At 42.4% G+C, this 47,526-nt stretch carries 48 protein-coding genes and 2 pseudogenes (1 of these 50 running past the window's edge); 20 read left to right on the plus strand and 30 right to left on the minus strand.

The window, feature by feature from the left end:
- Together V7K31_RS24995 and V7K31_RS25000 are read left to right on the plus strand one after the other, a co-directional pair.
- Window positions 1–235 carry the final stretch of a DNA cytosine methyltransferase gene (locus V7K31_RS24995; RefSeq protein WP_335097678.1) on the plus strand. 938 nt of this gene lie to the left of the window's left edge, so 235 of the gene's 1,173 nt are visible here — the last part of the coding sequence; its start codon lies off the left edge, out of view; the stop codon is at window positions 233–235.
- A gap of 3 nt (window positions 236–238) precedes the next feature.
- Complete coding sequence (locus tag V7K31_RS25000; RefSeq protein WP_335097681.1) at window positions 239–901, plus strand: restriction endonuclease; 663 nt, start codon at window positions 239–241, stop codon at window positions 899–901.
- 143 nt (window positions 902–1,044) lie between these two features.
- Here V7K31_RS25000 and V7K31_RS25005 read toward each other — a convergent pair whose 3' ends face one another.
- Window positions 1,045–3,156 (minus strand): M3 family metallopeptidase, encoded by a 2,112-nt coding sequence (locus V7K31_RS25005; protein WP_335097684.1) that lies wholly within the window; start codon window positions 3,154–3,156, stop codon window positions 1,045–1,047.
- Window positions 3,157–3,516: 360 nt separating this feature from the next.
- Here V7K31_RS25005 and V7K31_RS25010 point away from each other — a divergent pair, with 360 nt between their 5' ends.
- Window positions 3,517–4,191, plus strand: a complete 675-nt coding sequence (locus V7K31_RS25010) for a Uma2 family endonuclease (RefSeq protein ID WP_335097685.1) — start codon at window positions 3,517–3,519, stop codon at window positions 4,189–4,191.
- A 250-nt stretch (window positions 4,192–4,441) separates the two neighbouring features.
- Window positions 4,442–5,398 (plus strand): hypothetical protein, encoded by a 957-nt coding sequence (locus V7K31_RS25015; RefSeq protein ID WP_335097687.1) that lies wholly within the window; start codon window positions 4,442–4,444, stop codon window positions 5,396–5,398.
- A gap of 661 nt (window positions 5,399–6,059) precedes the next feature.
- On the opposite strand, the gene V7K31_RS25020 is transcribed toward V7K31_RS25015, so the two are convergent.
- From V7K31_RS25020 to V7K31_RS25070, 11 genes are all read right to left on the minus strand, one after another.
- Window positions 6,060–7,880, minus strand: coding sequence for an ABC transporter ATP-binding protein (locus tag V7K31_RS25020; RefSeq protein ID WP_335097690.1), 1,821 nt, complete (start codon window positions 7,878–7,880; stop codon window positions 6,060–6,062).
- An 88-nt stretch (window positions 7,881–7,968) separates the two neighbouring features.
- The gene (locus V7K31_RS25025) at window positions 7,969–8,769 is read right to left on the minus strand and encodes a DUF6816 family protein (RefSeq protein ID WP_335097693.1); all 801 of its coding nucleotides are present in this window, start codon (window positions 8,767–8,769) and stop codon (window positions 7,969–7,971) included.
- Window positions 8,770–8,927: 158 nt separating this feature from the next.
- Window positions 8,928–9,332, minus strand: coding sequence for a ChuX/HutX family heme-like substrate-binding protein (locus tag V7K31_RS25030; RefSeq protein ID WP_335097697.1), 405 nt, complete (start codon window positions 9,330–9,332; stop codon window positions 8,928–8,930).
- Between the two features lie 51 nt (window positions 9,333–9,383).
- Window positions 9,384–10,337 (minus strand): PhoH family protein, encoded by a 954-nt coding sequence (locus V7K31_RS25035; protein WP_335097699.1) that lies wholly within the window; start codon window positions 10,335–10,337, stop codon window positions 9,384–9,386.
- 404 nt (window positions 10,338–10,741) lie between these two features.
- Window positions 10,742–11,176 (minus strand): KH domain-containing protein, encoded by a 435-nt coding sequence (locus tag V7K31_RS25040; protein WP_335097702.1) that lies wholly within the window; start codon window positions 11,174–11,176, stop codon window positions 10,742–10,744.
- On the minus strand, window positions 11,139–11,399 hold the full coding sequence (gene rpsP, locus V7K31_RS25045) for a 30S ribosomal protein S16 (protein WP_012409382.1): 261 nt from the start codon (window positions 11,397–11,399) through the stop codon (window positions 11,139–11,141). Before rpsP ends, V7K31_RS25040 begins: the two co-directional genes overlap by 38 nt.
- A gap of 258 nt (window positions 11,400–11,657) precedes the next feature.
- A complete protein-coding gene (ffh, locus tag V7K31_RS25050) occupies window positions 11,658–13,127 on the minus strand; it encodes a signal recognition particle protein (RefSeq protein WP_335097704.1) in 1,470 nt (489 codons plus the stop codon).
- Complete coding sequence (locus V7K31_RS25055) at window positions 13,100–13,273, minus strand: hypothetical protein (protein ID WP_335097706.1); 174 nt, start codon at window positions 13,271–13,273, stop codon at window positions 13,100–13,102. Before V7K31_RS25055 ends, ffh begins: the two co-directional genes overlap by 28 nt.
- A gap of 411 nt (window positions 13,274–13,684) precedes the next feature.
- Window positions 13,685–14,524 carry a hypothetical protein gene (locus tag V7K31_RS25060; RefSeq protein ID WP_335097708.1) on the minus strand — a complete coding sequence of 280 codons (840 nt, stop codon included), beginning with the start codon at window positions 14,522–14,524 and terminating at the stop codon, window positions 13,685–13,687.
- Window positions 14,525–14,528: 4 nt separating this feature from the next.
- Window positions 14,529–14,795: a DUF2584 family protein gene (locus V7K31_RS25065; protein ID WP_335097709.1), complete on the minus strand. Its 267-nt coding sequence runs from the start codon at window positions 14,793–14,795 to the stop codon at window positions 14,529–14,531.
- Between the two features lie 154 nt (window positions 14,796–14,949).
- The gene (locus V7K31_RS25070; RefSeq protein WP_335097712.1) at window positions 14,950–15,114 is read right to left on the minus strand and encodes a hypothetical protein; all 165 of its coding nucleotides are present in this window, start codon (window positions 15,112–15,114) and stop codon (window positions 14,950–14,952) included.
- A gap of 614 nt (window positions 15,115–15,728) precedes the next feature.
- Between V7K31_RS25070 and V7K31_RS25075 the strand changes: the two genes are divergently transcribed.
- The 3 genes and pseudogenes from V7K31_RS25075 to V7K31_RS25085 all read left to right on the plus strand — a co-directional run.
- Window positions 15,729–16,709: a cation diffusion facilitator family transporter gene (locus tag V7K31_RS25075; RefSeq protein ID WP_335097714.1), complete on the plus strand. Its 981-nt coding sequence runs from the start codon at window positions 15,729–15,731 to the stop codon at window positions 16,707–16,709.
- Window positions 16,710–17,009: 300 nt separating this feature from the next.
- Window positions 17,010–17,222 (plus strand): hypothetical protein, encoded by a 213-nt coding sequence (locus V7K31_RS25080; protein ID WP_335097716.1) that lies wholly within the window; start codon window positions 17,010–17,012, stop codon window positions 17,220–17,222.
- 77 nt (window positions 17,223–17,299) lie between these two features.
- Window positions 17,300–18,057 (plus strand): annotated as a pseudogene (locus V7K31_RS25085) (alkaline phosphatase); the annotation flags it as partial.
- A gap of 53 nt (window positions 18,058–18,110) precedes the next feature.
- Here V7K31_RS25085 and V7K31_RS25090 read toward each other — a convergent pair.
- Window positions 18,111–18,245 (minus strand): hypothetical protein, encoded by a 135-nt coding sequence (locus tag V7K31_RS25090; RefSeq protein ID WP_335097718.1) that lies wholly within the window; start codon window positions 18,243–18,245, stop codon window positions 18,111–18,113.
- Between the two features lie 167 nt (window positions 18,246–18,412).
- Here V7K31_RS25090 and V7K31_RS25095 point away from each other — a divergent pair, with 167 nt between their 5' ends.
- Window positions 18,413–18,913: a PEP-CTERM sorting domain-containing protein gene (locus tag V7K31_RS25095; protein WP_335097719.1), complete on the plus strand. Its 501-nt coding sequence runs from the start codon at window positions 18,413–18,415 to the stop codon at window positions 18,911–18,913.
- A gap of 185 nt (window positions 18,914–19,098) precedes the next feature.
- The gene (locus V7K31_RS25100) at window positions 19,099–20,301 is read left to right on the plus strand and encodes an argininosuccinate synthase (protein ID WP_335097721.1); all 1,203 of its coding nucleotides are present in this window, start codon (window positions 19,099–19,101) and stop codon (window positions 20,299–20,301) included.
- 96 nt (window positions 20,302–20,397) lie between these two features.
- Here V7K31_RS25100 and V7K31_RS25105 read toward each other — a convergent pair whose 3' ends face one another.
- Window positions 20,398–21,030: a DedA family protein gene (locus V7K31_RS25105; RefSeq protein ID WP_335097724.1), complete on the minus strand. Its 633-nt coding sequence runs from the start codon at window positions 21,028–21,030 to the stop codon at window positions 20,398–20,400.
- Window positions 21,031–21,524: 494 nt separating this feature from the next.
- On the opposite strand from V7K31_RS25105, the gene V7K31_RS25110 reads away from it, so the two are divergent.
- A complete protein-coding gene (locus V7K31_RS25110) occupies window positions 21,525–21,878 on the plus strand; it encodes an STAS domain-containing protein (RefSeq protein ID WP_335097727.1) in 354 nt (117 codons plus the stop codon).
- A gap of 485 nt (window positions 21,879–22,363) precedes the next feature.
- On the opposite strand, the gene V7K31_RS25115 is transcribed toward V7K31_RS25110, so the two are convergent.
- Together V7K31_RS25115 and rpsF are read right to left on the minus strand one after the other, a co-directional pair.
- Window positions 22,364–22,924 carry an Npun_F5560 family protein gene (locus V7K31_RS25115; RefSeq protein WP_335097729.1) on the minus strand — a complete coding sequence of 187 codons (561 nt, stop codon included), beginning with the start codon at window positions 22,922–22,924 and terminating at the stop codon, window positions 22,364–22,366.
- Window positions 22,925–23,162: 238 nt separating this feature from the next.
- Entirely contained in the window at window positions 23,163–23,489 is a 327-nt protein-coding gene (rpsF, locus tag V7K31_RS25120; protein ID WP_334831418.1) for a 30S ribosomal protein S6, read from the minus strand.
- Window positions 23,490–23,659: 170 nt separating this feature from the next.
- On the opposite strand from rpsF, the gene V7K31_RS25125 reads away from it, so the two are divergent.
- Complete coding sequence (locus tag V7K31_RS25125) at window positions 23,660–23,806, plus strand: hypothetical protein (protein WP_334946327.1); 147 nt, start codon at window positions 23,660–23,662, stop codon at window positions 23,804–23,806.
- Between the two features lie 56 nt (window positions 23,807–23,862).
- Entirely contained in the window at window positions 23,863–24,636 is a 774-nt protein-coding gene (locus tag V7K31_RS25130) for a fumarylacetoacetate hydrolase family protein (RefSeq protein WP_335097731.1), read from the plus strand.
- A gap of 3 nt (window positions 24,637–24,639) precedes the next feature.
- Here the strand turns inward: V7K31_RS25130 and V7K31_RS25135 are convergent, their stop codons facing one another.
- Entirely contained in the window at window positions 24,640–25,116 is a 477-nt protein-coding gene (locus tag V7K31_RS25135) for a Tic20 family protein (RefSeq protein ID WP_322670288.1), read from the minus strand.
- 81 nt (window positions 25,117–25,197) lie between these two features.
- The gene (locus tag V7K31_RS25140; RefSeq protein WP_335035871.1) at window positions 25,198–25,395 is read right to left on the minus strand and encodes a hypothetical protein; all 198 of its coding nucleotides are present in this window, start codon (window positions 25,393–25,395) and stop codon (window positions 25,198–25,200) included.
- Window positions 25,396–25,984: 589 nt separating this feature from the next.
- On the opposite strand from V7K31_RS25140, the gene V7K31_RS25145 reads away from it, so the two are divergent.
- Together V7K31_RS25145 and V7K31_RS25150 are read left to right on the plus strand one after the other, a co-directional pair.
- Window positions 25,985–29,266: a hypothetical protein gene (locus V7K31_RS25145; RefSeq protein WP_335097733.1), complete on the plus strand. Its 3,282-nt coding sequence runs from the start codon at window positions 25,985–25,987 to the stop codon at window positions 29,264–29,266.
- A 175-nt stretch (window positions 29,267–29,441) separates the two neighbouring features.
- A complete protein-coding gene (locus V7K31_RS25150; protein ID WP_335097735.1) occupies window positions 29,442–29,591 on the plus strand; it encodes a photosystem I reaction center subunit VIII in 150 nt (49 codons plus the stop codon).
- Window positions 29,592–29,774: 183 nt separating this feature from the next.
- Here the strand turns inward: V7K31_RS25150 and V7K31_RS25155 are convergent, their stop codons facing one another.
- The 6 genes from V7K31_RS25155 to V7K31_RS25180 form a co-directional block, all read right to left on the minus strand.
- On the minus strand, window positions 29,775–29,894 hold the full coding sequence (locus tag V7K31_RS25155; RefSeq protein ID WP_292759492.1) for a photosystem II reaction center protein J: 120 nt from the start codon (window positions 29,892–29,894) through the stop codon (window positions 29,775–29,777).
- 70 nt (window positions 29,895–29,964) lie between these two features.
- Window positions 29,965–30,087 (minus strand): photosystem II reaction center protein L, encoded by a 123-nt coding sequence (locus tag V7K31_RS25160; RefSeq protein ID WP_012411802.1) that lies wholly within the window; start codon window positions 30,085–30,087, stop codon window positions 29,965–29,967.
- 8 nt (window positions 30,088–30,095) lie between these two features.
- Window positions 30,096–30,233 carry a cytochrome b559 subunit beta gene (gene psbF / locus V7K31_RS25165; RefSeq protein WP_012411801.1) on the minus strand — a complete coding sequence of 46 codons (138 nt, stop codon included), beginning with the start codon at window positions 30,231–30,233 and terminating at the stop codon, window positions 30,096–30,098.
- Between the two features lie 9 nt (window positions 30,234–30,242).
- Window positions 30,243–30,491 (minus strand): cytochrome b559 subunit alpha, encoded by a 249-nt coding sequence (gene psbE, locus V7K31_RS25170; protein WP_292719831.1) that lies wholly within the window; start codon window positions 30,489–30,491, stop codon window positions 30,243–30,245.
- A gap of 175 nt (window positions 30,492–30,666) precedes the next feature.
- Window positions 30,667–31,689 carry a photosynthesis system II assembly factor Ycf48 gene (locus tag V7K31_RS25175; protein WP_335097737.1) on the minus strand — a complete coding sequence of 341 codons (1,023 nt, stop codon included), beginning with the start codon at window positions 31,687–31,689 and terminating at the stop codon, window positions 30,667–30,669.
- Between the two features lie 160 nt (window positions 31,690–31,849).
- The gene (locus tag V7K31_RS25180) at window positions 31,850–32,185 is read right to left on the minus strand and encodes a rubredoxin (RefSeq protein ID WP_334832455.1); all 336 of its coding nucleotides are present in this window, start codon (window positions 32,183–32,185) and stop codon (window positions 31,850–31,852) included.
- 369 nt (window positions 32,186–32,554) lie between these two features.
- On the opposite strand from V7K31_RS25180, the gene ndhC reads away from it, so the two are divergent.
- From ndhC to V7K31_RS25200, 4 genes are all read left to right on the plus strand, one after another.
- Window positions 32,555–32,917, plus strand: coding sequence for a photosynthetic/respiratory NAD(P)H-quinone oxidoreductase subunit C (gene ndhC, locus V7K31_RS25185; RefSeq protein ID WP_196526961.1), 363 nt, complete (start codon window positions 32,555–32,557; stop codon window positions 32,915–32,917).
- On the plus strand, window positions 32,908–33,645 hold the full coding sequence (gene ndhK / locus V7K31_RS25190) for a photosynthetic/respiratory NAD(P)H-quinone oxidoreductase subunit K (RefSeq protein WP_334946314.1): 738 nt from the start codon (window positions 32,908–32,910) through the stop codon (window positions 33,643–33,645). Before ndhC ends, ndhK begins: the two co-directional genes overlap by 10 nt.
- Before the next feature lie 16 nt (window positions 33,646–33,661).
- Window positions 33,662–34,189 carry an NAD(P)H-quinone oxidoreductase subunit J gene (locus V7K31_RS25195; protein ID WP_335097780.1) on the plus strand — a complete coding sequence of 176 codons (528 nt, stop codon included), beginning with the start codon at window positions 33,662–33,664 and terminating at the stop codon, window positions 34,187–34,189.
- Between the two features lie 457 nt (window positions 34,190–34,646).
- A complete protein-coding gene (locus V7K31_RS25200; protein WP_335097740.1) occupies window positions 34,647–35,972 on the plus strand; it encodes a GIY-YIG nuclease family protein in 1,326 nt (441 codons plus the stop codon).
- A 338-nt stretch (window positions 35,973–36,310) separates the two neighbouring features.
- Here V7K31_RS25200 and V7K31_RS25205 read toward each other — a convergent pair.
- Window positions 36,311–36,853, minus strand: a pseudogene (locus V7K31_RS25205) (REP-associated tyrosine transposase).
- A gap of 547 nt (window positions 36,854–37,400) precedes the next feature.
- On the opposite strand from V7K31_RS25205, the gene V7K31_RS25210 reads away from it, so the two are divergent.
- Window positions 37,401–38,693, plus strand: coding sequence for an ATP-binding protein (locus V7K31_RS25210; protein ID WP_335097743.1), 1,293 nt, complete (start codon window positions 37,401–37,403; stop codon window positions 38,691–38,693).
- Window positions 38,683–40,461: a tetratricopeptide repeat protein gene (locus V7K31_RS25215; protein ID WP_335097745.1), complete on the plus strand. Its 1,779-nt coding sequence runs from the start codon at window positions 38,683–38,685 to the stop codon at window positions 40,459–40,461. The genes V7K31_RS25210 and V7K31_RS25215 overlap by 11 nt, the downstream gene beginning before the upstream one ends.
- Before the next feature lie 247 nt (window positions 40,462–40,708).
- On the opposite strand, the gene V7K31_RS25220 is transcribed toward V7K31_RS25215, so the two are convergent.
- The 5 genes from V7K31_RS25220 to V7K31_RS25240 form a co-directional block, all read right to left on the minus strand.
- The gene (locus tag V7K31_RS25220) at window positions 40,709–42,052 is read right to left on the minus strand and encodes a nitrogenase component 1 (RefSeq protein WP_335097747.1); all 1,344 of its coding nucleotides are present in this window, start codon (window positions 42,050–42,052) and stop codon (window positions 40,709–40,711) included.
- A gap of 394 nt (window positions 42,053–42,446) precedes the next feature.
- Window positions 42,447–42,599 carry a hypothetical protein gene (locus tag V7K31_RS25225; protein ID WP_335097749.1) on the minus strand — a complete coding sequence of 51 codons (153 nt, stop codon included), beginning with the start codon at window positions 42,597–42,599 and terminating at the stop codon, window positions 42,447–42,449.
- Between the two features lie 30 nt (window positions 42,600–42,629).
- A complete protein-coding gene (locus tag V7K31_RS25230) occupies window positions 42,630–44,159 on the minus strand; it encodes a nitrogenase component 1 (protein WP_335097751.1) in 1,530 nt (509 codons plus the stop codon).
- Between the two features lie 434 nt (window positions 44,160–44,593).
- A complete protein-coding gene (vnfK, locus tag V7K31_RS25235; RefSeq protein WP_335097754.1) occupies window positions 44,594–45,979 on the minus strand; it encodes a V-containing nitrogenase subunit beta in 1,386 nt (461 codons plus the stop codon).
- A gap of 514 nt (window positions 45,980–46,493) precedes the next feature.
- Window positions 46,494–47,526, minus strand: a 1,033-nt coding sequence (locus V7K31_RS25240; protein WP_335097756.1) for a Fe-only/vanadium nitrogenase subunit delta, incomplete at its 5' end; no start/stop codon positions are given.

The following is a 47,526-nucleotide window of genomic DNA, read 5'->3' on the forward strand; positions in this document are numbered from 1 at the left end:
GCATTATGAACGCTACCAAGTAGGTGATAAATTTCGGCGTTTAACTAATATTGAATATGCCAGACTTATGGGTTTTCCTGATGATTGGTGTCAACTCGCCAGAATTTACGATCAATACGCATTATTTGGAAATGCTATTGTACCAGCTTGTGTCGAGTGGGTGTGCAAAAGAATCGGTCAAAAAAACTTTGAATTGAGTAAATCTGGTTGGCAACAATTAACTTTGGCTATTTAAAAAATGGAAGTGCTAACCTTATCTTCCCTCAAAACTGCTGCACGAGATTTTTGTGTTGTACTTAGCGCAACACCCATTCCTAATTTATATGGCGTTACAGATGGCAAAGCAGTAGGAACCTATGTTGAGTTGACTTTTAATCAATATTTGTCCACAAAGTATGAATACACCCTTGGTAGTGCTGCTTTAGGAATTGATTTTCCCGGATTAGAAGTTGATTTAAAAGTGACATCAATTCGTCAGCCCCAATCTTCTTGCCCCTTTCGGAATGCCAGTCAAAAAGTGTATGGATTAGGATATAATCTGCTGATATTGGCTTATGAAAAGAGTGATGAGCATAGCTCTCGTACAGCTAATTTAAAATTCCAGAATGTTGTCTTTGTATCAAGAGAAAGAACTGGAGATTATCAAACAACTTACGGGTTAATAGAAATCTTACGCCGTAATGGCAACAAAGAAGATGTAATAGCATTTTTAGAGGAGCGCAACTTTCCTTTAGACGAAATTGGGCGTGAAATACTTGCAGAAAGAATTTTGCAGCAACCGCCAGAAATTGGCTACCTAACAATTTCTAATGCGCTACAGTGGCGGTTGCAATACAGTAGGATTATTCAGGTAGCAACTACGACGACAACACTAGGTGTAGAAAATCTACTGGTAGGATGAAGGGAGCCGGTAGCCCTCCCCTGCCATTAGCCATTCCCAGTCTTCGACTGGGAACCAGACAATCTGTAAAAGCTTGTTCTAGACTGGCTTTTATCTGAAGTTGACATGCATCTGCATTGCAAACCTCCCTACAGAGGTGCTGTTTAGTTTACAGCAGCACTGACTAAACCATTGTGCCTGAGCAAAGCGCTCGTACTTGGTTCACGACCCCGGAAAGTTTTAAACACCTCCATTGGATGCTGTCCACCACCAAGAGCCAGCACCGTATCCCGATAGCGCCGACCTGTAGCTTTTACCGCTTCTTCATCTTCTAGCCCAGCTTCCTCAAAAGCTGCAAAAGCATCAGCGCTCAATACCTCAGCCCACTTATAACTGTAGTAGCCTGCTGCATAACCACCCTCAAAAATATGTCCAAAAGCACACAAAATTGAATCTTCTGGAAGTGGTGGTAAAACAGTAGTAGTCTTGGCTATGCGATGACGCACATCTGAGGGGGTTTCATTACTACCAGGGCGATAGCGGTAGTGTAGTTCTAAATCAAGACTGCTCATGTGGATCTGCCGCAACATGGCAGTACCACTCATATAATTACGCGCCGCTAGTAGCTTTTGATAATAATGCTCCGGTAGGGCTTCCCCAGTTTCGTAATGCTTCGCCATTCCAAACAAAGTGGGTCGCTCATAGCACCAGTTTTCCATAAACTGACTAGGTAGTTCCACTGCATCCCACTCCACGTTATTGATCCCTGCGGCTCCGGGATAGTCAACCTTGGTGAGCATGTGGTGCAATCCATGACCAAACTCGTGGAACAAAGTCTCTACTTCCGAGAAAGTCATTAAACTAGGTTTACCATCTACGGGAGGACTTTGATTACACACCAAATAAGCTACAGGTAAGCGGATGGCAGTGACACCATTTTCAGTGATTTTGCCCCGATTAATGCATACATCCATCCAAGCACCACCGCGTTTCTCGGCTGGACGGCTGTAGGGGTCTAAGTAGAAGTAGGCTATGGGAGAACCAGTTTCGTCAGCAATTTGGAAATAACGGACATCCTCATGCCATACTGGCGCTTCACCATCGGCAGAGGTGACAGTGACGCTAAACAGCCGCTTGACTAGTCCAAATAAGCCGTCTAACACTTGGGGAAGGGAGAAGTAGGGACGCAATTGTTCAGAGGTAAAGGCAAATTTTACTTCTCGTTGGCGTTCCGCCCAAAAGCTGATATCCCAGTGTTTTAAATCTGTAGCTTCTGCTGCTAAGAGTGCTGCTGCAAAAGCTTTGAGTTCTGCCAAGTCTTTAACAGCAGCATCATAACTAGCGCGGCGTAGTTCTTCTAACAGGGCGTTGACTGCCTCAACGTTGGGAGCCATTTTACTAGCTAGGCTCAATTGGGCAAAACTTTTAAAGCCTAGTATATCTGCGAGTTCTTGGCGCAACTTCAAAATGCGCTCAATTAAAGGATTGTTATCCAAATCGCCACCAGAAGCGCGGGTGATATGAGCTTTGTAGAGCTTTTGGCGCAAATCTCGACGGGTGCTGTGCTGCATGAAAGGGCCATAGCTGGGGAAGTCCAAAGTAATCCGCCAGGGGCCATCTTCTGGTGTGGCGTTGCTTTCGCCAGATGCACGAGCGCCTTGGGCTGCTAAACTCACTAAGCTTGGTGGTAAACCGTCAATTTCCGCTTGCGTTGTGAGGGTTAAGCTGAAGGCTTTAGTGGCATCAAGTACATGGTTAGAGAATTTGGTAGAAAGTTCTGCTAACTCCATTTGTATGGCGTTGAAACGCTCTCTTGCTTCTCCTTCTAAGCCAACACCAGCAAGTTGTGCATCTCGAATGGCGGCTTCGACAATGCGCTGTTGGGCTAATTCTAAAGTTGCCCAACTATCACTGGTACGGAGTGCCTCAAAAGCATTGTAGATGGGTTGGCTTTGACCGAGCTTGTTGATAAACTGTATGACTAGTGGCTGGACGATTTCATGAGCTTCGCGCAGTTCTGGGCTATTTTTAACACCCATTAAATGATTCACCACCCCCCAACTCCAAGTAAGCCGTTCTGTCAGCTTTTCTAAGGGTTCAACTAAACCACTCCAAGTAGGCTCTACACTAGCCTCTAAGGTGGCAAGCTGCTGGTCAAGTTCTGCCAGCAACTGATTAAAGGCTGGTACTACTCGTTCTGGTTTAATCTCTGCAAAGGGAGGTAAACCAATGCCTTGAAGTAGGGGATTGTCGGAAATAATAGTACTTGCACTCATGTTTTTGTGTGAACTGCGGATGAATAAAAACCAACAATGATTTTTATTTATATATCTTCTAATGTAGCGATCGCAGTGCTAAATATTCTTTCCATTGTAGAAAAAAGGCAAAAAAAGCGAAAATTCCTCACAAAAGTATCCCGATACAGCTATTTTGTTTGGTTTGTGAACGATACCTGACCGAAGATGACAAGGGTAAAAAAGAAAAAACCCATTGTCCACAGGGTTTCAGATCCAATAAATTTATCTATGGGGTTTCCCCTTGTCCCCTTGCTTAACAGGCGACAGTTTCAGAAATATCAGCGAAAGTCTCTGAGATAATATAATCATGCACCCATCCTCTCAACCAGGTGGCTAATTATGACTAGCCTTTTACCCAGTTCTCAATCAATAGAAGTTTTTTACCCAAGCTCGGATGGTGAACCATTGGCAGAAAGTTATATTCATTTATCTGCTCTACTGGCAACTTTAGAAGTATTGAGGCAATATTTGCAGGGTCGGCAAGCAACGGTTTTGAGTAACCAGTTTCTCTATTATGCTCAGGGCTTTCCGAGGTTACGGGTAGCCCCAGATGTAATGGTGATTTTTAATGTCGCTCCTGGGGGTCGGGATAATTACAAAATATGGGAAGAGGGGCAAGTGCCTGTGGTAATCTTTGAAATGACCTCCGAGGGCACTAGAAACCAGGACACGGGATTCAAGAAGACGCTGTATGAGCAGTTAGGGGTACTGGAATACTGGTTATTTGATCCCAAGGGAGAGTGGATTAAAGAGCAATTGCAAGGCTATCGGCTGCGAGGCGAGGTGTATGAACCAATTACAGATAGTCGATGTGAACCTTTGCAGCTGCGCTTGCAAATAGAGGGGCAACTGATTGCTTTTTATCGAGAAGACACTGGGGAAAAGTTGCTGATTCCAGAGGAGTTGGCAGAGGCGCTCAAACACGAAAGATTAGCGAGGGAACAAGCACAGTCGCAGGTGGAAAGGTTGAAGGAACATTTACGATCGCTTGGTGTTGACCCTGATACTATTTAGCCATAGATTTGCGATCGCCTATGGCGGGTGCTTTGCACCATCCCAGAGTGGATTCATCTACTTCAACCTCACAAAAGGCGATCGCTAAAAGACATCATAATGTACTATATCAAATTAACTGAGCGCAATCGAGCCTCCCTGCCGAACCGAGAAGGAAGGCTCTATGTTTATGATTTTATTTGGCAACTCATCTTTTTACTCGTAAAATCGAAGACAAGATCAAGGTCAGTAGAAAAGAGTACCTAAATTAATGAATACGTTAATCAGTCAGGGTGGAAGAGCTATCACTAAATTTCCGATGGTAGACCGAATAAACGATATCGCTTGGCAAGCTCACCAAGGTAGCGTTGCTGCGATTATTCAGCTATTGAACGAAAAGCTAGCCAAGTCAGGTGTCAGAACTAGAGCCATTTTTTCTAATGGTGTCTTACAACTTCTGTGCGAGGCGGCTAGGGTAGAGCAACTTGAGCAATCTCCCATCGTAGAACAAATCCAGCAAATTCTTGAGTCCATCGCCCCGCGTCAGATTCGCCGAGTCAATATCAACAGTAGAATTGTTCGGGAACAACAATTACTTTGGTTAAAAGAAATAGATAACGATCGCGAGAACCAATTGCTTTGGTCACACGAAATTACATTAATTCAGCCTCATATTCTAAAGCAACTAATTAAAGATTTCACAGAAGCTCAAGCTGAACTAGGAAAACCAAATTTTCCTAAAACTCCAGTTTCTCGTCCTTTAGTACTCATTAACAAAGAAAAACACAAAAATCAACCTAAAACAACGATATTAGCAGCAGCTGGTTTATGCTCACTGTTGTTGCTTGCTTGGGTTGTTTATGCCCAGTTAGGTAATAAACTGAAAAACCTAATGCAACTAGAAACTTCCAAATCTTTAACTACAGAAAATACTAGCGATCAGAAAGCCCAAACACCATCCCGTGCTGCTAACAATAGCCTTTCTGAGTTATCTGATGACCCATTTGCAATATCTGTGCGAATTGCAAATCTTGCTTCTGCATCTGGCAAAACAGCCACAACCTCAACTCAGTGGTTAGAGATCGCTGCTAAGTGGCAACGGGCTTCAGATTTAATGGGCACGGTGCCACAAAACCACAGCCGTTATCAGGAAGCTAAGATTCGGACTCAACTATATAAGAAATACAGTGAGGCGGCGCAGAAAGAAGCCGATAAGAGTAAATCTTAGTATAGTTTTGCGTGAAATCGTAGCGTTTTTAAACGCTCTAGGTAGCAAAGTAAGTGCAAAGGGACACAGAGTCTTGCCAAATTTAATTCGCTACGAATTAGTTAAATGCTGTAGTTAGTTTTGTAATTTCTCAAGGACTACTGTAAGAAAGAGCTAATTCCTCGTACTTAGGTTAGAATAGCTACTTCTAATTATGACTTCCAAAAAATTAAATATCCAGTAATTTATAATAATAATGATTATTAAGAGGCTGCCTATGGTAGCCTCTTGTTACCTATTTTTGTAGTAAATTTGATGATGATTTGAAAAGATATAGTTGCCGAATAATACAATTGTTTTATCCTGATGAGGCGGAGTCTGAGGAAGTTTTTGTTCAGATTCAGCCTCATTTTATGATCGAGTTAGAAAAAGATGAAATTCCTGTGGAAACGTGGAGTAAAATACCTTGGTTTCCTTTATTAGAATGATTTAGTAGCGTTGCTGAAAAAGTAATTTGAAGAGAGAATGTAATACTGTTGGGTACAATTGGAAAAAAAAATCGACCTTACTGTTAATAAAATCGATTTAACCAAGCGGATTGATTCGGGGCTTCAATCTAAAATTTAAAATCGTTAGACTGAGCGCTGACCCTGAAATCCAAAATCCAAAATGTTTATATCACCTAACTCAGGAGTTCTCCTGTTTCTTGCAGGGAGTGCAAGCGGCGGTAAATGCCCTCGTGACGCAAGAGTTCATTGTGGCTACCCACTTCTACAATCTTTCCTTGCTCCAGAACCACAATTTTATCGGCTTCCCGCACTGTGCTTAGACGGTGGGCAATGACGATGGTGGTGCAAGTACCCTGAATCGATCGCATCGCTAGCTGAATTGAACGCTCAGACTCATAATCTAAGCTAGAGGTGGCTTCGTCAAAAATTAGTATGTCTGGTTCGACTAGCAACGCCCTCGCAATTCCCAACCGTTGTCTTTGTCCTCCAGATAACCTGACACCTCTTTCCCCCACGACGGTGTAATAACCTTGGGGTAATTGCTGCACTACTTCATCGACTCTGGCAATTCTACAGGCTTCGTGAACCTGCTCCAAACTAGCATTCGTTCTACCGTAGGTGAGGTTATCCAATATAGTACCGTTGAAAACGTCTACTTCTTGGTGAACGATCGCTAATCTCCGTCTATATTTACCCACATCCAAAGTGCGAATATCTTGACCATCAATCAGAATTTGACCTGATTGAGGTTCAAAATATCGCAACAGCAATTTCACTAAAGTAGACTTACCAGAACCGGAACGCCCGACTAATGCCACTGTTTGGTATGGCTCAATCAATAAGTTAATATCTTGCAAAACTTGACGGTTGGCATCATATCCAAAACTGACGTGCGACAACTCAACTTTTCCAGTAAATTTATCAGGTGATTCTGTCTGGTTGCTCTCTTCTAAAAGACTAGCTGAATCAGGTGTAGTTGGCTCTTGGAGAAATTCATGAAATCGCAGCATAGAAGAATAACGACGGGCAAAAACTTCTGCTAAATTGTTAATAGGTTCTAATTCGGCATACGCGATGCTAGAAAGAGTTAAGGTCATGATAAAGTGACCGAGAGAAATTCTCCCATCTACTGTTGCTGCTAGAGTCAAACCCAGGATAGTAAACACGCAAAACTGAATTACAGTCCTTTGCCAAGTAGCTAGTTTTACATAACCTTTGTGGACGCGATACTCAACCACTGTGAGTTCACGATCCAAACGTTGGTTTTGCCGCTTCAATTCGTTAGCTTCTGTAGCAAATGCTTTCACCGTTTTGATATTGGTGATCAGTTCAGAAGTGCGGCTTTCGGTATCTTCTGCATATTTATCCAGAAGAGTTTCGTGCCAAATTATCTGCTGTAAATTCCTCAAGCCCAAGCTTAGAATAACTACAAAGGAAATCAGATATAAAATCGCAATTCGCCACTCAATCAGCAAGATAAACACGAAAATTCCCAATACACGAGCTAGTCTAGGAAGCAACTGTCCGGCAATTTCGGGATACGTATAAGTGTGATTAGATAGACCTCTAGCTATTCTTCCAGCAATACGTCCGGGGTTATTTTGATCATAAAATTCCAGTGGGAGAGTGAGAATTTTTTCTATGGCTGTTTGGGCTTTCTGGCGACGCAACCTTAAGGATATACCCCAATGAAACCAATGGGTTAACCAAGGTTGTGTTGGCGCTCTCACTACGGTGACAACAAAAATTAAACCCAGTAATACAGCCAAAGACAGATTTTTAGTAACTGGGTAATTGGTGATGTCGGAAACAGTTGCGATCGCACTTTGAAGTGGTTTATCCAACGGTTGAGCAGACAAAACGTTTAGAATCTGCCCGATCGCATAAGGGACAACCAAATCAATAATCTCGTAAATGCTGGATGTTGTAATACTGAAAAGACTCAGCTTCCAGTCAGAGCGAAAGTAATTGACAATATCTTGAAACTTGGCCATGATGCACACCGTCGAAGAGCGCGATCGTAAACTTGGAATTTATATATTACAGTCGTACTACAAAGTAGTCAAGGGCTATAGGTTTAAATTATTTCTTTAGAGTAGTAGGCATTTGTGCGGGGACAAATTCTAGGCGATAGCGATAGAGGGCAACTGGTCGAGAACCAGCTTTAAAGTAATCTGCATCTTGTGGTGAAAGATAGACAGCAGTAATTTGATCTGCCTCAATCGCCGGATTAGCTGTTGGAAGTTTATGATAAGCGGTGGTAGATTCTACAGAGTTTAAATAGGGGCGTGAACCACCTTTAAATAGTTGTTGAAACACTTCTGTAGTGATGAACTTGCTATCAGGCGTAGTTTCTATCGCCCGTGCAGTCACAATGGAAACTAGTTGGCGACTATGACGCAAGAACGTAATCTGACGATTAGGTGAATCTGGATCTACTTTGACTAATAAGACTGCTTCATCCCCTAAATAAGCCCTTGCCAAATTCAAGCTATTAAAGGCTCTATCAACTACTAAAATTGGGGATTTGTTATCTATCTTAGGGAATATTTTTAACCCAGTAATAGATGGTTGCTCTTTCACAAATCTCACTACAAAACTCATCGGCTGATTTAATTGTCGGCGATTACCTTCAAACCCTGGAGTTACGATATCTGGTGCTAAAGGCGCAACCAAATCTACCAAAGTACTTGTAACTTGCCAAGAACCAGCCATCCATTCAGGGTAAACCAAATCACCCGAAGCCGGTTGTACTGAAGTTAATTTTTCCCATTGGGGAAAATTTGCTAACCGTTCAGACAACTCTCCTGCAAGAGCTTCGCCAGTCCACAGGAGGAATAAAACCAGCAAGCAAAAACTCCAAATTACCTTCATTAGAAGCATCAATAGTTTTGTATTTAGCGTTATATTCTCGATTAAAAATTAAGTAAGTTTTTGCAAGAAATTAAAAGGTTGTAGTAAGTGCTTTAGCGCTAAAGCGCTTACTACAAGATAATCAAACAGCTTTACTTTTATTTGTATAGATTCAGTTTTTTTGCGCCTTAAATTTCTGCTGGTAAAGGTTGCCAAACTTGCCCATATTGCTCCCGTAAAGCTTGCCAAGCTTCCACTTGTCCTGGTTCATATTCTCCCGGTTTCCCCCATTGCAAAAATAGGCTTAAAGCAGCCTCTTGTTTCTCATCTAAAAACCGGATAGCATAGGTTGTAAAATTACCCCTCTTCGCTTCACCAGTTTCAAATTTCACCTGAATAATTTTATCCATATTCAAATGAAACTCAAAGCCTTCGGTGTGCATATTCGCGTACTTACCTTTGGGCAATTCTGCATAAAATAACTTTTCTACCTTACCTCGTGCTTCTAATACAGCCGCGCTGCTAGTAACAATTAAACGCAAAGTTCCTAGAGTCTCGCAAGCTGCTAAAAATTCTTTCAAAGTAGTACTCATAAATTGTTATCCTTTGTTATTTGTTGATGCCCAATGCCCAATGCCCAATGACTATTTTTCGTATTGCTCATAAGCAGCGACAATGCGCTGAACTAAAGGATGGCGCACGACATCTTTTTGGGAAAATTCGCAAAAGGCAATGCCTTCAACGTGTTTTAGAATTTGTAAAGCCACTCCTAAACCCGATTGTTGGTGAAGTGGTAAATCAGTTTGTGTCATATCGCCTGTAATCACCATCCGGGAACGGAAACCCAAACGAGTTAAAACCATTTTCATCTGAGCGGGTGTAGTATTTTGAGCTTCATCCACAATTACAAAGGCGTTATTGAGGGTGCGTCCCCGCATATAGGCGAGTGGTGCAACTTCAATCACACCGCGTTCCATTAAACTGGGTACTTTTTCTGGGTCGATGAATTCATAAATAGCATCGTAAAGTGGGCGAAGATAGGGATTAACTTTCTGCTGTAAATCTCCAGGCAAAAAACCGAGTTTTTCACCGGCTTCGACGGCAGGGCGAGTTAAAATTAGCTTTTCAAACTGGTTAGCAAGAAGTGCTTGCACGGCGACAACAACAGCGAGATAAGTTTTACCAGTACCAGCAGGACCAACGCCAAAAGTGAGATCGCGTCTACGGAGTGCGTCGATATATTGACGCTGGCGGAAGGTTTTGGCGCGGACTTCTTCACCTCGGCGACTTTTGGCGAGGACATCTCGCTGTAAATCTTGCAGTTCTCCTTGCCGATCGCTATCTATGGCTTGACGGGCTGTTAAAATATCGGCACTGGAAATAGTATTGCCTTTAATCCAGAGGTCTTCAAGCGATCGCACTAATCGAGAAGCCAGATCAATTTGCCCTTCGGTACCAGAAATCAGTAATTCCTGTCCGCGTAACACTAAAATGGCTCCTGTTTGCCGAGATAGGATTTTGAGATTTTCTTCTCCATCTCCCGCAAGAGCGATCGCACTGGGAATATTCGGCAGCTGAATTGTTAAAGCACCTGCCATAGTATTTATTAATTCGTGAGGATCTGTGTTTGACAAAGGTTAATATTTTCTCGCTAACGGCGAAATTACGCGTTTTTACTTACATTTTGGAAAAATATTTGCAACAAATTAATCGGCTGTAGTTAAAAGGGCGGTTAGAAACCGCACGCCAGATACAACAAGAGTGGCTCGCCGCCCAACGCACTGGCTCGTCTAGACGAAGCTTTACCCATCGACCTGGGTTCTAGACAAGGGGCTTAAGCCCCTTGTTTCCTTAGTCCGCGGAGGTGGACTAAGTTATGTCTAGCCGCGTTCGCGTCAGCGTGCCGGAGGCTCTATTCTATTCGCCGATTTCACTTTCCATCTTTACAAAAATTCTGAGCGGAGGTAACGACAACCGCTCAGACTTGCTCTCTAGTTTCAACCTAGCGGAGGCGCGGTTTAACAATGGGTTTAGGCCCATCATTTCCACGCGGTTCTCTCCTAGTTGGCGGTGGCGATCGCTCTTCTGTGTCTTCATCAAAAGACATACCCTCGCGGCCCGGCGTGGTGCTGCCGTAGATATCCAGGTATGCTGATTGCCCAGCAGTAGCGGCTGCTGCGGCAATTACTGTACGAATCGCCTGAATATTGCGTCCCCCTCGACCAAACACTTTCCCTTTATCTGTGCTTTCAAAAGCGATGCGAACCCAGACCCGGTTGAGGGTCTGAGAAACTTCACAATCGACGCTTAAAGTCTCTGGAGATTCCAAAAACGGCTGCACCAAAAACCTAACCAGCCCAACATAATTGGGACTAGCTGTTGGGAATTTTGTTCCAAAATTATGATGCGGCTGTTGCACTGACCTGTTCAAAAACATTAGCTTTTACTAGAATGCGACGTACGGTGTCAGTGGGTTGAGCGCCTTGTTGCAGCCGCTTGACGATACCAGGAACGTCTAATCGCACTTCATCGGTTCTGGGGTTATAAAATCCTAACTCTTCAAGGGGACGGCCATCGCGGCGAGCGAGGTTGTTAATGGCCACAATGCGGTAACTTGCTTCCCGCTTTTTACCGAATCGCTTCAAGCGCAGTTTGATCATGGTTGAAGAATCATTCTCCTGTTGTTAATTATGCTGAAATGCTAATTTTAGCACTGACCTAGGGTTTGCTGCTATTTGTCATTAGTCATGGGAGCATCTCAGTTTTGCAAATATACCAGATTCTTGCTCCCTCTCCTTACCAAGGAGAGGGTTGGGGTGAGGTTTTATAAGGCTTTTTACACTCATTGAGATGCTCCCTTAGTCATTAGTCATTAGTTATTTGCAAATTACCAATGCCCCATGCCCCATGCCCAATAACTAAAGATTGCCAAAGCCTTTTTTCTTTTTCTCCTTCTTTTTCTTTTTGGTGGCTGGGGCACCACCACCATAACCTCGCCATCCGGGGGCTGCGGGGCGATCGCCTGCACCAGCGAAGGCATTACCCATGCCGCCACCACCACCGCCGAACATTCCCGGCATTCCAGGGAAGCCACCTTGACCCATTTGCTGCATGAGCGATCGCATTTTTTGGAAATCACCCACCAGTTTACTTACATCGGACTCTCTATAGCCGCAGCCACCCGCAATCCGCCGCCGCCGACTGGGAGAACTGGCTAATAAATCGGGATCATGGCGTTCTTGGCGAGTCATGGAGTTAATCATCGCCTCACAGCGCTTCAGCTGGGTTTCTCCCTGCTTGAGCTGATCATCTGAGAGCTTGTTCATCCCTGGAATCATCTTGATCAAGCCTCCCAGAGAACCCATGTTCTTCAGCATCCGCAACTGCTTGAGAAAATCAGTAAAGTCAAACTTCGCTGACAGGATTTTCTCCTGCATTTTCTCCGCATCTGCTAAGTCAAACTCTTCTTGAGCTTTTTCTACCAGGGTCAGCACATCACCCATTCCCAAAATCCGCGATGCCATGCGATCGGGATAAAACGGTTGCAGTGCCTCGACTTTCTCACCCACGCCCACAAATTTAATTGGCGCTCCCGAAATCTTTCGCACCGAAAGCGCTGCACCACCACGGCTATCACCATCCAACTTGGTGAGAATCGCCCCAGTAATTCCGATCTTGTCATGGAAGGTACGGGTCAGATTAGCTGCCTCTTGACCAGTCATTGCATCCACCACCAACAGAGTTTCATGGGGTTGGACAGTTGCTTTAATGCGGGCTAATTCCGCCATCATTTCTTCGTCAATTTGCAGGCGTCCAGCAGTATCAATAATTACTGTGTTTACACCTTCTGCCCGACCGCGTTCTACACCTTGTCGAGCAATTTCTACGGGATCGACGTCGCTTCCTAGTTCAAATACTGGTACGTCAATTTGCTTACCCAACGTCACCAACTGGTCGATCGCTGCTGGGCGATATACGTCTGTCGCCACCAATAAGCAGCTACGATCTAATTTTCGCAGATGTAAGGCTAACTTAGCGGTAGCTGTGGTTTTACCAGTACCTTGCAATCCAGCCATTAGCACAATAGTCGGCTTTTCCTGGGCTTCTGCTATGGGGACATTTTCTTCTCCCATCACCTGCACCAGTTCATCGTGAACAATTTTGATAAACTGTTGGTCAGGTCGCACGCCGGTAATCACCTCGGCTCCCTGTGCTTTTGCTTCGACTTCGCTAATAAAATCTTTGACTACCTGGAGATTGACATCCGCTTCCAACAAGGCGCGGCGTACTTCACGCAAAGCATCTTGAATGTTGGATTGAGAAATTTTGTCCTGTCCCCGCAGTTTTTTCCAGGCGGATTCTAAACGGTCAGATAATGCATCAAACATAATGTAATTACAGGTAATTCGCCAATGGAGAATTCTAAACCGCCGATGAATGCGATTCCGAATTTCTGCTCAAGTTTAAACGTGCTATTTATCAGCTTAGTATTTTTCACCGCGACTGTAGCAACCAGATACTGAGCATGGGGCATGCGGTATGGGGACTCGGATGCTTGAATACTCGCTAATGCAATCCGATCGCGGCGATCGCTAATTCGTAATATTATGAGTTAGGTGTCTATGCCAGTCAACATGTCGCAACGAATCAAAGTTTACTCCTACTCGATATACCACTCGGCAAATTCATATATAGGTATTGCTCTTGCCGAAAAATCTTTGCGGGGATTGCCAGTTGAAATTATTTCACTATGCTCTGCCTAGTGAAATAATTTTATATGTTAGATTCTTTTTTGGACTTGTTGGAAATGTTTTCAACTAGCTTATTCCAAAAATTTCCTTCAGTGCTTTTTTCATTAACATCTTTATATACGTAAGTTTTTGCACTACCGTCGAGAATGATATCAACTAACTCTCTTTCATGTATAGTAATATTTGGAAATAGTTTAGACATTATTCTTAATTCTCCAAATCCATTTGACTGCTTTACTTCTAGCTATTATCCAATCTAATGCGTCACTATGCAATTTATTCTCTTCCATTTTACTTAAATCTGATAAATTTTCTGTATCTATTGCTAACAAACCCGCAACTGAACCATTTTGAAATGCAGAGACTACCAAAACTCCCTTAATATCTCTATTTATTAAGTTAAAGTTATCATTATTTAACGGAACGTATGTACTAGGTAAGTTATTCTTACTAGATACATCAATAAATTCTATTTGATGTTTTCTAGTCTTTAAAAAAGTATATCCTAAAACACCTTCATTAAGCCCAAAAGCTGCTGTAAGTTCTTTATCAGGAATATTATCTGTTTTAGAAACCATCTGTAATTTCCAGTTAGATAAGCCATATCTTACAGGTACAAAAATAGAGAATCTAATATCATCAGAAAATTTAAATTTATTCCTTATATTTTTTTTAAACTTATTTAGTTCATCTTGTATCCGAGGTATGACATTTTCTGTTACAAGTTCAGATATTTCGCTATATTCTTGCGATTGACGTTTAAGGTCCTTCAACCATACCAGAACAGAAGGAAATATAATAATACAGATAGCTACTAAAGCTATAATATTTCTATTCTTCAACCACTCCCAATCTTTAGGTATAAGATCATTGTCCCTGGTAAAAAAAGACGTTGTGTGAACGAACCTAGTTATCACTAAAGATAAAAGCGTAATAATAAAAACAGCAGATTGAAAAAGCTTAAACTTCCTAAGTAGATAGTCAACTTCATATTTAAAGTTTTTCCTTAAACAACGCAAATTTAGCTTTGACATAATTTCAAACTTTCACATTAAAAGGCTGTTCATAAATTCTATCAATTTCAAAAAATACAATAGTTTGCTTATTTTCCCAAGTCAATTTCCTAATAATAATATCTGCATGAGCAACCCAATCATTATTAACCAGAGGAATTGGGACATCTACTGGAATAATTCTATAGTCTTCTTTGACAGCTTGATACTGCTCTCCTACTATTAATTTTTCAGGATAGCCTTGAGATTGCTTAAGTTTTAAAATACTGTTAACTTCACAGGGCATACCCATAATTCTCTCCTCGCTATATTTCTGGTTTATATACTACCTGGGTCCGGAATAAAAACAGCTCCTCTATCAGAATAATACTTTGCCCATCCCACGAACCACTTGTAACAAAAAAACTTAATTTATCCAGAGTTACTGAACACCAGTTTTAGGGCATTTATGGTAGCGGCTCATGGCGTGGTAGTACTGCTTCTCTATACAGACCTTGATATTTGATATGACGCTCCTCTTGAATCCGCTGTAAAAGTTCTGATGCTGCTTCCACATCAGGGTTATTTTCTCGCCAATCAGCAGTAAGGCGACCGGAACAAGCAGCTGTCAAAACGGATTGACCAAAACATCTGAGAATTGCGGGTACTCTGCCTAGTCTCTGTTTAGAAGAATCTACTTTAGCCAGCAGTTTTTCTAGTTTCGCAACTATACGCCCTTGTTCTAGGAAGAAACGATTAGATTTTCGGCTGGAAGAGTTTGAGCTTCAAATCCTTGAAGAATATTGCCAGGAGTTTGGCTGCAACCTTGACTGATTCACTCAGAGAAGTTATTAGAACGCTAAACGCCAAAAAAAGCCGCCCTAAAAGTGCGGGACTTTAAACCCAGTTTTCCAGTAATTGTGCAATTAGTAAGAAGTTACTAAGCTGTTGTGCATTTATTTGTAAATAGTGGGTGTTAATTTGCTGTAACTTATCATTTTTAACGTAATCATTACCATTCCTTAAATTAACTAAGATAATTTTTATATAGTCTTGGTAAATTAATGCATTTAAAATTATGTATCTCTAAAATAGAAAATTAGTAACTAATTTCCAGAAATATATAGTCCCTATTTGAAGATAATCTTTGATAACGTAGCATTCTAAATTGAAAACAGACCCATCACAAATATTAAAGTGGGGATTTTTCAGGGTAATACTTTAGATTTAAAGGCTTTTTTGGTTAATGCTTTTACTTGAAGGGGATAAATGTAGGTGCGAAAATACTTCGGTAAAAGCACTTAAAAGTCGCCAAAAAGCCAAAATATTGTGGATAACATTAGGTTTACTGGCTTGTTTTTTTGTTGCTGAGTGGAGTGTGGGTTTGTGGAGTCAAAGTTTATCTCTACAAGCAGATGCAGGACATATATTATCTGATATTACAGCCTTGCTAATATCACTATTTGCAAGTTTCTTAGCACAGCAACCAGTTAAGAGTCAAGCAACATTTGGGCATCAGCGTATTGAAGTTTTAGCAGCTTTGTTAAATGGATTAGGTTTGCTAGCGATCGCTACTTTTATCTCATGGGAAGCTATAGGGCGCTGGCAACATCCAGCAACTATTTTGGGCTTACCAATGTTAGGAATTGCGGTGTTAGGTTTAATCGTCAATCTGCTCAACATTACCTTGCTTCATCCCCACACTCACGACGACTTAAACCTACAAGGGGCTTTGCTTCATGTCATTGCCGATACTGTTAGTTCTGTTGGCGTAATTATAGCTGCTTTAGCAGTTCATCTTTGGGATTGGTGGTGGGCAGATGTCGCTATTAGTTTAGTAGTTGCAACTTTTACTGGTTTAAGTGCTTTACCCCTAGTACAAGAAAGCCTGAAGATTTTTTTGGAGTATGCACCGGAATCAATTGACCCCATTGAGGTGGAAATATCTCTCAAATCTTTTCCTGGTGTTGTCCAAGTAGAAAAACTTCATATCTGGACAATTAGCTCAAATAAGGTAATACTTTGCGCTAATTTGACAGTTGAATGTGCAACAACCCAAGAACGCGATCGCTTACTCACTAAGCTGCAAGTTCACCTCCAAAAAAACTTTAATATTGCTGAAATAACTTTGCAGCTAACTAGCTGTGTAAAACCTTCATTAATGCCAATTCATCCTTTATTTAACCAAGATATTGTTTTAATGTTGTCTGCGAATAAAACGGATTAAAAACAAAATAATAGCTAAATGCGTAAATACCATCTCAATTAACTAGACAAGTAGGGACAATTCATAAATTACCTCTATATAAGCAACTTGTTAAATGTAGACAAACTTCCAGCAGAGTGTAATAGCAAGAATTATTGTTTTTTAGTTAATGTCACTATCAAACACCAAAATGGTTTTGTCTTTTTGTTATATTTCCTAAAATCAATATTTAAATATGATGCTAATTGGCATTATTACGATTTTCAATTAGTTATTTATTAGGAGGTTTACTCAAACATGACTTTAATTCCCAAATTCCAAATGATTTCATTACTGAAACAGTACAAACGCACACTAGTTTGGTTCATATCTGGTCTGTTTCTGGCAGTCGTGTTGTTTTTCGGAACATCGAATCAACAACCAGCAACTGCCTCTAACCAGAGTCATACCACACCCTCTACTCAGCTAGATGTAACTGCTACGAACTCAGACTTCAGTGCTACTCATCTAGAACCCAATTTTTATCAGTATTAATGGCTAACAAATTAACTTTAAGGCGCACTGAAATGATTTCATTTTTGCGAAAGTACAAGCGATCGCTAGCCTTGACTATGGTTGGCTTTCTCTCTACTATTCTGCTGATATTTGGTAATTCTGTTTTTCAGCCCACTATGGCGGCTGGTAATGGAATTAATGTAATTATCATGATTGGCGATGGTATGGGTTGGAATCTGGCACGAGCCGCAGCCGTTGCCAAAGGTGCCCCTTTTACACCAGTGGTAAAGGCTCAGGTCTGAGCTTCCAAAAGCTAACTGGATATGGACTAGTGACCACCTATGGCACAACGATTCAGGGAAATACACCAGCCAATCCAACAGGTCAGCCCCACCTAACAACTAACTCTGCTCTAGATGGGTCTGATACATTCACAGGTGCAAGTCCTGTTCGTCCCAACTTCTCATTCCAGCCGACTCCTTTTAATCCAGGCGATCGATTAGATGGCAACAGTTTGGCAGATGGTAATTTGACAGGTTACGACCCGACTAAGGGCGGTCCTGTTCCCTGGATTCCTCTGACCCCTGCTAATCCTGCTACATACGACAAAGATTACATCAAGTACAGTTATCCCGACTCTGCTAACACCGCTACGACTCTTTATACAGGCGTAAAGAGCTTTAACAACGCGATGGGTGTAGACATTTACGAGAAGAGATTGAAAACCATCCTGGAAATTGCCAAAGAAAAAGGTAAGTCTACAGGATTGGTTACTTCCGTACCTGTTAGCCACGCAACGCCTGGTGCTGCCGCTTCTTTTGTAAATCGTCGCAGCAAATACGATAGTAAATACGACCCCACCAAGAGCAACCAAGGCTGGAAATGCACTTCAATTGCGGCTCTGCCGCAAGTCTTGAGGCGGAGCCTCTAATAGGCATTCCCAGTCTCCGACTGGGAACGAGACAAGCAAGTGGCGTTTGAGGGACGAAACCCAACATTTTCGGTACTTTGTTGGGTTTCACTACGTTCAACCCAACCTAAAATTATCCTTAACTGAACCATATTGCCCTATGACAGATGTGGTTCAAATACTTGAATTCTGCTGTTATACACCGCTTCACTGAACACTGACTGAAAAACTTTGTGTTGCACAGACGTGGGAACACACGTCTCTGTTTCATAAAACTATTTCGATATTTTTGTATCTGTTCTTAAATCAAGGTAAAAAAATGACTGACTCTATCTTTAAGAAGTTAGCAGCTATAACGGTGGGAACTGCTCTGATTTTTGCGGTAGGCAAAACTATGCCTGTCCAAGCAACACAACTCACTTATAATTTCTCTAATGAGAATAAAACTCTCACAGGCACTTTTTCTTTTGACCAAGCAGCAGCAGACGATCAAGAAGTAACGATCGCAGAAGGGTTAAAGATTTTTGCTACCTATGGTGGCCAGTCATACACTGAAGCAGATGATCATTTAGCGTCAGTTTTAACCGACTTTTCGGGAACAATTTTGAACCAAGCGGGGTTGGGCTTGTATTTTACACCTAGCACGTTTAATATCTACCGTGATAGTTTTATCGATCTGAATGATTCCACTGCTGCGGGTGTTCAAACCGTCACTTACACCAGTGTCCCAGAGCCAAGTTTTATGCTTGGATTGTCTGTGTTTGGGTTGGGTTTGTTCTTGGCGAAAAAGACAGCATCTTCTAGGTCTGTTCACGAATGATTAAGTAGGGCTATGTAGCTATATCGGCAAACTTAGATGAGAGTTAACCACAAATTAGATTATATAGATTCTGCTGTCTGAGTTTGCTGACAATCTGCCTATAGGTCGTTGCATTAAGAAAATATACATGGATTAGTTCAGATATAATAATGACTCATTCTTTGTTTTCCTAACTGGAGAAATTAATGGGTCGCGCCAAAAAGGTTGTCCTGGCATATTCTGGTGGAGTGGATACCTCAGTTTGCATCCCCTACCTCAAACAGGAGTGGGGTGTGGAAGAGGTGATTACCCTAGCAGCAGATTTGGGTCAGGGAGATGAATTAGAGCCAATTCGAGAAAAAGCTCTGAAATCGGGTGCAAGTCAATCCCTAGTGGCGGATGTCAAAGACAGCTTCGTTAAAGATTACGCCTTTGGAGCGATTCAAGCCAACGCTCTCTATGAAAATCGTTATCCTCTAGGAACTGCCCTTGCCCGTCCACTGATTGCTAAAGTATTAGTAGAAACGGCTGAAAAATATGGTGCTGATGCGATCGCTCACGGTTGTACCGGTAAAGGTAACGATCAGGTTCGCTTTGATGTCTCTGTAACCGCCCTGAACCCCAACCTAAAGATCCTCGCACCAGGCAGAGAATGGGGGATGAGCCGTGAGGAAACCATCGCCTATGGTGAAAACTTTGGTATCCCCTCACCAGTCAAAAAATCGTCTCCCTACAGCATTGACAAGAATTTGCTCGGTCGTAGCATTGAAGCTGGTTTACTCGAAGATCCGTCATTTGAGCCACCAGAAGAAATCTATGAGATGACCAAAGCGATTGCCCACACTCCCAACGAGCCAGAGTACATCGAAATTGGTTTCCACGGTGGCATTCCCACAACCCTCAACGGTATAGCTAAAAAGCCAGTTGAGCTAATTGAAGAACTCAATCAGGTGGTAGGAAATCACGGCATCGGACGGATCGATATGATTGAAAACCGTCTGGTGGGGATCAAATCGCGGGAAATCTACGAATCACCCGCAATGTTGGTGCTAATTCAGGCACATAGGGATTTAGAAAGCTTGACTTTAACGGCAGATGTTACCCATTACAAGCGTGGGATTGAAGAAACTTATAGCCAAATCGTTTACAACGGTTTGTGGTACAGTCCACTAAAAGTTGCACTAGATGCCTTTATTCAAAAGACACAAGAGCGAGTCTCTGGAACTGTACGAGTGAAGTTGTTCAAGGGCAACTCTACGATTGTTGGGCGTTCGAGCGATCATTCCCTTTATACTCCCGATTTGGCAACCTACGGAGCCGAAGACAAATTTGACCACAAAGCTGCTGAAGGCTTTATCTACGTTTGGGGACTACCGACTCGCATTTGGTCGCAGCAAGTTCGAGGTTAAAAGACGCGATTAATCGCGTCTGTACAAGGAGTTAGGAGTTAAAAATGCAAAATACAACAAGTGAAAGTTAAAAGAAATAACTTTTCACTTTACTCCTCACTCCTCATTACTGATTTCCTTAACTTGGCGAGACTCTAACCACAGGGGGACAACAATTAAGGCAGCGAGGATCAGTAAGGCTGCGATCGCAAATTGACCCACCCAAGCAACCAATTGTTCTAAAGAGATAATTTTGCCAGCAAAGAAAGCCAATGTCACCATCAAACTAGCCCAAGCAACTGCTCCTAACAAGTTGTATAAAAAGAATTTTCCGAAGGGCATTTCGGCTATACCAGCTAGTGGTGCAGCAAAAACTCGCAACAATGCCAGAAAACGTCCCAAAAATACCGCTTTAGCAGCGTTTTGAGTAAATTGATCTTTAATTTTCAGTAGCCGTACTTCCGAAATCCGAAATATGCTACCAACTTTTACCAGGAAAGTCCAACCGCTAACTCTACCAACCCAATAGCCACAAGTGCCGCCAATGACAGCACCCATAATTGCATCACCGAGAACCAGCCAGAAATTTAGTTCATCGCTACCAGCTAGAAACCCGCCTACTAAGGTCACGGTTTCACCAGGAAGGGGAATGCCTAAATTTTCTAGCAAAATACCCAAAAAAATTGCCCAATAGCCGTAACTGTGGGCGACTTCCTGGATATTTTCTAGTGAAATCAACTCTAAAGACATTCCGCACCACCGTGTTTACAAATTTTTACTTTTACTATATTTTTGCTTGTTTTTGAGTGGGGTGTCAATCAAACCACTACATTCAGTGATTAAGTCATTATCATTAGTTATTATTCTGAATAATCCATAACTTATAGTCTATGGTATCTATTGATTTTCGACTATTAACTAGGCAATTTTTAGACATCACTATCACAATTTTATATTTTTTTTTAAAAAAATAAAAAATTTATAGAATATTTATAAATACCCCAGAAAATTATGAAAATATTGTAAAAGATACGGTTGATACCGAAATTGTTAGGCGATTATGCCTATATTGATGAAAGTTATCACAAATTATACGGCATGAATACTGAAATAATCGCTCTCAATTGCAGTCGTGCAATTGCCCAAATATCAGGGTAAAACAGTCATTTTGCTGTTGAAAGAGAAGAGGTATTGATGTCTTTTTTCAATTTTTTGTCAAGTGTTCCAATTACCCTGTTAAATTCATGACTCTCACACAAGAACTTCAAGTGATTTTGTTTAAACCCCAAGGAAGCATAGATTTGCAAGGCGGTAAGGTTTTGAGTGAGCAGATGGCTGGAGTAGTGCCCCAAGCTGATCAACTCTGGGTTATCGATCTAACAGAAGTTAATTTCATGGACAGTTCTGGGTTAGTGCCTTTAGTAAAAGGGTTGAAAGCTGCACGTCAGAGTGGTTGCCGCTTGGTTTTATGCAACGTGCAAGCTCCTGTACGGTTAATTTTGGAACTTACCCAATTAGATTCAGTGTTTGAAATTTTTCACACTTACGAAGATATTTTTCCCATCGTCAAAGATAACGGTCTGGTGCTAGCAGGCTAATTAATAAATCTACCTATAGAAGGATGGTGGAGTCCAGCAATATTTGCATTTTTTCACATTCTCAAAGATAACAGTCTGGTGCTAGCAGGCTGATTTTCTTTTCTGTCTAGAGAAGAATACTGAGAAAAAGTCATGGTTTTGAGCTAGGTAATATCAATGGCAGATGAATGTATCTGCTTGTTGGAAGCCAACCTACTTAAACCAGTAAAGTAGGATATGTCCAAAACTGGTCAAAGCAATGCAATTGTTTGTGACACTCCCCAGCCTCTGAAAGAGAAGGCTTTTAAAATTACTCTAAGCTAATTGTTCTATGTCCGACGCAACTAGTGCAAGGAAGCAGGAGGTAAGAAAGTTAAGAATCTCAGCCTTTGCGTTATTTCTAACTCTATAGTTATTTTTGTCTTGATGTACTACTTGGACGTCTCCAAGATCCTTTCCGCGCTAATTTCTTACCTCTTCGATTCCACCACACCATGATGGCAACTTTAGGCATTCTGGGGAGTCGAAATGTTAGTTTGTTCGGATGCTGGCCGGGGAAAATTTGGCAAATCAATGCCGCTATGACTAGCATTGCGGGTTTTGAGTGCCAAACGATAACTCACACTTTGCAGCTCTGCTTGTAGTTGGCGGTTTTCCCGTTGTAGCATTGCTACCTTTTCTCTGACTGGCGTCATCCGCTCCTCAAACTTGCGCCGGTAAATTTGAGGTAACTCTTGTACTACTTGCTCCAACATCCGACTGCGATCGGTGAGTTCTTGAACTGACTGTCGCAATTGGTAAATTTCGGAGTCACGAGTCGTAATTTGTTCTTGGTAGAACGCCACCTGCTGCTCCACAGCTTGGAGTTGTTCTTGTAAAGCCTGCAACTGGGTTATATCCTGCTCAAGCTCCGGCTGCTGGGGCATAAAACTAGTGTTACCCTTTACCAACCGGAAGAGTTCTTGAGATAGTTGTTGCACTAATTGATCGCGAAGTTGCAACTCTTGGCGTAGCTGCGATACTTCCGTAGAGAGAATTTGAATGTTGGGTGTATCAGATTGGATCACAGTAGCTTACAGCTCCCATTCAGAATCTTGTCCACTCTTAGGTATAACTGCGGGAGTACTACCTTTGGCAAGTATTTGTTAATTTAGCATTCCCAGACAAGTTACGGAAAAAGAAAAAGACAAAATTTTACTGAATGGAATTGGCATTGGGAATTGGGCATTGGGCATTGGGAATTGGGCATTGGTTATTAATTATTCTCCCCCTGCTCCCTGCTCCCTGCTCCCTGCTCCCTATCACTTAGACCGTTGCAGCCACTTTAGCGGGTTTTTCCTCTTCGATATCCTGCTTAACTGTCAAATAGCGAATCACTTCTTCACTCAAGCGCATAGCGCGTTCAAAGGGGGCGATCGCAGTTGCAGGCGCATTGTAATTTAACTGGATGTAGATGCCATCGCGGTGTTTTTTGATTTCATAAGCCAGACGTCGCTTACCACGATTTTGAATTTGGATATCCTCGGCGCCTTGATCGCGAAGCAAATTCTGATATTTAGTAATTGCTTGCTCTGCCTGTTCGTCTCCCAGGTCAGGACGGAGAATGTACATTGTTTCGTAACTTGTAGTCATATTTTTCGGTTTCCTTATGGACAAAAATGGCTGCTGATGTTAATTTATACCTGTTATAATTCAAAATGTCAGTATTAAACAACATCTGAAGCAACAAGGAATTATAATCTTACCAGTTTTGAATTTGAATTATTAGTCAAATCGCCGAAGTTTTATATAGAGGTGTACGAGTGTCACCAAGTAAGAATCCAGTTTTTGGAGATCGCCAGCAAATTGATCAAGCTATCAGCTTCGCCAAGGGGTATCTTTCTTTAAGGGCATGTATAGCGATCGCTATTTTGCTCAAGGCTCAATTGGTTCTCTCAATAGCTAACTGAGGATTGCTACCTGTTCACAGCAACAAAAAAGCAGAAAAAGGATATTGATCAAGGTTATGGCGCAGCGCTATGTGCGAATTCAAAATCAAGAAGGGCAGATTTATTATGGGTTACTCCAACTATCCCTGAATGTCCAGGTGCTAGATGCTCCGCCCTGGTTACAAGGAGAACCCACTGATTTAACTTTGACACCAGAAAATTACCAAATTCTGGCTCCTTGCGCTCCCTCAAAAATTGTGGCGGTGGGTAAAAATTATGCAGACCATGCAGCCGAAATGGGAACTCCAGTACCATCTGAGCCACTAATCTTTCTCAAGCCACCCACGTCGATCATTCCGTCTGAGATAGAAATTAAATATCCGCCCCAATCACAAAGAGTTGACTACGAAGGAGAGTTAGCATTAGTGATTGGCGATTACGCCTTTGAATGTACACCAGAGGTAGCCCAAACCAAAATTTGGGGCTACACCATCGCTAATGACGTCACAGCGCGGGATTTACAAAAACTGGATGGTCAATGGACGCGAGCCAAAGGTTTTGATACTTTCTGTCCCTTGGGGCCTTGGATTGTGCGGGAATTAAATCCAGGAGCGAGATTGCAGACTTTTTTGAATGACGACACCAATCCAGTCCAATCTGCCTGTATCGATCAGATGGTGTTTTCCCCCGATGTTCTAGTTTCCTATATCAGTCAGGTGATGACGCTATTACCTGGTGATTTGGTGCTTACAGGTACGCCGGAGGGTGTAAGTCCATTGCATCCAGGCGATCGCGTCCGCGTAGAAATTGAAGGTATTGGTCGCCTGGAAAACACCGTAGTGACCCGTTAACTTCTAACGCACTTGCATATACACTGCATCGGAAATCGCCGGAATTTCCGCATAACGCCCACTTACAGACTGGATGACTGAATAGGCGGCTGCTCCCACTATGCCGATAAAAATGGTTGTGGATAGGGTTTGGATTGCAAAACCACCAGAGGGAACTAGCCCCACAACATCAGTCAGGATGCTAAACAAAAAGATAATGATGTCCAAAAGGATTGCTTGCATGGTGTTGAAACGAATAAAGTGACTAATTTTTTCGTTTCTCACTACTAGCAAAAATAAAGCAAAGAAAATAATCATTCCTGCATAACGCACGCCATAGTAGATTCTCAATAATGGCAGAAGCGGCAAAAATAGCAGTTGTAGCGGTGGAAACTCTGAGAGCAAATATCTACCAAATACAAAAACTTCAATTAGAGGAAGCAAATAAGGCAAGGAAGCAAAAATCCGATCTGAAACCGTTGTAGACCCACGCCAAGACATTATGCGTTCTCCTGTGGTTAAATTTTTATAGTTACTTGAGCTTAGGATAACGCAGTTGCTTGGTTTTGCTGATAAATTCAACTATTCTATATAGGCGATGCGAAAGCCCATCATACACTCATACTGGTCTGGCTGCTGTTGAGTAAGCTTGCGAATGGCTTGACCACAGCGCAGTTGACCCCCACGCCAACGGGGTTGACCGCTTCGGTCAGCAAGTAAACAAGACTGGCAAACTTGCTCAGGGGCAAGGATTTGCTCGTCCATTAAAATGACTAGCATCGAATCCCTCCTTTGACACTTCCATATCTAAAGAGACGGGGATTCTTGTTTCATGGGGAGTTCAATGACTTTACCCTTAACAAGCATCCATTGTGTGCCCCACAACGGCTGAAAATTTTTTGTCCTATGTATATAACCTATTTCGACACTATGTCGCACTAAGCTAAACATTGTAGTTGGTTAGGAAACCAATATTCGCTATCTAGGCGTTTTCCGCATTGCCATTAATACTATATCACGGCGATTAAAATCGCTTGAGTGGTAACAGAGTAAGGCGCAAGTGTCGTTGCAAGTTAGACATTTCAGTAAAAAATAATACAAAATTCTTCCCACTAAGGTTGAACAGAGACAGCCAACGCTATCCATTGCATCCCTGTTAATTTAGCACTGGAGACTGTCAAAGTTAATATTCAGGAAACAACAAAAGCTTTACGCACAAGCAACACGGCGATCCATTGAACTTTCCGGTAAAACTGAGTTAAGTTGATAGCCATTTAAGTGATGCATTTACAAAATACTGAGGTAAACTGGCAAGCAAGGTAATACACAATATTACTGGGCAGGCTCGTTGGTCTGGGTATCACTCACAATGGAACACTGGCAATTTCTGATACAGAAACAAGGCGCTCGCTCGTGGCATATCCTAGAATCGCCAAATTTGGAAATTTTGGAAGGGCAGTATAGAGTTTTGGCTCGTTCTAAACTTCCTAATACAGACGTGGAAGTGCGGGTAACTCACTCTTCAACCCAGGAAGTTCAATTAACGCGGCGAATTTTAAAGCGATCGCGTCGCACTAACTCAGAAGGCTTAATGGCGGTAATTCCTTTTACCTACTTCCAGACAGGAGTTTGGGAGTTGCGCTGTTGCGGCGATTTGATGTCGGATCTGTTCGGTAAATCTTGGCACTACAGTGTTCAACTTCAAGTATTGTCCTACGAAAGAAAGGAGGAGCAAGGGGAGCAGGGGGAGAATGTAGAATCAAATTCACTTGATCACCCAGATACTGTTTCTGAAAACTTGGAATCTATTGCCGCAGCAGAAGACGCAATTAGCTTAGATAAAGCGATCGCTGTTTCCCCAGAAGTGGGAATTGCCAAAGACAGCAATCCTACTGTTGTGCCGGATGAAGAAAACTTGGAATCTATTGTCGCAGCAGAACCCGCAATTAGCTTAGATAAAGCGATCGCTGTTTCCCCAGAACTGACAATTGCCAAAGACAGCAATCCTGCTGTTGTGCCGGATGAAGGAAACTTGGAATCTATTGCCGCAGCAGAACCCGCAATTAGCTTAGATAAAGCGATCGCTGTTTCCCCAGAACTGGCAATTGCCAAAGACAGCAATCCTGCTGTTGTGCCGGATGAAGGAAACTTGGAATCTATTGTCGCAACAGAAGCCACAATTAGCTTAGATAAAGCGATCACTGTTTCCCCAGAACTGGCAATTGCCAAAGACAGCATCCCTGCTGTTGTGCCTCCTGATGAAGGAAACTTGGAATCTATTGTCGCAACAGAAGCCACAATTAGCTTAGATAAAGCGATCGCTGTTTCCCCAGAACTGGCAATTGCCAAAGACAGCAACCCTGCTACCATTGTTGTGTCAGATGAAACCGAAGAAGATATAGTTATCGATGAGCCTGTGAGTCCTGTGTGGCTCAAAGGTGAGACGGCAGAACAGATTTTACAAAATTTAATAGATTTAGCTTTACCCGCTTCTGAACCTCTGCCCAAAGATGAAAAGGTTACAGATTCTCCAGCAACACAACCACCTCTACCATTACTGCTAACTTTAAGTCAGGATACTTATATTGCTCGTTGGGGACAAGCTCTGACAATCAATGGAGACATAGAACTCAAAGAAAAGACAAATCTAGATCAGGCTGAAACATTATCCCCAAAAAGCTTGCGGGCGCTTGAACTAAGAATTGAACTGCGATCGCCCAAAAACTCGAAAATCTTGACCGAGGTACGGCAACCGTTGCCAGATCAGGAATTGCCCTTTACCATCAATACCTCAATTGATATTCCTGCCGACTGTGAATCTAAGTTAATTTTGGCAGATATCAGTTTATATGGCAAATTCGCCGATGTTGGTGAAGTCATCCCGTTAGCCAGCCAGTCGTTCAGCATTACAGCAGATATTAAAGAATTACTGGCGATCGCAGCCGTAGCAAAACCTAGTACATCAAATGGAAATAGCCTCATAGCACCATCGGACTCATCTGCTACTTTCACAGAACCAGAGGCAGCTATGAAGCTCGATTTGAAACTATTCAATCTGGTCAAAATTCCAAAAACAGGCCAGTCTCTGATACTCAATCCATCCCCAAACACACCCCTACCTCCGCAAATTAACCTGCAAGTTCTGCGAGAAGCCACCCTGCGGACATCTAAGCTGAAGAATTCAGGCACTTCACCTCAATTGCCGATACTGCCCCCTGTTCAAACCGATATCAACACTCCCACAGATGTTGTTGCAGAATCCCCTACACAGGAGGAGCTTCTAGAAAAGAATGCTACTATAGCTACCATCAACTTGGAGCAGTTGGTCATCAGCCAACGTCGAATGCCAATACTCGACACTACTTTTCCATACTTGAGACGGCTACAAGCTTTGCCAGGTGATGCAGAGGAAGTAAAAAGCAATGTCCCTCCAGATGCATTGCAAGTTCCAGTTGCTGAAGACTTCCCGCAGTTGGACGCAACTATAGCTGAAGATGAAAATACACCTGAATTAGTAGTAGGTGATGCACCATCTCAGAAGGAATCTGTTGCTGAAGTAAAAGCCCAACCAAATGCACAATTCCAAGAAGAATCTGTTGCTGAAGTAAAAGCCCAATCAAATGCACAATTCCAAGAAGAATCTGTTGCTGAAGTAGAAGCCCAACCAAATGCACAATTGATTACAACGGGGAAGCTTTACTCATCTCCTTTACTCAGGAAGTGGATGCAGAGCCAAGGATACTCTTTGCCTGAATCTCTCAATGATCTGCAAGCTCAAGACTACGATAACTATCTTCTGGCGCAGAAGACACCGCTTTCTCTAAGTGCAGAAAATGCGAATGTTGATGCCAACTTGCCATTAAACCTAGATACCAACACGGAGAAAAATCTGAGCGACGCCAGCCTTCGCTCAGAACTTGTGCTGACGGAGACACGCAACGGACAGAGGACATGGGAAGAAGCCAATCCTTCGGCTTCCGAACTGGGGAATTTCGGGGAAGATCTAGACGCAGGGCAGGAAGCGGATCTGGGGATCAGAGAAAATACGGAAATAGAAAAAGTATTAGAAGAACCAACACTCTCATCGGCTCTGTTAACACAACTACTGCTTCCCCCTGCTGCGATCAAAATAAATATAGCGTCAGCTTGGTTAGCGCAAGAAATCGTTGTAGATGATACATATAGTGAACTGGAAGCCGATGTAACCAAGAGTTACCCCTTTGAAGAAGAGGAGCAACCACTGTTAAATTTATCGCCTTCCCTACCTATAATTGCGGTAGCCACTGAGCCTTTGCCAATTCCCCAACTGCTAGTGCCAGAAGGCGAACTAATCGCTGGCAAGTCTATCATAGTGCGCGTAGTACTGCCTGAAGTACCTCCGCAAGTTGTTGTGAAGTTATGGGTTGAAGATTATCAAACTCGCTGGTTACTAGATGGTCCCCATTTATTGACAAATTTACTACCTAATGCGTTGGCAGGGTTGGAAGTGATGACGCAATTAAACATTCCCTTTGGCTGTTTGGAAATTCGCTTGGAAGCGATCGCACTTGATCTGACAACCCAACAGGAGAGTCACAAAGTCACAATAGTCCGAACTGTGATTCCTCCAGACTTGCCAAGCTTGCAGCTAGATCAACTCCTGGGTATGTGATCGCGAGTAAGTTAGCGATGAGCCGGATCAGGGGGACAAGGGAAGAGTTTTTCCAGTCCTCTTCTCCATCTCCCAATATTGGCTGTGTTAAAAATATGAAAGAATTTCAAAAATTTGGCAGAATTTGCAGTAAGCTCATTTTGAATTGTAGTGTCATTTAATGGGAACCTTTACTATGGCAGTTTCTTTTTTGCCTTCTATTTTGGCTAGTACTTCGTACTTGTCTCCTATTTTCATTTCCATAATTGGTTGGGTTTTGCCAGCTGTGGTCTTCGCTTTTCTATTTTTATACATTGAAAGCGACGATATCAGCGATATTAAGTGATACTGATGTAGTCATTAGTCATTAGTCATTTGCAAAAAACAAATGACAAAGGACAAAGGATAAATGACTACTGACCAAAATTAATACCGCCCATCTCATAGAGACAGGCGGTTTTTTAACGTTGATTTCTCAACAAATGCTAGAAAATTCTCAGTTATAGTATTCGGTTCAAACTAACTAATGTTAAATCGAAGAACCAATTCCGGCGTAGGCACCATAAAAGAAAATGCCCAGGACTGTGATTATACCTAATCCTGCGATCGTAGCAACGACCCACAGGGGAATTCTCCCACTTTCAGACACAGCTTCTCTCCTCCCTTAACAACAAATCAACATACGTTCAATAAACAAAGATTAACAACAGTACTTCCACTTAGTTAAAGAAGTAACTGGAAAACAGAATCCCTAGAACGAAAACTAGTAGTAGTCCCAGGTATAGCGAAGTCCGGTTTAGTTCAACCGGCTGATTATTCGGATTGGGCGATCTTTCTACCATAATTGCTCCTAACGGTGAATAAATTGCATTGCGGCGATCGCGCCTAAAAAGAATACAGTTGGTACACCTAAAGTATGAACTGCCAGCCATCTAACAGTAAAAATTGGATAGGTAACTGGTTGATTGATGTTATTGCCGCTAGTCATGATCTCAAACTACTTTCCAATAAATTGTTCAACTTGTTTTTTAGCTTCAAAACGGTTCTTCACAATTGGCACTTCTTGGCGCGTTGGTGTGAAATACTCATTGGGACGAGGTGTGCCAAAAGCATCATAGGCCAGGCCAGTGCTGACAAATAGCCAACCGGCAATAAATAATGCCGGGATGGTGATGCTATGAATTACCCAGTAACGAACGCTGGTAATGATGTCCGAAAACGGACGTTCTCCAGTGGTACCTGACATTTAGATTCCTGCCTTTACATAGAGTGTTATAGAGTTTATTATCCTACAAAGTTAAGAAAGAGTTACAAGTTGCAACGTTCTTCTCAGAAATTGGGCATGGGGCATGGGGCATTGGGCATTGGTTCTTAATTCTTCTCCCTCATCTCCCTTATCCCCACTCAGCACTCAGCACTCACTAAGTCGCCTCTGCTGGGGAAGTTGTTTCAGGGTTTGGTAAATATTTGAGCAAAACGCCGCGATCGCCAATTATAAATCCCCGATCTGGCTCTAAGAACAAAATTTTGTACAAATTAGCAGCAACTTCTTCCACTTCACGGTCTTTTTCCCACGTTTTGCCACCGTCGCCACTCCGTAGCAAATTACCGCTACCGCCACCTATCCAAATTTCATTGGGTGTGCGATATGCCAAATCCAGTAAACCCAAACTGGTGGAGAAGTCTGGATATTGTGCCTTTTGCCACTCTTCAGGTTTACTTGGGTCACTAAACTGAATTTGACCGCCTCTAGCTAGCAACCACAATTGCCCATTCTCAGCAAAGCCCATGTTTTCTACCCGCCGAGAACTATTGCGGTTATGTGGTACCCAAGCATCTTGCCCCGGTTCCCAAGTCGAGTAGAAACTACCCTTAGCGGAAACTGCAACATATTTACCATCAGCAGAACGTTCCAAGTTACGCACCACACCGACTGCTGATTCTACCTGGGCTTTCCAGTTTTTGCCGCCGTCTGTGGTTTTATATATGGCTCCGACATTAGTAACCATTTCAGCTGTCTTCTCTGCCAGTGCCTTAATTGCGAGCGGGCTACCTGGTAGCTTTTCGTTCAGGGGAATACGCAACCAAGAACCACCTTCATCGGTAGTGTGCAGCAACAGTCCAGGCTCTCCGGCAATCCAGCCTTCTTTACCTACAAAACTTACTGAGTCAAAGCGATACCTTTGATCATCCAGTTGCAGTGTTATTGGTTTCCAGGTATTACCACCGTCGTTGGTTTGCAACAGGGTGGCATTGCTACCTACTAAGTAGCCATGCTCAGGGTTATCAGTAAAAGCAATATCCAATAGATTCGAGTCTGTTGGCACAGAAATAATTTTCCAGGGGTTGTAGCTAACAGAGGGAATTTTGCTACAACCTATGCACATCAGGACTACTATCAACAAGGCAGCTATTCGTTGCCAACTTTTTACAATTGAATGCATCAGTATTTCTTATTTGTTTCTAAAGTTTTTCATTTTGAATATGACTTACACAAAACTACACGCGCTCAGAGGCAATTCATGAATTGCCCCTACCTAAAAATCTTTCTTTTCAGCTATTGTTTGCGTAAGTCCTGTTGAATTTTGAATTGCTTAACGGCTGTCATTGTAGACCGTAGAGACTGATAAAAAACAAGAAGCCAAGAGCCAAAGCACCAAAAATTAGGATATTCTTTTGGGCTGGCGTTAGGTTGTTGACACCAAAACCGTAACCGAGATTTTCTTTGAAACCGGATGCAGTACCCGCAGGTCCAATATTGGCAAAAGCGGTTTTCTTAGCAGTACAAACTGGACAGCGCCAATTTATAGGCAGTTCTGCAAAGGGTGTCCCGGAAGGGATCTCATCCTTGTCGTCTCCCTTCTCAGGTTCGTAAACATAACCGCAGGCGCGACACTCGTAGCGATCTAACGCCGTAGTCTCAACAGCTGGTTCGCTCATGGCTAAAGCCTCGCAGAGGAGAAATATTAAATATACGTTAAAAATTATGACATAATTGTTAGACTTTTCTATCACTTGCAAAAGCGAATCAAATACCTGAAGTGCTTCTGTTTGCCAGATTTCAGAAAAATCAAACAGATATAATGTAAAAGAAAGTTACGCAGTTAAGGGATTGGGCATTGGGCATTGGGCATGGGGCAATTCAATTTTGGATTTTAAATTTTAAATTTTGGATTAAATTTCAATCTAAAATTCAAAAGCGTTCGACTGAGCGCTCACGCCGAAGTCTAAAATCTAAAATTCTTGCTCCCCCCACTTCCGACTCCCCACTCCCCACTTAAAATACTCCATAAGCGGTAGATACTCATTGTGTTTGTCCTCAGCGGTTACGAGTACCTTCTAGGCTTCTTCATCATCTGTAGCCTAGTACCTGCCTTAGCGCTCTCAGCATCCAAGCTCCTACGACCTAGTGGTTACAGCCCAGAACGGCACACCACCTACGAATCTGGCATGGAACCCATCGGGGGAGCCTGGATTCAGTTCAACATCCGCTACTACATGTTTGCTCTGGTCTTCGTCGTCTTTGATGTGGAGACTGTATTCTTGTATCCTTGGGCGGTAGCTTTCCACCGTTTGGGACTATTGGCATTTATTGAAGCGCTAGTCTTTATTGCAATTCTTGTAGTCGCTTTAGTTTACGCATGGCGTAAAGGAGCTTTGGAATGGTCTTGAATTCTAACTTAACAACCCAGGACAAAGAGCGAATCATCAACCCCATTGAGCGTACCAATGTCACTCAAGACCTTTCAGAAAACATCATTTTGACTACGGTTGATGATCTCTATGACTGGGCGCGGCTTTCTAGTCTGTGGCCGTTGCTGTTTGGTACTGCTTGCTGTTTTATTGAGTTTGCAGCTTTAATTGGTTCCCGATTTGATTTTGACCGTTTTGGACTAATTCCCCGTTCTAGCCCCCGCCAAGCCGATTTAATTATTACGGCAGGGACTATTACAATGAAGATGGCTCCCCAACTGGTGCGTCTTTATGAACAAATGCCAGAGCCGAAGTATGTAATTGCGATGGGTGCTTGCACAATTACTGGCGGGATGTTTAGCGTTGATTCCCCTACGGCTGTGCGCGGAGTCGATAAACTGATTCCGGTGGATGTCTACTTACCTGGTTGTCCTCCCCGTCCAGAAGCAATTATCGACGCAATTATTAAGCTGCGGAAAAAAATTGCCAATGAATCGATGCAAGAGCGGGATAAAATTAAGCAAACTCACCGCTACTACAGCACGACTCATAATTTGAAGCCAGTAGAGGAAATCTTAACTGGTAAGTATTTGCAGTCAGAAACTCGCTTGACACCGCCAAAAGAATTGACGGAAGCTATAGGTATGCCAATACCACCTGCACTGCTGACAGCAAAGGCACAAAAGGAGGAACAAACCCGTGGCTGAAGAAGAATCTAAACCCGTGCCTGAAGAAGAATCTAAACCAGTAGCAGCCAAAGAAGAGTCATTGGTACAAGCCGGTAAAGTTTCCCAGTGGTTGACGGAAAATGACTTTGACCATGAGTTTTTAGCACCAGATAAGAATGGTGTAGAGATAATTAAGGTGGAGCCAGATTTCTTGCTTCCCACTGCTACAGCCCTTTATGCCTATGGGTTTAATTATCTCCAGTTTCAAGGTGGTGTTGATCTCGGGCCAGGACAGGAATTGGTGAGTGTGTATCACTTGATTAAAGTGGGTGATAATAGCGATCGCCCTGAAGAAGTACGCTTAAAGGTGTTCTTACCACGGGAAAACCCTGTAGTCCCTTCTGTGTACTGGATTTGGAAGACGGCAGATTGGCAAGAGCGTGAGTCTTACGATATGTATGGCATTGTCTACCAAGGACACCCAAATCTCAAGCGGCTTTTGATGCCGGAAGATTGGGTGGGTTGGCCTTTGCGGAAAGATTACATCTCGCCTGATTTCTACGAGTTGCAAGACGCTTATTAGATAGCGCTGAATAGAGACGCGATGAATCGCGTCTGTACAATGTAGTGCTAGGTTTCGATAGTGATTAACCCCTTTCCGGTGGCGGAGAGGGGTTATGTTTTTTAACGCAAAGGGGCGCAAAGGGAAGCGCGGAGGTTCGCAGAGCTAGGAGAGGTGCGATGTCTACGACGGGCTTTGCCTACGCAATTCCTGAATAGAGAAAACTAATTTGAACCTAAACTGTAAACTTGGGAGAATTTCAGGGAAATATATAAATATAGCTTTTATACAAGAAGATGATATAAATGGCATCTCTTTCACAGGGCTAAACTATAGCGTTTCCGAATGACATGAAGTACATCATAGCCCCCTCTCGAAGAGCGGGGAGGGGGTTGGGGGTGGGGTTCTTGTACTTCACTGAACCGAGAACCGCTATATCGCAGATTTAAATTACACATCTTCCTGCTAGAGTCGTCCAATGTTATTAGAAAATATCAACCTATCTGAACTACAATCACTTTATTTATTAGAAAAAGAAAAACTGCCTAATTGTCCAGCCATTTATTTTGTATCTGATAGTAAAGGACAGATTCTTTATATCGGTAGAACAATCAACTTATTTGAGCGGTGGAGACAACATCATAGATTTCAACAGTTAAAAAGATTTAATCGGAAAAACCGTGTCAGTATTAGCTGGATGACTTGCAGCAATGATCTAAATACTCTCTTAAAGCTGGAAAATGAGTTGATAAAGTTACATAAGCCGCCGCTAAACTGGACCAAAGTAGTAGCACTAATTAGAAAAATCACTCCTGTTGAGACAGCACTACAGCAAAGCCTTCAGCAACTGGCTAAATTGAATACGATGATATTTGGATTTGACCCAATTTTAGACGAAGAACCACCAACAATATACTTGGTGTATCCCGTCTATGGTCGGCGTGGTATATCTGGTGGGATACGGATTGCATTAAAAAATATTAATAAAAAGGATAGCGGACTGAAGTGGAAGGAGTACCACACAGACCCTAAGTTTTTAGGTAAATTCGGGTATTGGGAGACTGAGTACAACGGTATCAGAATAGATTTATCTCCTGTTCAGGGCTTAGTTAACTTTATGTCTGATTCTACTCGTCGGACTGTAGCTGGAGTGGAGCTTATGGCCTTTAGTCGGGAACAGCTAGAAACAGTCCTAGAAAATACACCAGAGCGTAAGGAGAATACTTCCGGTCTAGATGCTTTAGAGGATGATCCGATTCCAATAAAACTTGTTGATAATCATCTCGATAAAGGGAAGTATAAAGTTGTCGCTGAAGTTGAACCTTGGGAGGAATTAGAACCAATGCCTGAAGGTGATGTTAGAGTAATGACTCGTCAATTTTTGTATGTGGATGATGTGGAAATAGAGGTGTGTACTAGCGAAAATGGGAAGCACTTTGTTAGGTACAATGTTTACTGGTGGATAATATACCGACAGAAAGATTCTAGCTCAGGGCATGATAGCACAGTAAGTCATTTACGAGACGCAGTAAATAGCCTACCCACTATCAGATGGTTTGGTTATAAGTTTAGATTAGAGACTATTCTCTTCAGTGAAGATGATGTAGAAGTTGAAAGTATCCTGCTACCACTGGCTATGTTTGAAGACCTAATTAGAGATAAATCAGGGCTTAGTAGCAAGCTTCTAGAAGAAATTGAAAGTGGTGAATATAAATCAAAGCCAGACGACTGGGCAAACATAAAACTATGTGCATGGCTGCAACGTAATTCAGTATCTTCGCTACTTAAACTCGATAAGAGCTAAACAAATGTAGCTAGTACAAGATGGCGGAAATAAACATAAGATTTTATAAAGCCGAAAAACTGATGTTATCGGCTTTTTTTCTTTTGTCTTCTTGTACTAGTCATTAGTTTACCTTCTAGCCCATTTGCGATCGGACTCAGCATCTTCATCGTCATTGGTGCGACGCCGAACAGCCCATCGTAGACATCGCTGGACTGATTAAAATCCTAAAATCTGGCTAATTCGTAGGTTGGGTTGAGGAACGAAACCCAACATTACCCATCACAATACCCGACGCTGATGTTGGGTTTCACTTCGTTTAACCCAACCTACAATTTCAGCTACAATTTAGGCGATACCTACTCTTTACCGATATCAGAGTCAAATACAATTTCTTGCCCAGAACCCCACGTAATATCGTACATACCCTGACGAACAGAACGATGAAAGCTGGAATATTCCCAATCTTTTGGAGCTTTCACTAAACCATGTTTGACAGGATTGTAGTGAATATATTCAAGATGATTTTTAAAATCTACCTCGTCTCTAATCAAGTGTTCTCAAAAACGACGCTGCCAAATAGCCTGCTCTTTTTTATTTTGCCTAGAGGTAGATAGATTTTCCTGTGATAGAGTAATGCACTGGCAACTAAAATAGCTTTTGAGCAAACGCCAACGGGTAGAAAAATTGCAATCGCCCTGTGGTAATGTCCAAATACAGTGCAGATGATCCGGTAATAAAACAAAGGCATCAATTATAAATGGGTGTTGTCGCATTACATCCCGAAAAATATTTCTCAATAAACATACGTTAGTTGGTAAGCATAATAGTTTTTGTCTTTTATGTGTTATGAGTGTAAAAAAGTAAGTGCCACCTTCTATTGTGGCTCGGCGATATTTCATTGTGTTAATTTTATGATGGTTGAATTTGGCGCTTTATACCAAAGTATTGGTTATAAAGGATACCGTCAAATTATTTCTGTTGAGATGTGAGTTGAGAAATGAGCAAAGCGCAACTAAACAAAACAAAGTAGATGTTGGGTTTCGTTCCTCAACCCAACCTACAATTAAGTCTGCAACTGCTCCCATAAGTTGTGATGCTGCTACTGTCGCAAAAATAGGTAGAGGAGACACAGGAAATTTAATTTTATAAATGAAAATTTAATTTTCTTTATTTGTTAGGTAACTTTCACTATTTCAAATGTATAATCTATTTTTTATTTATAGTTATCGAATGTATAATCTCTTCTTTATTTATATTTATATTCGCCTCTATTACTTGTGTCTTGGTTGGGATTATAGGAGGTAGAGTATCGTCTTTTAAAATATAAGACAGTATCACGTAGTAGTCATTTATTGACAGAGTTAGGGAAGTCGTAATTACCTTAACTTTTACTTCAAAAATCATGAGCCATTATATGAATAGTCCCCATGTTTACGGCACTATGCAATGTCTCAAGAATTATTAAACTCCTTTCAAGAAGCATATAGCAATCTCGAACTGTTTCCATTGATGGAACGGAACGAAATGGAAAGATTTAAAGTCCAATATGGTGATGATTTGATTGCAGACCTTAACCAATTAGTAGAAGATAGTCCCAATCGAGATGGCAAAATTGTCTTTACAGGACATCGGGGATGTGGTAAGTCTACTTTGTTAGCTGAGTTTAGCAGACAAATTCAAAATAAATATTTTGTAGTTCTATTCTCGATTGCTGACAAAATTGAAATGTCGGCTGTTAATCATATTAATATATTGTTTGCGATCGCAGTCAATTTAATGACAGAGGCGGAAGCACGACAAGTTCATATTCCTCAATCTACTAAAGAAGCTCTTTATAAGTGGTTTGCTACCCGCACTCGCACTGAAGAATTAAATTTGGAAGCAGAAGGTAGCATAGGTTTTGACCTCCTAAAATTGATTAGCTCTAAATTAAAAGTTGATGCTAGTGTTCGGGATGAAATTAAACAAGAATTTGAACGCAAATTATCAGATTTAGTTGCCAGGATTAACGAAATCGCTGCACTCATTCAAACTGCGACTAAACAAAACGTTTTAGTAATCATTGATGATTTAGATAAGCTTGATTTAGGAAGAGTTAACGAAATTTATAGAGATAACATTAAAGCTCTTTGTCAACCTAACTTTCAGATTATCTACACTATCCCGATCTCTGTACTTCGAGAAACATTTATCAGCACAATAATTGCCACTGAAACCAACGACCAGGTTGTGGCAATGCCTGTTTTAAAAATATTTGAGAAAGGTAAAAATCGCTTCCCTAACGCCCAACCTCGTCCGGAAGCAACAAAGATTCTTGGTGAAGTTTTACAAAAGCGGATATCTAGTGAATTAATTACGGCAGAAACTGCTGAAAAAATTGTGATTTACAGTGGTGGCGTATTGCGAGAGTTAATTCGGATTGCTAAGGAATGTTGCCGTATTTGTTTGCGGATGATCCGGCGAAATCCCTCAGCAGAAGTTATCATTGATGATCAAATTCTGCTTGAAGCAATCAATAAAATTCGCAATGATTTTTCCATACGTTTAGGAAAACTTGATATAGATATTTTGCAGAGTGTTTATGAACAATTTATGCCCAATGACCCCAAAGAAGCAGAGTTTTTGGATTTGCTACATGGGCTGTATGTTCTAGAATATCGCACTGATGAAACTTGGTATGATGTTCATCCAATTATTATAGAAACGTTGAGAATAAAGGGAGCTATTAATGTTAAATAAAGAATTCTTAGATGAGGAGGGAGAAAATCAAGATGCGTATGATGATTTAATTGTTTCTATTGAAGCTCAAAAACGAGGATTAAATTTACTGATTGCAGTTTGCGATGATCCTAGCTTTCGTGATGAGATTATTGCCCAATATGAAGCTGAATTAGAACCTAAGTTTCGTTCATATCGAGTGACTTTAGCACGTCAGGAACCGAGCCTAAAAGCTACTCTTAACCAACTGGTTCAACAAGAAGAATATCTCCGTCAGCAGAACCCGGCGGCGATTACTGTGACGGGTGCTGAACAACTTTATTTTCTCAGACTTGGAAATGAGCAATCAGAACAGGAGAAGTTTTTTGGTTACTTACAGTGGACAAGGGAAGGATTGCGCGAGTTTCCTTTTGCAATCGTAGTTTGGGTAACTAATCAAATTTTAGTCAACCTGATTAAAAAAGCCCCTGACTTTTGGAGTTGGCGCAACGGTGTATTCCGGTTTGAATCTAAAAAGACAAATGCTATTCCTGGTAAAGAACTAGAACATATACGCTTTGTTTTTAGAGACACAGAATTAGCCAGCACCGATACTAATGAAAATAACTTCTTTTTCTTACCCATTCAAGATTTACAAAGGCTAATCGAGAAAATAGAACAGGAACGGGGAATTAAAGACCCGACTTTGGCTACTTTATATTCAAGCTTAGGTGATATTTACCGCAGCAGATTAGATCGGGGTGAATCTCAAAATTATCAAGAAGAACAGGAATTAGCAATTAAGTATTTGCGTCAGGCGAGTGAGCTACAAAATGAATTAGGTTTGCAGATAGATTTAGCTAATAGCCTCAACAATTTAGCAGGAATATATCGTGCAACAGGATACTACAGCGAAGCCGAACCCTTATATAAACAAGCTTTAGAACTGAGGAAACGCCTGCTAGGAGACAATCATCCTGCTTTTGCTACTAGCCTCAATAATTTGGCAGGACTCTACAAATCTACTGGACAATATACTAAAGCGGAACTTTTATATCAACAAGCTTTGGAACTGAGGAAACGCTTGTGGGGAGAAAACCATGCCGATGTTTTTGTTAGTCTGAACAATTTGGCACTACTATATGATGAACAAGGACGTTACGAGGAAGCAGAACCTTTGTATCTGCAATCATTAAAACTGGAAAAACATTTGCTTGGAGAAAATCATCCTTCTTTCGCTCTCATCCTAAATAATTTAGCGCTACTTTATTATCATCAAGGACGTTATAGTGAAGCTGAACCGTTGTCGCAACAAGCAATAGAATTAGATAAGCGATTTTTGGGAGAAGAGAATCCTGATGTTGCAACAGATTTGCATAATTTAGGTTTAATATACCGCGCTCAAGGACGCTACAGCGAAGCCGAATCTTTGTTTTTGCAATCATTGGAACTCAAGCGGCGTCTATTGCAAAAGGCGCATCCGCTTTTAGCAGATACTATCTACGCTCTTGGTTATATGTACAGGGAGCAGGGACGTTATAGTGAAGCGGAACTCTGTTGTATAAAAGCCTTAAAACTTGATAAACATCTGTTGGGAGAAAATCATCCTAATGTTGCTGAAAGTCTGAATAATTTGGCAGAAATCTATCGTGAAACGGGACGTTGTAGTGAAGCAGAACCTCTTTATTTGCAAGCTTTAGATATTTGTGAACGAGTTTGGGGTGTGAATCATATTCGTAGTGTGGCTGTTCGTGAAAATTTAGACAAAGTTGTCGCAGCAATGCAGAATAATGGAGAGTGCGATCGCTAACTAATTTCTATCAACTTATTGGCTGTACACTGAGGTTTACCATCAGAATTAGGTTTTGTAAATTTCAAGTTTAATTTATCTCTAAATTAGCTTCTTAATATTGATTGCAGATAGAACAGATGGCGAAACTTCTGGTGAGAAGTTTCGATCAAAACTGTTTTTACTTGCTAACCTACCGGTTTGCTTAACGGCAGTTACTCCCCGTTGTAGGGACTGCCGTCGGCCAGATGTGTAGCACAATACTTTTCTATGTCCAATTAATCTCTTTAGAACGAAAAGCTCTATCCCAATCGTTAGCAATCACTTCCATGATATTGATCATGCCTTCATAGCCAAAATATGGCTTGTCTACATAAGTTTCTCTGTTAGTGGGGCTAAATACATCAAAAGCAATTTTGATTCCCAATTCCTCTGCCATGTATTTTTCCCATGCCGAGCCAATCACAGCATCAACATCAAATTCTTCTAAGGTCTGTTTTACCTGATAGCCATCTGCCGAATATATTACGCGGGAAGTAAGACCGAGGCTGTGCAGTTCTCGCTCCAGAATTGAACGAGAATCAGGCATGGCTGAACGAAATAATAAAACTTCCGGAATCATCTCCAATTCTTCAAAGAGCATTCTCACTAGTCCAATGCCAAGCGTCCCATCCGCAGATACAGCAATTCTACAGTTACGATATCGGGGAATAATCATCAATGCTCGTTTGCGAAGTGTATCTACGACCATTTCTTCGCCTTGTTTGATGATTGGCTCCACTTTTTCATCTATCTTGAAATGTGCCGCCAATGCCTTTAACCACCGAGTAGTGTTGTTTACACCTATTGGTAAAGGTATATCATCAAGGATCAAAGGGATGTCATGGGTCTGTTGCATTTTCCGAGCAAACTTATACCCAACATCATGACTGAGAACAATATTGGCGGTTGCCTCACCAGCTTGCTCTAGTTCTTCAAAGGAGGTATTATGAGAGAGGATCGTCTGTACTTTAATCCTTAAAGATTTTAAAGCCTGCTTTACCCATTCCAAATCAGCCCACCAAGTAGGATTCAGATTTGCTTGTGGTGCAATGATATTTACAATCCTTGGCTTCCTGCCCCTTCTCTTAGTCTGCCTTTTTTTGATAAAAGGAAGTAAAGCCTCCAAACCCATCTCCAAGCCATCGTAAGCATTGCCCCGAAACCCACCAGCCATTAAAGGAACGAGTTTGGCTTTGATATCTGGCTGAAGCTGGTTGCACAATCCCGCAATATCTTCACCAATGATGTCTGCCGCGCAAGTACCAACGACAAACATCACCTTAGAATCAAAAGATTTATCCGCGTCTTTGATCATCCCTTTGAGTTTTTCAGATGCTCCCATCACAATGTCTGACTCAAAAAGACGAGTACAAGCTACTTTCCGCTTGGTGAAATCAACCTCATGAGCATCATACCCAGCTGCAACAGTGGACGCGCAACCCTGTGGAGACTGAATCACAATACTGACATCTTTAATGCCAGCAACCGTAGTTGCAATACCTTCAAGGGCACAGCCAACTACTGGGTCTTTACTATGGTTACAATTGTCAAAAGTTGTTTCAGCAGACATTTTTTCCTCCTGTTTCTCTAAAGCTTGACTATGGGAAACGCGTTTCATGCAGCTTGTAGCAACTTCTGCCTTGACGTTTCCGTGTTTTGTGAAGCCTGTAGCGACTTCTGCCTTGACGTTTCCGTTTTTCGCGCAGGCTGTAACGACTTCTGCCTTGACGTTTCCGTGTTTCGCGCAGCCTGTAGCGACTTCTGCCTTGACGTTTCCGTTTTTCGCGTAGCCTGTAGCGACTTCTGCCTCGACGTTACCGTATTTCGCGCAGCCTGTAGCGACTTCTGCCTTGACATTTTTAGCTTAAGCCTTGCTTGTAAGCTAATAATTATTCAAATTGCATCTTTGCGTCTCCCGCAACTCCCACGTCCCCGCGTCTTTCTGAGGCTAAGGATTATGCAATTTAAAGCCAGATTAGCTTATCAGACGCCACCGAATCAGCGTGCAGTGTTTTCCAGTTCTTAAATGCAGCCAGTGCCGGTTTTTTGTTAACGATCGCTTGACTTTTAAGATAGTCGCTACAATTATTCTGCGCCTCTGCGTGAGACAAATCCATACTTTATTCAGCAAAATCACATTTCATTTATTACTCGTTCATACATTTTCCCCGTCTCTTCTCTGCATATACGGTACAATCAGGCATGTCTTGAGCTAATTTTCCGCTTAGTGATTGAGTAGATGCTAACCCGGAATCTTTAGGGAATACCATTTGCTTGGTTAAAGCACTCCGAGGTCTAAAACCATATTGGAGTGCTGTTTTAATACACTTTGCGACCTTTAAGGCTCCGCGATAGCCAAATCGGGGACGATTTAAGATAGCATTTAAATCGACGACGGGAATATGAGGGAAACTCAAGGAAGAACCAAAATACACTACTGAATCTGAATCAAGACCACCAATAAAATCCAGTAATTCATCTTCCGTTTGTTTCATTGACTCGTACTTGCCAAAGGCTAACGTCCCCTTAGTAATCAGGATTTCTGGGTCTAACCCTGTTTCCAACAAGTAATCTACACTGGTTTCTCGTGCTTCTGTACTCCAGGGATGGAAGTTATAGATTACCACACGCATCCCAAAATCACGATCCAACATGTGGGCAAGGGACAAGCACTTAATAGCATCATGTCCTTCGATAATCGCTAACTTACCTTCTATATAACTCTTAGCTTCCTCAAATTCAGTCTTAATTGCGGCATATTCCCTTTCCATCAAGGCAGCCGCCTGTTCTTCCATCCCTAAATATTTTGCAGCTCCTTCGAGCCATTTTTCTGTAGCGGTGATTCCATAGGGAAGGATAGTAGAATTTAACGGAGTACCAAACTTGTCTGACATGGCTTTGCCGATGGTATAGCCAAGATCCAAACATAAAGTACAGTTAACTGCCGCACTTGGTGCTTGCTTGAGTTCTTCTAAAGTACAATCACCAGCGATGACGCTGTGAACTCGTGCGCCCATTCCTTCTATCAATCGCACCAATTCCTTGACGTCGGTTTCGACTTCCGTCCTTTCAGGACCCATCTTTGCGCCCACAATGTTGACAGCATCGGCTAGTTGTGCTTTTCGTTCTGGAGTTGGCGGCTCCATAAAGTCTACAATTTGCCGAAATACGATATCAAATCCACTGCGATACTCCCCTGCGAATCCTTCGCAATGTATCGTCATGATCTCAGACTTGATTTCGGTGCGGGCTTTATTCACTACGTCATCAACACAGTCGCCAATAATACCAGACGCGCAACTAGTAGCAACAACGATCGCATCAGGATGATATTTTTCATCTACTTCTCGAATCGCGCCTGCTAATTCTTTTTCGCCTCCAAAAATTACCGCCTTCTCACTCATGTTCGTAGTTACCACGGGTTCATAAGGTGAACCACTATTGCGGCTATTGGTCAGCTTGTATGCCCGCTTGACACCATAAGCACAGCCACTCGGCCCGTGAGAAATGACGATCGCATTTTTAATCCCACTTAAAATCTTCGTTGCAGTCCAAAATTTACAGGGGCGGGTATGACTACCTTGTAAACTAGTCTTAATCTTACCCTCTTTTGCCAAGCGATAAAGTTCGCTTAAATTTCCGTAAAATACGACATTCTGATCTATGCTTGCAGTCATAAGAACTCTCCAGTCTTTCAATAGCTTCTAAGCAGTACCGTGTGAGGCAGTCCGGTCTTGGGGGTTTCCCCCATGAGGAACTGCCGAACCCGGAGGGTGAGTCGTAAACCAGGCGACTGAGCCGCCCTCTGATATCATCTCCGCTTGATTACTTATTAAACCCGAAGAACCCCACCCCGCCAAAGCTGCGCTTTGTCTCCCCTCCCCGCCGGCGGGGAGAGGGGTTGGGGGTGGGGTTCTTTTATTATGGGTAATCTGGCGGACATGATATGACTTATATCATGTCTGCTTAATTACTTATTAAACCCGAAGAACCCCACCCCGCCAAAGCTATGCTTTGTCTCCCCTCCCCGCCTGCGGGGAGGGGCTGGGGGTGGGGTTCTTTTATTATGGGTAATCTGGCGGACATGATATCAAGTGTCTTATTCAGTCTTCTACCAAACGTTTAAGATCCACTCGCGATCGTGCTTGTTCTCCATATCTGCAAACATGGCGTTGGCAATGTTATCTGCTAGCCATTCTGCTCCTTTATAGCCAATAATGGGGTATTTCCACAGACCTGCGCGGTCAAAGCTGGGGAAGCCTATCCGAACCATCGGAATTTTGTTATCGATGGAAATATATCGACCCTTTGAATGACCTAGAATCAAGTCGATTTCGAGGGATTTATCTTTAATGCGGCGCTCCAGTTCCCAGAGGTCTGCATTCCAGATAACTTCGATGTCACAAGCTGCTTGCTTCTCTAACTGGGCAATTCTTGGGTCTTTGGTGCAGGCTCTGTTGTCGTCTCCCAACAACATCAACACTGGCTCTAACTCAACTTCTAAGCAGAACTCTGCTAGACCAATTACTAAATCGGGATCTCCGTAAATAGCTACCTTCTTGTTAGCGAAGAACATGTGTGCGAGGTCTGCGATCGCATCAATGGCCTTACCACGTTCTCTAACTAAAGATTCTGGTATTGCTTTCCCAGTTAGTTTCTGGATGTTTTGCAGCCAAATGTCAGTATTTTTGATCCCAATTGGGGTTGGGCCAAGAATTGCCGGAACTTTGAATTTCTCTTGTAAGAATTCGGCTGAACTACCGCCTTCATATTTACATAAAGCAATAGTTCCCAACGCATTAGCAGAATCAGCAATTTCTTCAATGGTGCTATTCCCAAAGGCAAAACTTGTCTTATCGGGCATCGTGGGCGCATCGAAAGATTCTGTATCCAGTAATATGTTTCCTGGAACATCCATCTCTTTTAAGATACGCTTAACTTCGGTGACATCTCCAGGGTTAAGCCACCCAGTAATGATGTTCAACTTGCCAGTTGGTTCGCCTTTTTTTGCTAGGTTAGAAATGATTGCATGTACGCCGACATTATATCCTGTTACTTGGCTACCTTTGTAACTGGGAGTATGCACAGGAACAAGGATAACGTTGCGATCGGGATAGTCTTTCTTTAACTGGCCGTTGAGCTTGTTAATGGTTCCTTCGATATCGTCCCCAATCGTCTCAGTTGAACAAGTCGTAATAATTGGGATAATCCGTAAATCGGGATATCGTGCTACTAAAGTGTGTACGGCTTCCTCAATGCGTGGTTGTCCTCCAAGGACAGCGCTATTTTCATGGAGTGAAGAAGAAGCAATGTCAAAATTTTCCTTCAAATGCTGGGCAAACAGGAGTCGAACGAACATACTACACCCCTGTCCTCCATGCACCAGGGGAATACAATCTTTTATTCCGATTGCAGCATATTCAGCCCCAGCAGGCTGACAGGTAAATATAGGATTGATTATTCCCTTGCGTTCTTTCTGTTTTACGACTAAAGACATTCTCTTGACTCCTAGATAGTGTAGAATTCGTGATGCGTGTTTGTTTGGCGTTGCTGAACGAAGAGATGAATTGTCATTTTGAACTTAAGAAAGTGGAGCGATATCTGCGACAAGCGATCGCTACATCCAACCAAGAAGCAAGCTACCCGTAGCATCGATTACAGAAGAAAGGTAGAATTGAATTTCCTGAAAATCTTGAAAACTAGATGAGATGCTTCTGTAGTCAGACGGTATGCGGATACTACAATGCTAGGAAGGGATAGGCGTAGCTCGCCGCAGGCATCGCTCTCTACCCTGTAAGAAAATTTCTGCACAAACCCTAACAGGATGACAAGACTCTAATTCATACTCCTATTGAGCAACGCCGTTTGTTCGTTTGGTGAGGCAGTCTGGTCTTCTCCCAAAGGGAGACGCTAAGAGCAATGGGGGTTTCCCCCAGGAAGAACTGCCGTTAGCGTCAGCGTTAGCGACGCAGGAGCGTCACCTGGAGGGTTGAATTACCGATTTAATTGCTTTAATAAAGCGAATAATGCAATTCACCATTCTTCGACTTGGTTATTACAATATCGATCAGCATTGCCTTAACAAACTCCAGTACTGCCTTCTTTTGCGAGTTTTCCATGTTACTTAACCATGAAAACCTGATTTCTAGGTCAGCCGAAAGGATCTTCGCATCTGCATAAAAACCTCTTTGGATCAAGGTATCCAGAACCACCTTTTCTCCAGTCAAGATTTGGGCGGACATATTGAGAACACCATTGATGTTTTCTTCCCGATCCCATGCACGCGAGTGAAACTGCCACAAACACCGTTCTTGAATTAATTTTGTGACTTCTGCAGCTCGCTGTTGAATGTATAACGCGATTTCATTAGCTTGCTCTTGAACCAGTGGTGCAGCTTCCTTAGCTTGGGGTTGAACCAGTGGCGCAGTTTCCTTAGCTGGCTGTTTGGCCTGTGGTGCAGCTTCCTTAGCTTGGGGTTGAACCAGTGGTGCAGCTTCCTTAGCTTGGGGTTGAACCAGTGGCGCAGCTTCCTTAGCTTGGGGTTGAACCTGTGGTGCAGTTTCCTTAGCTTGGGGTTGAACCAGTGGCGCAGCTTCCTTAGCTTGGGGTTGAACCAGTGGCGCAACTTCCTTAGCTTGGGGTTGAACCAGTGGCGCAACTTCCTTCGCTTGGGGTTGAACCAGTGGCGCAACTTCCTTCGCTGGTTGTTTGGCCTGTGGTGCAACTTCCTTCGCTGGCTGTTTGGCCTGTGGTGCAACTTCCTTCGCTGGCTGTTGAACTTGTGGCGCAGCTTCCTTAACTAGCTGTTTGACCTGTGAAGTGGTTTCCTTAACTAGCTGTTTGACTTCTGAAGTGGCTTCCTTAACTTGCTGTTGAATTAGAGAAACGACTTCCTCTGATACCTCTTTGGTTGCTTTACCGTTGCCATTACCATTGGTACTTGGCAGGTTTTGCTCACCACGGATATCATATTGAGCCAATTTCATCAAAGGCGAATAAATGGCATTATACATATCCCGCGCCATATTCACCGCACCTTCAAAG

The organism is Nostoc sp. (assembly GCF_036917675.1).
Lineage (GTDB): Bacteria > Cyanobacteriota > Cyanobacteriia > Cyanobacteriales > Nostocaceae > Nostoc.

Excerpts from the sequence above, each read along its gene's own strand:
- V7K31_RS25000 (WP_335097681.1), top strand. The coding sequence starts at position 239 with ATGGAAGTGCTAACCTTATCTTCCCTCAAAACTGCTGCACGAGATTTT.
- V7K31_RS25005 (WP_335097684.1), bottom strand. The coding sequence starts at position 3,156 with ATGAGTGCAAGTACTATTATTTCCGACAATCCCCTACTTCAAGGCATT.
- V7K31_RS25010 (WP_335097685.1), top strand. The coding sequence starts at position 3,517 with ATGACTAGCCTTTTACCCAGTTCTCAATCAATAGAAGTTTTTTACCCA.
- V7K31_RS25015 (WP_335097687.1), top strand. The coding sequence starts at position 4,442 with ATGAATACGTTAATCAGTCAGGGTGGAAGAGCTATCACTAAATTTCCG.
- V7K31_RS25020 (WP_335097690.1), bottom strand. The coding sequence starts at position 7,880 with ATGGCCAAGTTTCAAGATATTGTCAATTACTTTCGCTCTGACTGGAAG.
- V7K31_RS25025 (WP_335097693.1), bottom strand. The coding sequence starts at position 8,769 with ATGCTTCTAATGAAGGTAATTTGGAGTTTTTGCTTGCTGGTTTTATTC.
- V7K31_RS25030 (WP_335097697.1), bottom strand. The coding sequence starts at position 9,332 with ATGAGTACTACTTTGAAAGAATTTTTAGCAGCTTGCGAGACTCTAGGA.
- V7K31_RS25035 (WP_335097699.1), bottom strand. The coding sequence starts at position 10,337 with ATGGCAGGTGCTTTAACAATTCAGCTGCCGAATATTCCCAGTGCGATC.
- V7K31_RS25040 (WP_335097702.1), bottom strand. The coding sequence starts at position 11,176 with ATGTTTTTGAACAGGTCAGTGCAACAGCCGCATCATAATTTTGGAACA.
- rpsP (WP_012409382.1), bottom strand. The coding sequence starts at position 11,399 with ATGATCAAACTGCGCTTGAAGCGATTCGGTAAAAAGCGGGAAGCAAGT.
- ffh (WP_335097704.1), bottom strand. The coding sequence starts at position 13,127 with ATGTTTGATGCATTATCTGACCGTTTAGAATCCGCCTGGAAAAAACTG.
- V7K31_RS25055 (WP_335097706.1), bottom strand. The coding sequence starts at position 13,273 with ATGCCCCATGCTCAGTATCTGGTTGCTACAGTCGCGGTGAAAAATACT.
- V7K31_RS25060 (WP_335097708.1), bottom strand. The coding sequence starts at position 14,524 with ATGTCAAAGCTAAATTTGCGTTGTTTAAGGAAAAACTTTAAATATGAA.
- V7K31_RS25065 (WP_335097709.1), bottom strand. The coding sequence starts at position 14,795 with ATGGGTATGCCCTGTGAAGTTAACAGTATTTTAAAACTTAAGCAATCT.
- V7K31_RS25075 (WP_335097714.1), top strand. The coding sequence starts at position 15,729 with ATGCTTTTACTTGAAGGGGATAAATGTAGGTGCGAAAATACTTCGGTA.
- V7K31_RS25080 (WP_335097716.1), top strand. The coding sequence starts at position 17,010 with ATGATTTCATTACTGAAACAGTACAAACGCACACTAGTTTGGTTCATA.
- V7K31_RS25090 (WP_335097718.1), bottom strand. The coding sequence starts at position 18,245 with ATGGTTCAGTTAAGGATAATTTTAGGTTGGGTTGAACGTAGTGAAACC.
- V7K31_RS25095 (WP_335097719.1), top strand. The coding sequence starts at position 18,413 with ATGACTGACTCTATCTTTAAGAAGTTAGCAGCTATAACGGTGGGAACT.
- V7K31_RS25100 (WP_335097721.1), top strand. The coding sequence starts at position 19,099 with ATGGGTCGCGCCAAAAAGGTTGTCCTGGCATATTCTGGTGGAGTGGAT.
- V7K31_RS25105 (WP_335097724.1), bottom strand. The coding sequence starts at position 21,030 with ATGTCTTTAGAGTTGATTTCACTAGAAAATATCCAGGAAGTCGCCCAC.
- V7K31_RS25110 (WP_335097727.1), top strand. The coding sequence starts at position 21,525 with ATGACTCTCACACAAGAACTTCAAGTGATTTTGTTTAAACCCCAAGGA.
- rpsF (WP_334831418.1), bottom strand. The coding sequence starts at position 23,489 with ATGACTACAAGTTACGAAACAATGTACATTCTCCGTCCTGACCTGGGA.
- V7K31_RS25130 (WP_335097731.1), top strand. The coding sequence starts at position 23,863 with ATGGCGCAGCGCTATGTGCGAATTCAAAATCAAGAAGGGCAGATTTAT.
- V7K31_RS25135 (WP_322670288.1), bottom strand. The coding sequence starts at position 25,116 with ATGTCTTGGCGTGGGTCTACAACGGTTTCAGATCGGATTTTTGCTTCC.
- V7K31_RS25140 (WP_335035871.1), bottom strand. The coding sequence starts at position 25,395 with ATGCTAGTCATTTTAATGGACGAGCAAATCCTTGCCCCTGAGCAAGTT.
- V7K31_RS25145 (WP_335097733.1), top strand. The coding sequence starts at position 25,985 with ATGGAACACTGGCAATTTCTGATACAGAAACAAGGCGCTCGCTCGTGG.
- V7K31_RS25150 (WP_335097735.1), top strand. The coding sequence starts at position 29,442 with ATGGCAGTTTCTTTTTTGCCTTCTATTTTGGCTAGTACTTCGTACTTG.
- V7K31_RS25160 (WP_012411802.1), bottom strand. The coding sequence starts at position 30,087 with ATGGTAGAAAGATCGCCCAATCCGAATAATCAGCCGGTTGAACTAAAC.
- psbF (WP_012411801.1), bottom strand. The coding sequence starts at position 30,233 with ATGACTAGCGGCAATAACATCAATCAACCAGTTACCTATCCAATTTTT.
- psbE (WP_292719831.1), bottom strand. The coding sequence starts at position 30,491 with ATGTCAGGTACCACTGGAGAACGTCCGTTTTCGGACATCATTACCAGC.
- V7K31_RS25175 (WP_335097737.1), bottom strand. The coding sequence starts at position 31,689 with ATGCATTCAATTGTAAAAAGTTGGCAACGAATAGCTGCCTTGTTGATA.
- V7K31_RS25180 (WP_334832455.1), bottom strand. The coding sequence starts at position 32,185 with ATGAGCGAACCAGCTGTTGAGACTACGGCGTTAGATCGCTACGAGTGT.
- ndhK (WP_334946314.1), top strand. The coding sequence starts at position 32,908 with ATGGTCTTGAATTCTAACTTAACAACCCAGGACAAAGAGCGAATCATC.
- V7K31_RS25200 (WP_335097740.1), top strand. The coding sequence starts at position 34,647 with ATGTTATTAGAAAATATCAACCTATCTGAACTACAATCACTTTATTTA.
- V7K31_RS25210 (WP_335097743.1), top strand. The coding sequence starts at position 37,401 with ATGTCTCAAGAATTATTAAACTCCTTTCAAGAAGCATATAGCAATCTC.
- V7K31_RS25215 (WP_335097745.1), top strand. The coding sequence starts at position 38,683 with ATGTTAAATAAAGAATTCTTAGATGAGGAGGGAGAAAATCAAGATGCG.
- V7K31_RS25220 (WP_335097747.1), bottom strand. The coding sequence starts at position 42,052 with ATGTCTGCTGAAACAACTTTTGACAATTGTAACCATAGTAAAGACCCA.
- V7K31_RS25225 (WP_335097749.1), bottom strand. The coding sequence starts at position 42,599 with ATGGATTTGTCTCACGCAGAGGCGCAGAATAATTGTAGCGACTATCTT.
- V7K31_RS25230 (WP_335097751.1), bottom strand. The coding sequence starts at position 44,159 with ATGACTGCAAGCATAGATCAGAATGTCGTATTTTACGGAAATTTAAGC.
- vnfK (WP_335097754.1), bottom strand. The coding sequence starts at position 45,979 with ATGTCTTTAGTCGTAAAACAGAAAGAACGCAAGGGAATAATCAATCCT.